The sequence below is a fragment of the Methylosinus sp. Ce-a6 genome, assembly GCF_009811655.1.
Classification (GTDB): Bacteria; Pseudomonadota; Alphaproteobacteria; order Rhizobiales; family Beijerinckiaceae; genus Methylosinus.
The window spans coordinates 108026-165292 of record NZ_BGJX01000001.1; the positions used below are offsets into that span (position 1 = coordinate 108026).

Here is a 57267-nt window from a genome sequence, read left to right on the forward strand (position 1 = left end):
CGGGCGATCTCTCGTCAGAGTCAACGAACCACCACTTTCGTTCCCACATGGACGCGATCGTAGAGGTCGACGACATCCTCGTTCATCATGCGGATGCAGCCGGAAGAGACGTTCTGGCCGATCGTATAGGGCTCGTTGGTGCCGTGGATACGGTAGAGCGAGGAGCCGAGATACATGGCTCTCGCGCCGAGCGGATTGGCCGGCCCGCCGACCATATGGCGCGGCAGATCGGGCCGGCGGGCGAGCATTTCGCCGGGCGGCGTCCAATCCGGCCATTCGGCCTTGCGGGAGATGGTCTTGACGCCGCTCCAGACGAAGCCCGGACGGCCGACGCCTATGCCATAGCGCAAGGCGCGGCCGCTCGTCTGCACGAGGTAGAGGAATTTGTTCTCAGAGTCGATGACGATCGCGCCGGGGCGCTCGGACCCGTGGTAATCGACCTCCGCACGCAGGAAGACGGGATCGATCTGGCGGCGGACATTGGTCTCCGGCGCGCCCAGCGCGGCGAGGCGCGGGCGAGGTCCCGGCTCCGGCGTCCGGCCGGTGACGAGCAGCTCGATGAAGCCGCCGCCATAGGCGCCGGGCGCAGCCGGCGACACATAGCCGGAAGCGAGGGTGGAAGCCGGGGCCGCGACGACCGGCCCTTGAGCCGGCTCTCGGGCGCGGAAGAGGCTACCCCGCCTCGCGCTCACCTATGCCGGCAATGACGCGTGGCGCGGCGGCGGCCGACCCGATCGAGGACGCGAAAAGGACGGCTACGAAAACGCGGACTCTTCTGGACATGGAACGCACTGCCCCCGGCGTCGCGGAAAGAGATTCGGCGCGAACGTCTTGCTAGATCTGGACCGGGACAAGAATAAACCGTGAGTTCTAATCGTAAATCTGAAGCATTCTTCATGGTTGACGAAAATGAAACGGCCCCGCGCCGCCTGCGATCTAGAGCGTTTCCCGCCGAAGTGGACGCCGGTTCGGCGTTGGAAACGCGTCACAATGAAACACGGAAAGACCCTAAAGATCGATCTCGGCCCACATCGCCGCATGGTCGGAGGCCGCCTCCGAGGCTTTGGTGATTTCCGGATAATGCGGAAAGAGCGTCCCGTTCTTGCCGCCCCACACGCCCTTGCGGAAAATGCCGCCGCCTTTCGCCGCGGCGAACAGCGCCGGCGAGAGGAGAATATAATCGATCTTGTTCGACGCCGCGCCGGCGGCGAAAGTGCCGGGCCGTCCGCCATCGTCGAAATCGGCGTGCTCGCTTATGTCCTTCAGATCGGTCTGGCGGAGCAGCGGCACGAGCGGCGCGCTATCCGGCGTGTCGTTGAAATCGCCGATGACGGCGACGTGATCCGCGCTCTTGCGCAATTGATCGTAAATCTCCTTCACCCGCGCCGCCTGCCGCTCGCGCTTGGCGTTGGAAGTCGTCTGCGAGCCGAAGCCCTTGCTCTTGAAGTGATTGACGAGCAGATGCAGCGCATGGCCCTTGGGCGTGCGGATCTCGTAATGCGCGCAATCGCGGCTGAAGATGCGGCCGGTCTTGTCGCGATCGTCGACATGGCTGTGGATCGCGGCAATGTCGTAGCCCTCGCGCGTATAGAGGCCGACGTCTATTCCGCGATCGTCATTGCCGTCGATGAGCATGGCGTGGGCGTAGGGCCGACCGCCCTGCCCCTTGATGACATTGTCGTTGAAGCGCACGAGCGCCGGCCGGCTCTCCGCCTCCACGACCCCGAGCACATCGGCGTCGACATCGATGATGACGCGCGCCGTGTTGCGCGTCGCCTCTTCGTTCACCTCCTCGCGCTTCAGCTCGACCCAGCCGATCCAATCATTGCGGCCGCCGGCGACGACCTCCATGCCGGCCTTCGCGCGCTTGACGAGATGGCCGCGATTCTGGCGCAGAATCGCGAAAGGGCCGCCGTCGTCGGATTTGTCGAGCTTCAATTCGCCGAGCAGCTTTACGATCTTCTTCTTGTCGGCGGAGGTGTAGACGGCCTTGCCGAATATGGCGGAGAGCTCGGCCTGCGCCGTCAGCGCCTTTCTGCCCTCGGACCATGTCTCGCCATTCAGCGCGCGAGCGCGAAGGAAAAGATTTTCGAGATTAAAGGATGCGAGCTTCATGGGAGACGAGGCGCCTCACGCGAGATACGGCGGCGGCACGCCGCCAGCCGCGCGAGTATAGCTCGCGCCGCACCTATTTCAACGGCCATGGAACGTCGAAGCGCGGCCGTCCCTATCCAAGAATCGTCTCGTCTCGAGTCATTCCGTGTTTCAATGAAACATGGAACGACTCGAGGCGCGAGATCCAGAGCGACAGCCGGACGCCGCATCCATGAGCCGGACGCCCATCGGCGAGCGGTCCGCCTCAGCGCTGCTCCTCTTCCGGACGCCGCTGGTTCTTGAGCATGTCCGCGACGAACTCCAAGGCCTCCTGTAGAGAGGCGCGTTTGTATTCGTCCGCTTCGGGCGACGGCGCCGGCTCGGCTGTCTGTTCGGCTCGATTATCGTCACGACTCTCGAACGGCCGATCCTGCCCGACCGCGACGGGCGGCTCCACGGGCTTCTTCTTTCCCGAATTGGCGGAGAAGGCGTGAGCAGCGGCAGGCGCACGCGGCGGCGCGCCTTTCTCGGGCTGCGGCGCGGTGAGGGGACCTCTGCCGCTCCGACTCGGCGCGGGCTCGGGAGCCCGCTTCGCCTCAGCGCGAGCGACCGAGGATTTGGACGGCGGCGGCTCTCTGTCTATCGACCCGACAAAAGGCGGCGCTCGATCGTCGAAGAACCACGCGCCGCCGACCGAAATCAAGCTGCTCGGTTGCGCCGCCCGGTCCGGGGGAATTGCGCTCTGAGGCGATTCGACAGGCTCGGGAGGCGCCGTCGCGGTCGCCACCGCCGAGGACGGAAAGCTCGACTGGCTTTCCGTCAGACCGACCGCCGGCTCCGGCCTCTGCAACTGCTGGGCTCCTTTGTCGGAGTCGGCGAAGACTTCGCCGGCCGTCGAATGTTGCTCCGCGCTCCTCGGCTCCGGTTCGATTTTCGGCGCGGCGATCTCCGCGCCCCTCCGCTTCGACAGCGGCTCGACGCCGTCGCTTCGAGACAGGAATCCGGCGCCGAGGCTCGCCGCCCCCACCAGCACCGCCGCCATGACATAGCTTGCGGCGGGTGGCCAACCGAGGTGATTTGCCCGGCCCGCGACACTTGGATTTCCGGCATCCGGCGTGCGACGCCGATCCGCCGATTTGTTCTCCATCCGGCCCGACTTCGCATCTCCTGTCGCTTTCGCCCGCGCGGATGCGACGTCCCTCCCGCGGTCGCGCGGAGGTCTTTTGTCCGCGCCGACGGCTTCGCCGCCGCGACGTCGCCGAATCTCCGGCTCGCTCTGCGGCGCTTTCGGTCGCGCGCGCTCCGCAGGGTTGCGATACGGCGGTTCGAAGACCAGCTTGCGAAGGCCTTCTTTTTCTCGGGCCATGCGCGCGCTCTCATCGTCGCCGTCGCGGTTTTCCTGCTGCGAACGGCGACCGACCATCGTCTCGAATTCGGCGGTTTCTTTCACCACGCGCTCGGCCCTTCGGTGTCGATACGGTCCCAAATAGAACTACGATTGGTCGACGCGATGCGATCGGCGGAATCCGTCCTTCCGCGCCCACGAGGCGAATCCGGCGAGCGCCGCCGCCCGTACGCCACACGCTCTCTCACCGGCACGCTCTCTCGCCCAAGGCGATCAACTCGCGCCCCGTGAGAGTGTGCTCAGGATCCGATTCGATTTCGTCGAGCATGTGACGACGCACAACCTCCTCGCGCACGCGCGGTGGATAAGCGTCGAGAAGCAACGCATTTCCGGCATGGGAAATGAATTCGCCTTCCAGAGCCGAATGGAACCACAGGACGGCGTCGGGCATCACGCATCGGATTTTTGCGGCGAGCTTGATCGTGCAGGCGGACGCGCATGTGCCTTCGATCACCACGAGAGCCTCCGCTCTATTGGCGGCGGCGACCGCGTTCACATAGACGGGGATATCTCCGCCATGGTCTACCGGTTGCGGTCCGAAGAATTTCGTCCAGTGGGTCACCTCATTGTGCGACGACGCGATCGTCGGCGAGACAAAACACAGTAGGCAAGCGAGACCGATGACGACCCTGCCCGAGGCGGAGATCATGAACCGCGATGCGCGAAAAGCGGGGGACGGATTCGCGTTTCCCGAATGGCGGAGCCGAACCGCCACGCGATTTTTCATGCTCCTCATCGCCAAATCTGCCGGGGAACTTCGTAAGTGATCGGGTCCGAACAATATTCTTCGCCTCGAACATAGGCGCACGCCACATAATAATGGACGCGGCCGGGAACGACATCCGCGTCGAACAATTGCCCGGACGAGCCATCGGCCTCGACATATTTCGATTTTCCGACGGGAATGCGGTAGATTCGAAGCTCGCTGTACGTCGGTTCCCATGTCAACACGACGCCGAAGGCTCCCGCGCGCCAATCCAAATGCGCTTGCAGATCGACGGGAGCAAATGTGGCCGCCGACGGATCCTCGGAGAGATGAAGCTTATCGTCGCGCGTAGATCGCGGCGCATCGGCGTCCTCCGAATGGGAGCGCGCCTCGAACAGCGAATGTCCCGCAAGATAGATCGCCCCTGCGGCGAGTAGCGCGAGCGTCGCCGCGCCTCTGCCCGAGCGCATTCGCGCGGAGAACATTTCGCGCCACGACTCGGCTCTCGCCGCCGTGCGCAATCCTTCGATCCACCGCAAAGGCGGAGGTAGGCTCGTGTCCGTACCCATGGCGAATTCCTGTGTGAAACAAGCTCGACTCGACGAAGCGCCTCTCAGCCGGCCGCTTTCTCGTCCGTCGACGCGACAAGAGGCTCGCGACTCGCCGGCCGTCGCATCGGCCGACTGATCACACGATCGTCGAGCGCGGCGACGAGGTCCCTCACCGCCTCGACTTTGCGCCAACCAACGAGATTGCCGCACGCGAGCGCGAACACGCAGGCGAGGCCAGTCGTTCGCAGCGGATAGTCGACCAGAGAATGGATCGCGAGCAGAACGACCACGATGCTGGACGCTCGCGCCAATCTCTGATCGAATTCGCAAACGCCATTTTCGGCGCCGCGCCAGACACGCCCGATCGCCGCAAACAGACCGAAGGACAATATGACGACGACCGCGAGGCTCGGCGCGCCGCCCTCCAGCCAAAGCTCCAACCAATCATTGTGCGCGCGGTTTATCAGCTCGGGCGTGATATGCTGCGGATCTTCGAACATCTGATAGACCGACTCGAATGTTCCTATTCCCGCGCCGAAAGGCATATACGAGCTCGCCGCTCTGAAGGTCGTTCGAAAAATCTCGACACGAGGCTCACGCGCGCCGACCTCTTCCACGATGCGAGCGACTTTGTCGCTCCAGATCGTCGCCGCCAGCGCGGCCAAGGCCGTCGTCGCCAATAGCGATACTCCGAGGAGACGCGATCCCTTCGCGATTCGATCGACCGGGACGAGCGTTTTGAAGCCCTCGAACTCACTCAGCGCCATCGCCGCGAGCCCGAGCCCGCCCAAGAGCGCGAGGAACAGGCCGGCGCGCGACCCGGCCGACAAGACGCCGAAAACGAAAGTCGCATAGAGCAGGAAAGCGAGAGCGAGCTTGACAGTCTCGCCCTCTCGCCTGTCTCGAACCCAGCCGATCGACCACGCTCCCAGAAATGCCGCCGCGCAATAAGACAGGGCGCTATAGTGGTTTCGATTCGCGAAAAAACCGACCGGCGAGCTCAGGTTGGTGACCTCGTAAAAGCGCAATGGGGAATTCGGACCGCCATAAGTTTGCGCGACGCCGAGCAACACGCTCAACGCCCCGACCGCGAGCACGGTGACAGTCATCGAACGGCGCAACGCCGGGCCCAGCAGCGCGGACGATAAGAACACAGCGATCGGCGGAATGAGCGACAGGCAGCTGCGCAGCGTCGACTCCGGCTCGAGGCTGAGCGGAAGCCACGGAGGATCGACACCCGCGTGAACGAGCCCTTCGTAGATCGTCGAGCGTCCCGGCAGCCTCGACCAGATCGAGGGCGGCAGGAAACACAGCTGCATCGACGAGATTGCGGCAACCGCTAGCGCGAAACAAAGCGGACCGAGACTCGAAAGCCGAAATTCCCCGCGCATCAGCCGGATCGACAGCAACAGAATGACGACCAAACCGCCCAGCTGCGCGATTGCATCCGACCAGAGGCCTTGTGTCGTGCCGCCGCCCAGCGCGAGAGCCGCTCCGCAAGCCGCGAGGATCGGCCAATCGCTAGCCGATCTGAATGATGCTCCACTCTCCATCGAATGCCTCGAACGCGATCTCGACAGTCATAAAAGCGCGCGCCCCGACCAGAGGCGCGCGCCTTGCCGAAAACAGGCGAATCAGGGGCTGATCACCAGGAGAACGGTGTTGCCCCCACCGCCATTGCTGGGGAGGGCGATGCCGGCGGCGATGCCGCCCGCGGCGAGCAGGGCGGCCGGCGCCGCCCATTGGCCGAGGTTCTGGTCCAGCGATTGCGCTTTCGCTCCTTCGATGCGCTTCGAGCACTCTTTGGCGGAGGTCGAGATCACAGTGATCGAGCGCGCGCCGATTTCACGGTCGCCCTTGCACTTGCCGCGCAGAAAGGAAACGATCGCCGAGCCGTCGCCCACCGCCAAGCGGTCGCCTTCCGACAGCTGTGTTCCCCGTCTCGCGGTGACGATGCCGTCCGAGGTCTGGACAGACACTTGTCCCGACGTCTCGCTCAGCACAGCGACAGGCGCCGCGAGCGCAACGTCCGCGGTCAGCATGACCGCGACTGTAAAAAACATCTTCGGCGCAATTCGCATAGCAGATCTCCATTCGAATGACTTGGTTCCAGAAAGCAAGGTCACGCCATCGCGCACATCGGAGCGTCGACTCTCTACGAACAGAAATTTCGACGCCGGAAAATAGCAGGCGGCATTTTATCCGACAAACGAAATTTCGACCTAGGTAGCGCGGCGCCTCGAGCTTCGGCGCGATCCTCATTGGGCTTTCGCTTCGACGGGCGCATAGATGAACGGGCGCCGGAACATCCCTCCCATATGATGCGGATTATGACACCGCAGCGCGAGCGAATTCGCGCCGGAGCGAACCCAGTTCTTCAGCGACGCATCCCATTCGAAACGAAAGTCGTTGTGCCACCAGAGCGCCTGCTGCTTTCGCCTCGCGGTTTCCCTGCCGTTTACGAACAGCTCACAATCGTTGAAGAGCCCCGGAAAGTGAATATGAGGATTGGCCGCGATCTGTTCCGCCGAAAGAGTCACATCCGTTCGATACCAGATGTCGCCGACGAAGCTCTGTCGATCCGCGGCGCGAATTCCCTGAGCCTGCACGTAGAGATCCGTACGGATCCTCTCCCATTGATCGGCTGGATAATCCTTGCGCGCGTTGAGATCATAATCTTTCGCATGAGCGCGCCAGAAGGTCAGATCGACCGGATCGCCCAGCAGCGCGGACGGGGTCGCCGAGCGCTCGGGATCGCGACGAAAGCTCCATTCGAGCGGCAACAGAACGAGCAGTCTGCCCTTTTCTCCGTTCACCAGCGCATCGAGCTCACGATATTGTCGAACCTCGCCGGACCAGAACCCGTAGCCTTTCTCGAGGCGAGTCGTAGTGAAAGATTTGCTCGCGTCGGACAGAGCGTCGCGCGCTCGCAATCCACTCTCGCCCGCGGCGACCGCCTCGCGATAATCCGCCCGCGTCGCGGCGGCCTCGACCATCGCCATGTAGGATTTCAGCGTTTCGTAGCCGAGCCGCACGAACCGCATTCGCTCCAGATAGAGCGACTCGTTGCGCGACAGGCGCCGTCCGGGCGCGCGCAAATATTCGACCGACCGTTCCGCGGCGAGCAGCGACGCGCCCAGTCGGGCGACGAGCTCGGGAGTGTAGATCGCCGGCGCGACAAAATACTCGTGCTCAGTCACGATCGTTTTCCGCCAAGCCTCGAAAATCGCGTCCCAATAGTCCCGCATCGGCTTTTCCGCCGGTCCGAAGAAGCGCGCATAGAAATCCTCGAGCAGCGAAGCGACGTTCTCGTCGGGATTCCACATCAGCCGGCCACGCAAATAGAGGTTGGTGATCGTCGTCGCGAGCGCCATTCGACTTTCGGTCGTGAATCCGATCACGCCGGCGTCGCGATAGATTTTCACATCGCGTTCGAACGCCTGATGCGACGGATTTGGCAGATCGCGCCACATCAGCATCGATTGATCATAGTCATAGATCGTCACACGGCCGCCCAGCAGCTTCGTCCATCGCTCGAGGATGGCCTTGTACTCCTGCTTCGGAGGCGACTGCGGATCATCCATCGCGTGGATCGGATCGATGTCGATCGGCGCCAAAGTCCCGAAAAGCGCCGGCTCCAGATCCATGTCCCGGGCCGGGGGCAAAAACATATTGGAGTAGCCCAAAAAGAGGATTTTCGATCGACTATCTGGATGTCGCTCTCGCAGGCGCGTCGCGACGCCGTTCAGCAGCTCCAGCATCGCATCGGTGACGGACGGGCCGAGATTGTACTTGTCCCAGCGCAGCGCCATCAATTCATTGTCGCGCTGAAATGGAGAAGAATAGAGACCGTCCTCCATCGCGAGAGAAAAATCCTGGCCCTTCGCATAGAGCGCGTCGACCTGATGAGCCACCATTTCCGCCGTATCGGGATCCGAGAGCGGGACGCTGAAGGGGTTCTTCCCCAGCCCTTTCGTGTAACTTCCGAGCGCATGAGTGGCGATTTTGACGCTGTTCTTGGTGTTCATCATGTTGCGCAGCTGAAAATCCTCGAGACCCGCGCTCTCTCCCAGCCAAGCGACCCAGAAGTTCCGGATTTCGAAGGGCGGCGAATAAGCGAGACCGAGAGTCCCGATGGCGAGCTGCGCCTCCTCCGGAACGCATTCCCCGAAGGCGCCCGGCATGAACCACCGCACGCCCCATTCGCGCAGCAACTCCGCCACGGCGAAGTAATGGCTCTCGTCGTTCGCGCCAGCCAGATAGACTCTGGAGCCGTCGCGCCAGAGCGCGACGCCATCGGCCCGCATGTAGGGATTTTTCTTCACGACAGACGCCAACCGATCGGACAATTCCGGCTTTGCCGCGAGCGCGGCCTGGCCCACGAGAATGAGCGGCCGACCGCTCGCCAGAGCTCCGTCGACCGCCTCCTGCGTTCGCGTCACCGGCAGAGCCGCGCCGGCCATCAGCTCAATGTATTTTTCGAGGTCTTCCGCAGCCTGGCGCTCGTAGCGCCCGGCCTGCGGCGAAACCACGATGATCGCGTCGCTCGCTCCATGATCCGCGACGACGAACGGCGCGCCCTCCCGATCACCCGCGACAGCCGCAAAAGACGGTTCGCACATCGTCATCGAGGCGATGACGAGCGCCGGCGGCAATGCGGAGAGCCAGCGCGTCATTGTCGACGGCGCGCTGTTCCTATGCGCATGCAGAACTTCCAGATTCAGATATCTCACGAGCGCATCATCCCATCCGTTAAGAATCGCCAGCAAACGACAGGGAACCGATGTTCCGCGAAACCATTCGGCGCGATGATGCAGAGGATACCGTCTTTCTTCAGCACTCTCGCCATTTCGATTGTGGTGACAAAAACGACCTCGATGTGTTCGAGCGCTTGGCCGGATATCACCACATCGAAGCTGTCACACACTCGAATCGGCGGTCGCCGAAGACATTCCGAGAAAAATGCGACGTGGTGCGACTGGCGATTCTCGTTTTCAGCGGCTCACGGCGATGTCGCCGAGAACACTCTCCCATGTGTCGAGCGCCTTCGACAATCCGTAGACCTCCCGAATGCGCGCCGCGCCGACCTGCGTAAGTCGTTCGACTTCCTCTGGGGTCGCCATCAGACGCGCGAGGGCGATCGCCAGCGCTTCGGCGCGTCCGTTTCTTCCATCGACGAGAACTCCGTTCACGCCATTTTCGATCAGCGTGTCAGTGCCCGGACAGTCGTCGAAGGCGACCGCCGGCGTGCCGTTGAGCAAAGCTTCCGCCGTCGCGAGCCCGAAACTCTCGTATTTCGACGGCGATACGAAAAGACGGGCCTTGCGATACTCCGCGTCGATTTCTTTGATTGCGCCCGGCAGCTCGATCCGATCGGCGAGACCGCAATCGGCGATCTGCCTTTCCAGTTCGCCGCGCAGCTCTCCCTCGCCGACGATCCTCAACGTCCAATCGGGAAAGCGCTGGGCCAGCATGGCAAAGGCCTCGATGAGGCACCTATGATCTTTTTGCGAGGACAACCGTCCGACGGCGAGCAGCACCTTTGCTTTTGCCGCCGGGTCCGCCGTATCCGAGCCGACCACGTATCCGTCGCCGATCGGATTGGGAACGACGATCATTCGGCGCCTCAGCCAGCGCGGAAATCTCGATCTGATCCGTTCGGAAACCACTGTGATCTTGTTCGTGAGCAATGGCGTCAGCATGAGAAGCGCCCGCTGAAAGCTCCGCCCACTATAATGTTCCGTGCCTATGTGCTCGCTCGCGATCATCGGAATTCCCGAGCCGATGAGCGCCAATCCGATCGGAACGAAGGAACTGTGCATGAAAGCGACCACGACGTCCGGGCGGCGCCGCATAATTTCCCGCCGCATCGCCCAAATGCGTCTCAGAACCTCGCCGAAATTCGAGCTGCGTTCCACCGCGCCGACGCCGAGAAAAACCTGCCGCACCGATCCGGGAATCGGATAGTAGGACGGCTTCTCGGGCGGATCGCTGGTGATTACGGTGACGCGGTGCCCGCGATCGACGAGCCCAGAGGCAATGCGGGCCAACACGCGCTCCGCGCCGCCGCCTGGAATGCTCATCGCCTTTATCACGAACGCCACATGCAGGCGCGGGACGGCCTTGTCCATCGGCGCTAACCTAGGCCCAGCGACGCGAGATGACGCGCGACAACGGCCTCGGTCGTGAACGGACGCACCGCCTCCTCGAGCTTTTCGTCTTTGGAATCGCTGTCGAGCGCCCGCAGAATCGCCTCGGCCATTGCCGGCGGCGAGCCGACCGGGACCAATTCCCCGAACTCTCCATCCTTGAGCACCTCTCGCGGGCCGGTCGGGCAATTCGTCGAAACGACGGGACAACCGCACGCCATCGCTTCGACGAGCACATTGGGCAAACCTTCGACGCGTGACGAAAGAACGAAAAGTCGCGATTTTTGGAAATATTTCATCGGATTGCTTTGAAATCCGAGGAGTTGCGCCCTATCTGTCAGTTCCAGTCGATCGATCAGAGCTTGCAGCTCGCCTCTCAGCGGACCGTCTCCCAATATCACGAGCCTCGCGAACCTCCTGTCATTGACGATTTTCATCGCTTCGATGATATCGGCGAATCTTTTTTCTGGAGCGAGCCGGCCCGCCGAGACAATGAGTGGGACCGCCTTGTCGGCGAACCAGGGATGATCCACGCTCTCTTTCTTCTTCCGATGCAGATCGTCGTCGACGATGACATTGTAAATCGCCGAATGACGGGTCTGGCCGAAGACATTCCGATATTGTCCGACCATGTCCTCGGAGACGCATGTCAGAACATCGGCCCGTCGCCACAGCAGGCGGCTGACATGCTTCAAGACCCATTTCTTAGAAAAAATGACGTTCGAATATGTATCGAACGGCGTAACGCGGGATGAAACACTCAATTTTGCGTGCGATCCAGCAAGAAGAGCGGCGAGCACGACTATCGCGTTCAGGTGATCCTCTGCTGAAAAGATCACATCAGGCCGTTTTTTTCGTATGAAGCGCATGATCGGGAACAGCAGATTTACGGCCCGCGATTGGCCGAAATCGTGTATGCCTATTCCGTCGCCTCCCGGAGCTTCTATGCCTTCCGGAATACATCCGAAAGCGAAGTCGACCCGATCTCCCCTTGCGACGAAAGCCCTGGCGAGACGAAGCTGAGCGAGAGGCACACCCGACCGGCTATACCTCGCAGTAAAGAAACAAATAGCGGTCATATTCACATCCCGAGAAAATTCGGCGCGCGCCGCCCACGTTCTATCGATCGCCTAACGCCTGCAAATGGCGCGCGCGCGCCGCCGGAAAGGAATAACGGCTTTCATACAGCGCTCGCAATTGAGGATCGAACGCGGGCAAAGTGAGCCCACTCAGCGAATTCAAGGTCGCGACGAAGTCCTCGCTGTCCTTGCAGACCCAGCCGACGCGCGCGGCTACGTCCTCGTAGCCACTGAACGCCTGCGGCGTTCCGAGAATCTTCTTTCCGAACATCAACGCCTCCGCGACCTTCGTCTTCATTCCCGAACCGTCGAAAATCGGAGCGATGATGATATTCGCGCCCAAATACCAATGACCGAGGTCCTCCACGCTCCCGATCACTCGCACTTTGCCGCTGCGCTCGAGACGCGGCTTCATGGCGTCCATCCCGCGACCGATGATTACCGTCTCCATGCGGATATGGGGCGCGACATTGTCGACGAACCAAAGGATGCCCGCCTTATTCGCGTAGAAAGCGCTTCCTACGAACAAGAGATAGGGATCTCGTTCGAGGCTTGCTGGGACGACGGAGTCGAGAGTGGATTTCATCTTGTCTCTGACCGCCATGGGCCAGATCAATGACGCGCGCCGCCCGTAAGTGCGATAGAGCACCCGGCTGTCGGCTTCCGAGAGAGTGACGATAACGTCACTATTCTTCACCGCTTTTCGTTCGGCGACATAGTTTGCGACAAGCACGAGAAGCGCGCGCAATGTCCGGGAAGCGTAGAACGCCCCGAGGAAGAATCGCGCTTCGACATTATGAAAGAACGTCGTGATTTTGATCGGAAGATTTTGTCGCTTCAAAGCGGATGCGACGACGCCCATGTTGGAGCCGTCGATGAAAACCTGCGTGATCTCCTTTTCTCGCACCATCCGCACGATTGCGCGCAGAGAGACCTCGTTCACCCCGTCGATGTGGCCGCTCATCGCCGCGACGAGATCGGCCGCCGTACGCACCGGAGCAGACTCGAGCTCGACAACGAACAGATCGTCTTCGAATATCTCTTGCAGACAATCGCGGTTCAACGCCAATAGCAGTTCGCGACCGCCGTGGAGATCACCGGCGATTTTTTTTGTGACCAACAAAAGTCGCGACATGACGGAGCCTTTCATCAATTTCTGGCGGTTCGCACCTTCTGCATGCCCGTTTCGTCGACCTATCGCTTGCCGAATCGCTATGCCGTCAACTCTCCGTACACCGCGATGGTCTGCGCGATCACGATACGCTCGTCGAACAGCGCAAGCGCTTTCTCTCGCGCCGCCTCGCCGAGTCGTCGCGCGAATTCGACATCGTCTTGCAGCCGCGCGATTGCTGTGGCCAGCGCCTTCGCATCGCCGATCGGCACGAGCAATCCATCGACTTCATGCGTGACCACCTCTCGGCATCCTGGCGCGTCCGTGGTGATCAGCGGCTTGGCGCACGCCGCCGCTTCTATCAAGGTTTTAGGAAGCCCTTCGCGATAGCTCGGCAGCACCACCACGTCGACGCTCGCGAGCAAATCGGGCATGTCGGCGACATGACCGAGCCATTGCACGATTCCCTCCGCCTGCCAGTCCAACAACCGTCGCTCTGGCACGGCTGCAGGATTGCCATTGTCGGGCGCGCCGACGAGCAGAAAATGTACGGATCGTTTTTCGTCCTTCAGTAACCGCGCCGCCGCGACGAATTCGGCGACGCCTTTGTCCCAGAGCATGCGCGCGGCAAGAGCGACGCGAAGCGCGCCGCCCCGAACCGGCGCCTCTTGCCGCGGCGTGAACCGCGAGCAATCCACTCCCGACCCACGAATGAGCCGAATTCGATCACCCGGAGCGATTTTCTCCCGTTCGAAGTAGTTCACATCATCGGGGTTCTGCAGGACGAGCCTCGCGCCATCGCCTCCGAGCGCGGCGCGCATCAATGCCCGCAGCGGCAATCGAAGCAACCGGGCCTTGAGCTCGTCGCTCGTGAAAACATACCCCATTCCGGCGATCGCGTTGACGCGCCGGGCGCCGACGAGACGAGCCGCGAGAGCTCCGTAAAGAGCGCATTTTATCGTGAACCCATGCACGAGAGCCGGCTTTTCCCTCCGCATCAGTCTCCATAGCCAAACGAGAAGCGCAAATTCGCGAAGCGGGTTGAGGCTTCCGCGCCGCATCGGCGCAGCGATCCACTCGAATCCGAGAGATATGAGCTTCGCGCCATATGGCCCCGCGGGCGACACCAAGATCACCTCATGGCCGCAGTCGCGTAGGGCAGCGGCGAGCGACTGCCTGAAATTGTACAGGTACCAGTCTGTATTGGCGAAGAGGAGGAGTTTCAAAGAAGAGCTTCCAAGGGGTAGAACCTGTAAGGTAGCCAATAATATGCGTGATTGGCGAAATTCAGCCAGATGAACAGCACCGCGCCATAGTAGGCGAGGATCGCGACCCGGATTCCCGACGAGGCGCCCGCGGACGAAATGTCACCTTCCGTCTCCGGCGTCACGAACGAGTCCGGCAATCGAGAAAAGACGACGAGCTGAAGAGGAAGCACATACAACGCCATGCGATCGACGACCGTGGACGCGCTCGTCACGAGCAGAACGAACGGCAGCGCCGCGGAAATCGATGCGAGCCACCTCCAGAGCGCGGCCTCGGATTCGCGGAAATGAAAGCGCTTGCGCCAGAGCAGAAAAATAATTGCCGGAACAGCGCCCATCAGCGCACGTATGAGCGCGCCTTCCGATTGCATCTCCGCGGCTACATAGTTCTGGTAGAGATTGTCCGCGTCTTTCTCCAACAGCGCCTTGTACATGCCGACGCCGAGAAGCGAGATCCAAGCCGCGGTCCAATATTTATTTTTCGAGGATGCGAGCGCCGCGATCGGCAAGACGAGCACCGCGGTCCTGTGAAAGGTGGCTCCGAGCGCGACCCAGATGGCGAATTTCCACATCGAGCCATCGGCGAGCGCGACCAAGCCGAGCAATATAAATCCGAGAGCGATCGCTTGACGGCTGTATCCCATAGCCACCACGATCACGAGATAGGGAACAGCCACCGCGAGCGCGAGCCAAGGCTGCGGCTGCGCCCGGCAGAAGGTCACCAATCCGAATGCGAAGATCGCGCCGCCTACGAGATTGACTCCGTACACGTCGAAATCGAAGGCGAGGCTGCACCAGTTCAGCAGTGAATAGCCAGGATCATTGGTCGAAAGCACATCGAGAAACCCCAGTCCCGCCGTGTTGTTCAGCATTTTTTCGTAAGAGCCCCAGTCGCCGCCGACTTGCTCGCGAAAGCCGATCAGGACAGTCAGCGAAAGCCAGACGAATCCCCAGGCGAGCGGGTGTCGTGTCTCCCAAATAGCCGCTCTCGTGCCGCGCATGCCCGCCGCAACAAGGGCGGGCGCGAGAAACATCAGCCAATAAGGCAACATGCTAACGGCTCTCCTCGAGCCAACTTTGAAAGATCAGAATGCTCCAGAGCTTCGAAGCCCGATCGCGCCGACCGCACAAATGATCTGTCCAAACCCGCCGAATAGGCGCCGGATCGAAGTAGCCCTCCCGCTCGAGCCGAGCCGCGTCGAGGAGACTTTCCGCCCAATCCCGCAAGGGACCCCTCAGCCAACTGCCCAAAGGAACGCCAAAACCAGACTTCGGCCTCTCGATCAACGTGCGCGGCACATATTTGTCGAGAACGCGGCGGAGCGCCCATTTGCCTCTTCCGTTCCGGATCTTCATATGCAGCGGGAGCCGCCATGCGAGTTCCGCCACGCGATGATCCAAGAACGGAGCCCGCGTCTCGAGGCCGATCGACATTGCGGCGCGGTCGACCTTGCATAAAATGTCGTCCGGCAAATAGGTCAGGCAATCACGATACATCATGCGCAATTGCGCCGCCTCCAATCCCGCGATCGGCCTTTCATGGCAGAGCGGGCCGAGCGCCGTGGAAGAACCTATCGAATCCTTTCGCAACACGTCATGCGGCGCTTGCCATTCGGAGACGAGATTGCGGTAGAGATCATCGAGGTCACGGGCGCCGTCCAAGCGCGACGCGAGCTTTTGCGCCTTCTCGCCCAAACGGGCGACGCCTCGGCTGCCAGGCAACAGCGCGTTGATCGGTCCGCCGAGCGCGTCCCACCCCGTCATAGGCGTCGCTGCGATCGCAGCCGCAAGCGCGCTGCGCGCTGAATAGGGAAGCCATGCGATGGCGCGCCACAGACGCGGCGCCCAAAAATACCGATTATAGCCGCCGAACAACTCGTCGCCGGCGTCGCCCGACAGAGCGACGGTCACCTGCTCACGCGCGGCGCGACAGACCAGATGAGTGGGAATTTGGGAAGAATCGGCGAACGGCTCGTCATAGATCGTCGGCAGCTCGGGAATGACCGCGCGCGCCTCGGACGCCGTCACAAACAATTCGCAGTGTTCCGTTTCGAGGTGCCGCGCGACGGCGCGCGCATGCGGGGCCTCGTCGAAGCCGGCGTCTTCGAAGCCCACCGTGAAACTTCTGACACGACGCGGCGACTGCCGCTGCATCAGCGCCACGATGGTCGAAGAATCGACGCCGCCTGACAGAAAGGCGCCCACAGGGACATCGGCGAGCGACTGAAGGCGTATCGACTCTCTCAGAACTTCGTCCAGCGCGCGCACCGCCTCCCTTTCGTCGTCGAACTGGCGCTGCGCGCCCGCTTCAACCGATTTTTCCAGCGACCACCAACGCCGCAAGCTGATTCCGCGCTGCGCCGTCGGAACGCTCGGCGGTTCCCCGACTATCGGCTCGGCGGAAGCGTCGATGGTGAGAATGCAGCCGGGTTCGAGCTTGTAGACGCCGCAAAAGATGCTTCTCGGCGCGGGGACATAAAGGAATTGTAGATAGAGCGCCAACGCCTCTCGACACACGGAATTTGAGAAGCCCGGGAAGGCGCGTAGCGCTTTGAGCTCCGATCCGAACAGGAAATCACGTCCGACCCATCCGTAATAGAGCGGTTTTTCGCCGAATCGGTCGCGCGCGAGATGCAGCTTGCGCGCAGCCGTGTCCCATAGCGCGATCGCGAACATGCCCACCGCGCGAACGAGCGTCGCCTCTACGCCCCATCGCTCGAAGGCCGCGAGCAACGTCTCCGTGTCGGAGCCGCCCCGCCAACAAGGCGCCGCGCCGATATTGCTTAATTCGGTCCTCATCTCCGAATGATTGTAAATCTCGCCGTTGAAGGCGATGATGTATCTGCCGCTGCTCGAGCGCATCGGCTGTCGCCCATTGGCGGACACATCGATGATCGATAAGCGACGGTGACCGAGAAAGACCAGACCGCCCTCGTCGGCCCATACGCCCGCGTCATCGGGCCCGCGTCTCGTCAGCCGATCTCTCATCGCTACGACGACGGCCTCGCCTCGCTGCGCGGGATCCGAAAAAACACATCCTGCAATGCCACACATGAATTCGCCGCTCTCTCGCGCTCGCCTGAAACACGACCGATGAAGCCAACCGCCGCGTCAGATCATCAGATCCTTGGCTATGCTCTTCCAGCCATAGAAATATTTATATTTGCCGCGCAACGCCATGTCGGCGATCGCCGCGAGCCTCCCCGTATATGACATTTCACGGAGCGCCGCCCTATTTTCGAGCGCCTCGATATTTCTCGACAGCTCGAAGTCGACGTCATCGAAACCGACAGAGACATTCAAGCGGCCAAATTCAATGCGTCTGACTCGAAGATGCGCGCGCATCTTTCGAAATTGCGCCGCCTTGTTCAAATAGTCCGTCCGCGGATCGACCCCTTTGAATTTGGCGCGCCACGTCGCCAAGGACATCGGCTCGGGATTCGCCATCTTCGTCTCCACTGAGCTATTGCCCTCATGAATCCGCCATACCTGAAGAATCTCGTTGCACGTATGCCTGCACCGCAGCGCCTTGCCCCAACGGTGTAGATAGACGTCATGATATTTTGGCATGTCGACAAAATTTTCCGGACGTATGAAGTCGGCAAATTCCCTGGTCACTGCCGTGCATGCACCGGCGATGTGACCATCGGCGCCGGATCCGACATTTATGCACTGTTTGAGCACCGTGAGGCCATAAGGCGCGCCATTCGCATCTGCATATGCAGCGTCATTCAGAAAAACATGGTGACGCGGCATTGCACTGGCTAACCGCGTCATCGCCAAAATTTTGTTCCTGTGCCATACATCGTCCTGATCACTCAAGAATATCAAATCGCCGCTGCAATCCGCCATCGCTCTCAAAAAGCTCTTTATATGGCCGCTGTTAATTTCATTCGAAACGACTCTAATCTCGAAGCTCGCGCGCCTCCTGAATCGCTCGACGATAGAAATCGTCTCGTCCTTCGAGCAGTCGTCGCAAATCACCAGCTCGTCCGGAGGCAATTCTTGTCTTGCAAAGCTATCGAGCTGCTCCTCTATCCATTTCGAGCCATTATAGGTCGCCATTGCAATGGATACCTTCATCTCGATCTCCCGATAGCGCTTTCCGGATTGTCGCCATTCAAAGACCGGCGTCTCTTCTCCCGGGCGAAGGCGGCGGCATCGATCCTCGACGCGCCATGTCCCTCACCAAGCTTCCGAGATTATTGAAATGGCGTTAGTTGCCCTCGACCATCATCTGAAAAACGCCTTCGCCTTTTGCTGGACGGATTGAGCGAGACGACGTCGCGTGGCGCCCCTATTCCCCGCCAGCTTTTTCTGAATTATACGGCGCCGAGACTGTCGATGTTCGAAGTTTCGATGGAGACGATTCCTCCCTGCTTCGAAACCCAATTGACGAATCGGAGCAAGGAATTCGGCTCGTGAACATGTTCGATCACATGACTGCCTGTGATTGTATCATAGACATTTTCCTCGGCAGGCAGGTCTTCATATGCGCCTATTCGCACATCCGACCCTTGTCGCCGAACGACGACGCGCTGGACGCCCGACCTGCAGTCAGGAAAAAGAGGTTGGCGCCATATCGATAACGTCGATGAACGGCATCGTCTTTATCTTTTCCCAGAATTGGTCGGTCGGCGCTTTCGATCCGTCTGGATAGTACTTTTCGAGCCTGACCTTGCTGGCGTCGATCGTCCTCCAATCGCCAGTGAGCAGATCGTTTCGAACGAAGAACGCATTCACGCCGTTTCTGCTTATCTCGACCAGACTGTATCCATTGCTGGCGCAGAGGTGAGCGATCGCGACGATCGAGGCGCCGTAGTATTCTCCGGTCTCGTGTTTGGCCTTTCGATCGAACAATGGGTCGTAGGGCACGGTTATCGGCCGTCGTCCAAGCGTTATATTGAACTCCGCGACGATCAGCGCTGGTCTCGCGGTTATGAGCTTTTGCAGAAACCAAAAATCATTGCCGTCGACGTCGATCGACAGAACGCCGAGGTCTTGCGATTCGGCGTAATCGAGAACCCTTTGCAGGGTCGTCAGATCGATCCACATTTGCTCGGCCCGAATCCCCTCATGGAGGATCAGATTGGCGACCCGGACGTTGTACGCCCCACCATCGACGAGGAGTCCTTTCCAGTCCTTTCTTCGGGCGAGATGGACCGTGTTGAATTCGAAGCCGGAGAAGCCGAGCTCTATGAAGCGCTTCGGCATTTCGACCCGCGAGGCGAGACGCGTTAGAATCTCGGCCTCGTTGCTCTGCGACGTCGCTTCGGTGGTCAGATTTTTCAGCAAAATAAATGGGACCGCCAATGGCGTGCTTTTGACGATGTCCTTCACAGCATCAATGACGAGCATTATTTTTCTCCCAGCCGATCACGCGATCGAGCGCGGCCCGATCTCTCGATGACCCGAGTCTAATTCAGTTCGCCGGCCTTTCGTGTCGTGACCGCTAGAGGCGCGACGGAACGGGCATGCCCCGACATGGATTCGGCCATATTCGGCTCATTCGGAACCGAAATTCGCGCTAAGCGCGAAAAAGGTCAGGCCTCGACACGACAACGACAGCGTGGGGCGTCAACGTTCGAATTCGAGCAGAAACGCGGCGGAGCGCCGAATGAAAATGCGTGCCTCCTCGCGCCAGATGCCATCACGGAGCCGGTCACCGGGTCAACGCAAATGAGAGGCCCTGAACCGGGAACTGCGGCGGCGCCTGGCGTGACCAGGGGCTGGTTCAGAGCTCACCCCGACTGGCGACTACGTCTTGCAATAAGCGCTCCAGCTTATCAGCCGATCGCTCCCAACGGAATTGTTGAACAAATGTGTGTCCGCGTTCGGCGATCTCGCTCCGCAGGAGGGGATCCTGGAATAGTCGATTGACCGCGGCAGCGAGAACGCGCGGTTCTTTGGGCGGCACCACCAGCGCAGTCATGTCGGCAATCGCATAGTCCTGCGAGCCTCCGTTATCGGTCGTTACGAGCGCAGCGCCGCAGGCCATAGCTTCGCAGCCCGGCAGCCCCCAGCCCTCGAAGTGCGACGGAACCATAAAGACGGCGTTATTGTTGTAAAACTCGCGGAGGTTCGGCTGGCTGGGTCGGCGCAATCGGCTGATCCATTGCGGCATTTCGATCTCATCGCTGCCAAATGCGGTAACGTGGAGCCGATCGCCATAGATTTCGCGCAGCAACGTTGCCGCGACGATAGCGTCGGCGGCGCCCTTGAAAGCCTTCTTGCGTGCAGGGAACCCCAATGTGAGTGGTGCTCTGTCCGTGCTGGCGACATCGCGGCCGAAGGCGTCGAAATCGATCCCACAAGGGATCCGAGCACGAGGCAGCGCGCCGCATTGCGTCAGCATAGCTTCTACCGCCCCCGAGGTCGCAATTATTTCGAAATCGATGCTGTACGTGCGCTCCATCCTCACACGCGTGGCCGGTTCGACGGTCCGCCAGAACTCGTAGTCATAGACGATATAGAATTTTCTGCCCCTGTTGTCGGGGGCGTATCGCAGCAGCTCCGCGGTCTGCCATGCAGTGGCGATCAGGGCGTCGGCTTTGGGCAAGCTGGGTCCGCTGAGATCCGACACGAATTTAATCTGCACATCATCGCGTAATTTGAAATGCGGGGTTAACGGCCGGTTCTGAAGGCGCGTCTTGAGCGCCCAAAGCGGGCTTTTGATCCGCTCTTTCCAATCACTGGAGAGTGAGAGAGTGTGCGGAAAAATAATACATACCTGATGGCCGCGCGCCTGCAGCAGATTGGCGTAATTATAGTGTACGTGATAACCCCCGAGAGGGCCATTGAAGTAAGCTGGGAGCACTATGGAGATTTTCATTAGAATGTAGCTCCCTGGGTATTGAAAGAAACTGACGGCATATCCAGTTTTCACGGCAACCCGCCGGGCTCATAACATTGTAAAGATCCCGCGCGCATGGGCGCTGCCGCATGTTCGTCCTCGCTGGCTTTGCGCATACGTAACGTGGCCGCGGTGGGACGCCCTCCGACGGCGCCCGCAAAAGAAAACATTTTCGAACTCCGCGCCGAGCGACCTGCCTTGCATAACGGAAAGAGTGACATAATCGAAAAAACGAGAGGGCTTTCGACCCGGCTTCCTGAAAGGTCGCCCCGCCTCCATTGAAGAAAGTCCCTCTCGTGTGATCGAGGAGAAGGGGCCAATTTACAGCCGCACGTCGGCCTCCTCCGCTTTCAGGATGTATTTCAGGTCGTACAGCACATGGGCGCTCTTTCCGAGCGCGCGGATCTTCTCTGCGCCGATCGTTCGAAACCGATCATGTGCGACCGCGAGAATAATCGCGTCATAGACGCCAGCCTGCAGTTCGTCGACCGGAGTGACGCCATATTCGCGCTGCGCGTCTTCGGCGTTGACCCAAGGGTCATAGACGTCCGCCAGGACGTTGTATTCCCGGAGCTCGCGCAGAATATCGACGACACGCGTATTGCGCAGGTCCGGACAATTTTCCTTGAACGTCAGCCCCATCACCAGAACGCGCGCGCCTTCGACTTGAATGCGACGCTTGACCATCGCTTTGACGAGTTGGGAGACGGCATAGGCTCCCATGCCATCATTCAGACGCCGACCCGCGAGAATGATTTGAGGATGATAGCCGATCGCCTCCGCCTTGTACGTCAGATAATAGGGGTCGACGCCGATGCAATGCCCGCCGACGAGGCCCGGGCGGAAGGGTAGGAAGTTCCATTTCGTGCCTGCGGCCTCCAGCACGGCCTCCGTCTCGATTCCCATCTTGTTGAAGATGATCGCCAGCTCGTTGATCAGGGCGATGTTGAGATCCCGTTGGGTGTTCTCGATGACTTTGGCGGCTTCGGCGACGCGGATGCTCGACGCCTTGTGGGTCCCTGCGACGATGATTTCGCGGTAGAGCCGGTCGACGATCTCGGCGACTTCCGGCGTCGAGCCGGCTGTCACCTTCTTGATCGTCGAAACTCGATGCGCCTTGTCGCCTGGATTGATGCGCTCCGGGCTGTAACCGACGTAGAAGTCTACATTGAGCTTCAACCCGGACACGGCCTCGAGTTCGGGCACGCAATCCTCCTCGGTCGCGCCCGGATAGACCGTGGATTCGAAAACCACGATGTCGCCCTTCTCGAGGACCTTTCCGATAAGGCGAGACGCTCTGAGCAACGGCGAGAGATCAGGGCGCTTGTGTTCGTCGATCGGCGTGGGAACGGTCACAATATAAAAATTGCACTCGACCAAGTCGGACAGATTGCTGGTGTAGCGCAGACCACTCGCTTCGCGGAGCTCTTGTTCCGAAACTTCCAGCGTTACGTCCCGCCCGGCTTCCAGCGCGGCGACACGCCCGGCGTCGATGTCGAAGCCGACGACGGTGCGATGTTTTGCAAACTCCGCCGCCAAGGGCAGACCGACATATCCCAGTCCGATCACGGCGAGCTTGATCTCCGAGGAATGATCGATAATGCTCATTGGTTCTTCCTCGCTCTCTTATACAATTCATGAAAAATGAACGATGCGGCGTAAAGCTCTATTCGCGCCGCACAGGTCGCCGGGCTAGCCATTTCCGCCGCCAGGCGAAAGAAGGACGGGAGAATGTGCGCGCAGCGTCGCGCGGGGGGGACTTGGCGGTGGCGAGGTCTCGCCGACGGCTTCGAACGTCGAGCGATCCAACTCCATCGGAACTTTTCCACCCATCATATCGAGCAGCACGCGTACGCGGCCTTTCGAATCGAGTCGCTCCAAACATCCGACCGCGCCCGCAAAAGGACCGACCGTGACGCGCACCGTCTGACCTTCCCGTAGCTTGTCGCCGAAACGGAGCACCCCCTGCTCATCGGCAATGTCCAGCAATTCCTCGACCACTTCCGAGGGAGCCGGTCGTGGAGTCTCGCCCGCCATTATGAGGCCCGCCACGCCGAATGTTCCGTTCACCGATCGCCAACGGTCGCGGCCGATGTCGAGAATCACAAATATGTAACCTGGAAAAACGACGGTGTTTACGGTTCGCAGCTTACGGGCATGCCTGACCGTCTTCGTCATTCGCGGCAAAAATGCTCGCAGCCCTTGGCGACGCAGATGAAACTCCGCCCGCGGCTCTTGTCGCGGAAGTGACTGAGCAACATACCATCTCTCGGTATCCTTCAAGATCAAATCCTGACGACGGCAGATCCATTGCTCGACATGTGGTAAGTCAGATTGTATGGACGCCACTCCGATCTCCTTCATAATCGACTGCTCTGCTCTGATACCCGCGCCGAAGGCCGGACAATTTCTAGGATCGAATGCGATCTTTGCTCACCAGGGGATGACGCGAATGAAAGGCGAAACGCCCGCCCCTCGACATCCGCCACATAAATTTCACAGGGCGCCGCCAAAGATCAAAAGACGTCGAGGCCGATAATGAACGATCCGCGCGTCGCCTTTGATCGATAGAAGGATGTTTCAAATTGCGCATGCTCGAGCGGATGCCGTCCCTCGTTTGTGTCGTGTCCTGGGCGGCGACGCACACGCTTCTCGTCTACGTATTCGCAATCATAATCTGTCGTTTCGATTCGTTCGATGCGTTCGAGCTTCCATCGGCCGTCGAAACCCGACATGTTTCTGCGGCTGTCGTGTTCACCGGATCATTCGAGAGGATCGACGCCGGCCTCCAACTCATGAATTCCGGTGTCGTTCCGCTTCTCTACATCTCTGGTCTGAATGCGAACGCCGGCCTCCATCCGAGCCGTTTCGTCGCTCAATTCTCCGCGCGCAACCCGAACATCCGGGATCTTAGACGATTGGTGGAGTGCTGCGTGCAATGGGGCGAATATGCCGAAAACACGATTCAGAACGCGGTGGAGACGAGATGCTGGGTGCGACGACACGAGACGCCGGGCCCGCTGCTGCTGATTACCTCGCGGTTGCACATGGCGCGCGCGCTGACCGCATTGTCGAGCGAGCTTCCGGATCGTCCGCTTATCCCCTTTCCGGCTCTGGATCCCGCATCGTCAGCATCGCAATCGCGACCGCGGGTAATAGAATATTTGAAATATCTGGCTACGATAGCGCTCGTCCATGCTCCGTCAATCAATTTCCGCCTTCCGATTCATCGATCGCGCGCCGACGGCTGCCCTCCATGAGACCGACGTCGTTCTGTCCGCCTGCTGCAGCCGAGTCGGCAACTCTGGCGGGCCGACGAAGCAGCCGGAGATTCCGAAAATACACCGTGCCGTTCGCTATCAGCTCCGGCGCAGATTTCGCGCTGAGAGCAAGACGCAGTACGGGGAAGTCGCAGACGTCCGCCGGCATCTCGAAGTCGACCGAAAGCTCCCGCCACGGAGTCGATCCGCGCAACGGCTCTGTTTCCGCGAGAACGTTTTCGCGCTTTTGGAGACATGACAATCTCCATACGACGCCGCGCGCCGCGCGCAGGCTGTCGGCGCTCGCTTCGATTTTCAGGCGGTAGCGCCCCGGCGACAACGACAGAACCTGATAGACGGAAAGCTTCGGACCGCCGGCGCCGACGAACTCTATGCGAATGGAGCGTTTGCCTTCCGGGTCCGGGAGTCGGAGAAAACTGACGCTGCCTCTGGGAAATTCGGTTACGCTCCACTCGAATGGAATGTTCGATGGATGCTCGGTAAATCCGCCGTCGAAGACAAGCTTCGCTTTCGGCCTTTTCGCTTCCGACAGGAATTGCGTCCAGGCCAAATATGCTTCCGTGGTTCGACCTTGCTTCATCAGTTGTCGAAGAACCGGCGCAAGGTCCGTTGCACGCAGCGCATGTCCGCCGCCTGCCAATTGCGAAAGCAATCTCACCCCGGAATCGGCGTCATCATATTCGCCGAGTCGCTCGAACACAGATCGACGCCACGAAGGCTCTCTCACGAGAAATTCGCTCAACGCTGGATACGAGCGAGCGTCCATGGCCGCGCTCGTCAGGAGTTGCTCGAGCAGATGGCGAGTTGTTCCGCCAATGTGCAACATTGCGTCGGCGCCCGCTATCGCGCTCGAATAGTCGGATCGGCTGATCTGAAGCTCGATCGATCTCGTGTGCGAAGCGACATTTCGGAAAGAGCGATTACTCGCGACGTTCAACAGGGAATCCGAACGATCTCTCTCTCCGAGCCTCGCCGCGATGTCTGAGAGCAGAACGAATGCGCGCTGTTGTAGTGGATTGGAAACAAGGCTCATCTGCGCGAGTGTCCTCGCCGCGCGGAGCTCGCTCTCGAGCAGATCGAGATTTGGATGCTCTTCGACGTGCCACACAGCCACGGGTGAGCCACGTCGGCCATCGGCGAGGAGCGGCAAAAACCAGTTTTGGTCTTTCTGCAATTCCTCGAGAGCCATTCGCTCGACAGCTCTCGCATAATGGCTCCTGCTGAACTGCAGATCAATCCATATCGCGACCAAATCGACATCGCCGATGATCGGGCGTCCGGCCATTTTCAACAAGACGTTCGCGCCTTGCGTCAGCTCGGTGCCGTCGAGATCGGGCCTGAACTCACCTTCCTTTCGAGGCCGGAGCAGGACGCTTTCACTACGCCCTTGCGACCTCGGTCTGGTCGCTCTCACAAAAATCGTCTCACCAATCGACAGCAAGGCCGATGAATTCGTGGGGCTCCACGCAAGCGCCGATTTGGCGTCGCTTCGCCAAGAATGGTCCGCTGTCGACGTCGCCAAGATCATCCATCCGATCCGGCAGAGGACCAGCGTAATGGCGAGGCCGATGACGAGTTCGACCGCGATCGCCCATTGCTTCGCGAAAAAATTGTCGCGCTTCACCTCGCGGCCTGTCCTTCTTGTTTCATGCATGTGCGGATTCAGCTTTCGATGTGCGTCGCGGAGCGCTCTGTCGAAGACGCGAGCTGCGACGAGTCCTGGTCGTCTGCAGCGCCTGCCGTTCCGTAGCCATATTCGTAGGCGCTGTCATAACCGTAGCTCTGGTTCTCGAAACGGAACCGGTTGAGCACCACGCCAAGCACATGCGCACGAGCCATGTTCAGTCGTTTGAGAGCGATTCCGATCACATCTCGTCGGGTTGCGCCGGTGGAGATCACAAAGACCGTATCGTGCACCGCATTCGCGATCAGTGGAGCATCGGCGATTCCCAGGACCGGCGGCGCGTCCGCTATAATCAGATCGAAAAATTCGCCTCCGAGCGAAATCAACGATGAAAATCTCTGGCCGCTGAAGAGGTCCGCAGGATTTGGCGGTAACGGCCCCGACGCGATAAAAAAGAGAGTTTCGAGATCGGTTCGCTGCACCACGTCTGAAGCCTGCATGCTCCCGGCGAGATAATTGCTCAAACCGACCAAGTTCGGGAGATCGAGCTGCCGATGGAGCGAGGGCCGTCTGAGATCCGCGTCGATCAAGAGAACGCGCACTCCTTGTTCGGAGCAGATTCTCGCCAGCGCGAAAGAGGTCGTGCTCTTACCTTCGCTCGGCTGCGCGCTCGTGACCGCGATACTCTTCGGCAACCCGCTCGGCGTCGAAAATTGCAGCGCCGTCCGCAATGAGCGCAACGCCTCCGACACGTTGGATCGCAAGTCCGTCAACGCGACCTTCATTGCGGTCTTGTCGTCGACTGCCGGAACCAGCCCGAGCAGCGGCAGCCTGAATTTCGTCTCGATGTCGTGAGGGGATTTTACGGTGTTGTCGAGATACTCGATGACGAGCGTCGCGGCGACGCCGCAAATGAGACCTAGAATCGCGCCGATCAGGAGGTTTCGGAAAGGGCGCGGAGAGTAAGGGCCTGTCGGTCGCTCTGCAGGATCGACCACGGATATATTGTTCGAATCCAACGCCCCGAGAACGCTGATTTCTTTTGCGCGCTGAAGCATCTGCTCGTATAAAACACGATTCGTGGAGACCTCCCGCTGCAGCAGGTCATATTGGATGCTGCGAGCTTGCTCGTTGATGAGTTCCTTCTTGAGCTGCTCCAACTGCTTCGCTAATTCAGCTTCCTGATTTTTTGCGCTGATGTATTGCGTATGTATCGTTTCTTTGACGTTGACAATGATATTGTTTGCTTGTCGATCGAGCTCGTCCATCTGCGACTTGATCGCGACCATCTCCGGGTAGTTGGGCTTGAAGAGTGTCAGCTTCTGCTGATATTCTGCGGCGAGGCTCGCCCGCTTGTCCCGGTTAGCCGACATGCCTCTATTTTCGTACACCTGCTGCAGACTGTAGACATCCTCGGTCTGAGCCATGGCCCAAAGCTGCTCGAGCCTCGTTCGCTCGATCTTCGCATTACCGAGATTGGTGTTCGCGGCGGCGAGATTGATCGACGCCAACGTCGATCTGTTCTCACCGGATCCAGCGCTCGTGATCTGCTCTCTCGCGCCATATGCGACGACCTCGGCTTGGCTCTTTTCGAGCTTCATCTTCATCTCTTCGAGCCGCTCCTCCAGATAGCTGCGCGCGTAGGACGAGGCTTCGAAGCGACGCTCGAGATTGCGGCTGGTGAAAATATCGGCGACGCCATTGACGATGAGCTGGGCCGTGGCCGGGTTGGGATCGGAATAATGGAGCATGACGAGGCGCGAGCCTCTCTTCGGCTCGACAACGAGATTGCTCGTGAATTTCGCTACCGCCGCGCGTCGTCTGGTCAGCGCGTCAGGATCGTGAGATCCGCTGGAAAACAGGCTCACGAAGGTCAGCAACAAGCCCTGAGGTCCTTGCGGCAAAAATTTAGGATCGTCGAGCAATCCCATCCTTACCGCCACCTGCTCGGCCAGTGAGCGGCTTTGCAGGAGATCGTATTGCGTCTTATAGAACTCGGAGTCGCTCCTCCCTACTTCCTCTCCGGTTTCGACCCCCTGAGTCTGCGTGAATCGTGTCTCATGTCGATCGATCTGTATGACCGCCGTCGCTCGATAGACCGGCGTTGTCATCAACGTCATCAACAATGCCAGGACGACAAAAGCTCCGACGACGCATGCGATGAGCTTTCGATGTCGGACCAGCAGTTGCCAGTACTCGATGACGTTGAAGTCTCCGCCGGCTCCCGTCGTGGCGAAAAAGGGGACAGGCCGCCGCGTTCCGCTGTTGTCTTCGATCCGGGCCCCATCGAGGTTCACGCTCGGCAAGCTGGAATGCTCGACCGGCTGTCCATTTTCGGATTTCATTTTATCGGCCCGTCAGAGGTTGAGGAACTGCATGACGAATATTGCTTAATCTATCGAAAGCAGCCGTCACGACCGATTGGAGCGTGCGTCTGTCTGTCGCCGGCCATGAAGCGCGCTCTTCGATGAAACGACGAATAAAACAACACAGATCATGACTTCAAAAGAAGAAGCGCGCGAACCCCATTCCCTGTAGTCCGACTCCTAAAATGTCCTTGAACTCTGTCCACGCGGATCTTATGGCCGACTCCCCAACTACGACGACGTCTCCGGCCAACAGGACAGGATCGTCCCGCTCGCCGGAACGAATGGCTGCGAGATCGTACCGATTTGCGATGCGTGCGTTGTCCACCTTCCGAAACACCGCCACCTCGCGGTCGGCCACCCTTGTCAGCCCTTTGGCCTGGGCGATCGCCTGCAGCAGCGTCATTCGTCCGCTTATCGGATAGACTCCCGGCGAGCCCACGGCGCCTTCGACGGTGAACCGCTGACTGGCGTAGTCCCTGACAGAGACATGCACGTCGGGGGAACGGAGATAATTCGAGCCCAGGCGAGCGGCGATGAGGGTTTCGAGCTCTTTGACGCTCTTCCCCTTCGCTGGCAGTTCGCCGATCAGCGGCATGGAGATATAGCCTGTCCGGGAAACTTGCCGCGTCCCATCGAGATCCCTCACTTGAAAGACGGTGATTTCGACAACGTCGAGGGGCTGGATCTTGTAGTCGTCGTCCAAAACGCCAGATCCCGTGTCGGAGGACACGATCGCCGAGGCGCGGTCACGGGCGAATGATCCGGTCGTGTCGTCGAGGGGCCCGACCGCTTCGCTGCAACCGGCGAGAGCCAGCAACATGCAGGCCAGCGTGAGCGCATGTCGGCCTCGCATCCCTGTGGCGACCATGATCGAATCTCCGATGCCGATGTAGATGAGGCTCTCGCCGTTTTCAACGAGCGGTGCGATTCAGAATATCCTGCATCGGCCAGAACGCGCCTCGCTTTGCTTTCGGCGGCTGCGATGTCTCGCATGGCGCCTTCGGCGGCGTAAATTCGTCGGAATTGAGGAGGATCGCTCGAGGGCGGATTGAAACCAGGTTTCGCGTCTCCTGCGGCCCGACCAGACGTTCGGCGCTTCTGATGGCGTCGTGCATCAGCGGCGGCCGTCGCTTCGCGCCATGCGCATCGGTCGCGATGACATGAACGACGCCGTCGATCAACATACGTTCCGCCCACATTTTCGGCCCGCGTCCGAACGATCCCGTCAATGAGCCGGCCGTGATCTGCATCCAGACTCCGGAACGTGAAAGGCGTACGAACAGCTCATAATGCGACGAGATCCACGTCAATCGCTCCGGATGCGTGACGATCGGCACATATCCAGCCGCCAATATGTCGAACAAAAGATCGTCCATTCGTTGCGGCGCGATGTGATGAGGCGGCTCGAAGAGCACGAATTTCGTGTCGTTCAGGGTCGCGATCTCGCCCGCCCGAATCGCCGAGACGAAATCCGGACGTATATGCGCGTCCGAGCCGACGACGAGCGTCACAGCTATTCCGGCTTCGTCGATGGCCTCTTGAAGATCCTGCACCGCCTCGCGGATTCCGGCCGCCTCATTATCGAATACTCCCGGCTGGATGTGCGGCGTGCATGCGATCGTGGTGACGCCTTCGGCCGCCGCAATTCTCGCCATTTCGAGCGAGACGTCCAAATGTCTGGCGCCGTCGTCGATACCGGGCAGAAGATGACAATGAATATCTATCATTCGTTCGAACCATTCCACGGCGAACCGTCGGCCACGCCGCGGCTCGCAAGGGCGCCTCGTATAGAAGCGGAAAAAGCGGCGACACAAACGCCTTCCCACGCTACCGCACTTCGGGTGAAACACGTCACCCGAACGCCATCCTTCGCCGTCGCAGGGCGGATCGACGATTTACGCCGCCGCCATGCTGTGTCGCCTCACGCGAGCTATTCGGCCGCGAGCGCGACCCATTCTCGGTTATTCGACGACGAGGTTCGTCACCCCGTCGAGTCCGGCCGCTCGTGCCATGCGCGTCGGACGGATGCCTGCGCACGCTCGCCGAAAATGATCGCGCCGCCAGAGCGAAGGCGCGTCGCGTTCCGACGATCAGCGGCGCCGCCGTCGCGCAGAAGCATGAGCCGATGGCGTATCGCGCGAGGGCGATCACTCTTTATTGTCGAGATATCGACGCTCTCCCGTAGAATCGGAGCGACGACAGTCGATGTCACGATCAGTGAAAGGTCCATCGACCGCAAATTTGATCGTCGTGTCATCGCAACCTCGCTTCGCATCAATTTTCAAGGCAAAAAAAGGAATTACGACGAAGTTCGAATTGCGGATGCATTGATACGGCACATTTCCTCGAGAGGCTCGTTAGGAAAATTACCTATGCCACGAACTTGTGGATTCTCGTCACGCGACGAAATTCGTCTGCTCGTCGTCGCGGCGCACATGAACCGACGACCAGACGGCTTTTCGCCTGCTCGCGCGCGATCGCGCTGCGATTTCGAGGGTGAGGTTTGCGCGATCGCGCCTATCGGGCGATAGATGAGACGACGAGCGCGAGGCGCGCGGCTTCGCCTGTGCGACGTGTCGGAGTCGGGCCTCTCGCGGGGGACGAAAAAGCAGCAGAGCCGCACGGCGCCGGCGTCACATTTTCATGTCGGCCTCGACGGCGTCTCCGCGCATGGGGCCGATCTTCAGCCGCACCAGCCGCCGTCGCAGAATTCCGATCCGGCGATGCTCGCGCCAGCCGGCGCGAAGGAGATCGCCGCCTCCGCATCGAAGAGCGAGAAAACGGCGCCGACGACGATCGCAGCCAAGAGAGCGGCGAAGAGCTGGGCGAATTCGGTCATGGCGGGGCGTCCTTCTCGTTGGAGCGGCCGCTGCCGCGGCGAACGCTTTCGACATTTAGCGCCGCCTCCCGCGCGCGCCTGTGCGAGATCGCACAGGGCATGTGAACGACGAGAAGAAAAAAAACCCGCTGCAGGAAAGCTCAAAGTCAGAAAAGCTCAAAGTCAGAAATGGCTGTCCGGCTCGTCGCCGGCCTCGTCCTTCTGCTCATGGCGCAACATCAGCGGGATTTGCGCGAAGGCGTAGAGCAGCGTCAGCGGCAATATGCCGAAGACCTTGAAATTCACCCAGACGTCGGTCGGAAAGTCGCGCCGCACGAATTCGTTGAGCGCGGCCAGGAAGAAGAAGAACAAGGCCCAGCGCCAGGTCAGCTTGCGCCAGCCGGCGTCGTCGAGCCGGAAGGCGGATTCGAACACCGCCGGCAACAAGAGCTTGTCGAACCAGAGCGCGCCGAGAAGCGCCGAGCCGAAAAGCACGTAGAGGAGCGTCACCTTCAGCTTGATGAAATTTTCGTCCTGCAAGAAGAAAGTCAGCGAGCCGAAGACGAGCACGAAGATCGCCGTGACGACCGGCATGGTCGGCAGATGGCGGGTGATGGAATAAGAGACGGCGAGCGTCGCCGGCACGGCGACCATCAGCGCCGCCGTCGCCTGGAAGATGCCGAACTTCTGATTGACGATGAAGAACAGGACCAGCGGCCCCATCTCCAACGCGAATTTCAATCCGGGGTGAAGGCGCCTCTTGGCGGGCGCTGCTGTCGTCTCTTCGGTCATGAGTTTTGTTCGCCCGCCTCTGCGTCGGATTCGAGCCCGGCGATGGCGCGGGCGAAGTCGCGCGCGGTGAAGGGCTCGAGATCGTCCGCGCCTTCGCCGACGCCGATGAAGTGGATCGGCAGGCCGTATTTTTCGGCGATCGCCACGAGAATGCCGCCGCGCGCCGTGCCGTCGAGCTTGGTCATGACGAGACCGGTGACGCCCGCCGTCCTCTCGAAAGCGTCGACCTGGGCGATGGCGTTCTGGCCGACGGTCGCGTCGAGCACCAGAAGCACGGCGTGGGGCGCTTCGGGCTCGGCCTTTTTCATCACCCGCACGATCTTGGCGAGCTCGGCCATCAGTTCGGAGCGATTCTGCAGCCGGCCGGCCGTGTCCATGAGCAGAATGTCGGAATCGCGCTCACGCGCCGATTTGATCGCGTCGAAGGCGAGGCCGGCGGCGTCCGCCCCCTCGGGCGCGTAACATACCGGAGAGTTGAGCCTTTCTCCCCAGATTCGAAGCTGCTCCACGGCCGCGGCGCGGAATGTGTCGCCGGCCGCCAGCATCACCTTCTTGCCCTCGCCGCTCCATTTGGCGGCGAGCTTGGCGATCGTCGTCGTCTTGCCGGAGCCGTTGACGCCGACGACGAGCACGATGAAGGGCTTCTTCGACTCGTCGATCTCGAAGGGACGCGCCACGGGCTCGAGCGCGCGCTCCACCTCCTCGGCGAGAATGGCGCGCACCTCATCCGGGCCGATCGTCTTCTCATAGCGCGCCGCGCCCACCTTGGCGGCGATGCGCTGCGCCGCGGCGACGCCCAAGTCGGCGCGGATCAGCACATCCTCGAGCTCCTCGAGGGTGAGCGCGTCGAGCTTGCGCTTGTTGAAGAGATCGGCGATGCCCTGGACGATGGCCTGCGAGGAGCGCGACAGGCCCCCGGTCAGCCGCTCCCACCAGGAGCGCTTTTTCGGCCGGTCTTCGCCGGCGTCGGCGGCCGGCGCTCCGCCGCGGCCGAACAGCCGCGCGAAGAGTCCCTTTTTTTCCTCGGCTTCGCTCATAATCCCTCGCGGTCGCGCCGATTGCTACACCAGGGCGCGACGAAGGGCCAGCGGCGCGTTTCGCCGCAGCGGGGTTGAATCGGCGAAACGAGGGCTCGATATGACGCCAGGGGGCTGGCCTCGAGCGACTTGGGTCGTCGACAGTGACAGCCGACGCAGCCTGGATCGACGTCACGGAACGGCGATCCGGACGGTTTTTCTTCGGAGACAGCGAAACCGCCGCGGCGATAACCGCCGCCAATTGGGCCAAATCGCCGCTCGGCCTGCCGCAGACTTGGCCGAAGCGGCTGCGCGTGGCGCTGGAAATTTGTCTCAACAGCGCCTTCCCCATCGCCATCCTCTGGGGCGGCGAATTCTGTCTTCTCTACAACGACGCCTGTCATGGGCTTCTCGCCGACAAGCATCCGCGCGCCCTCGGCCTTCCGGCGCGTGAGGTGTGGCCGGAAATCTGGGACGTGATCGGGCCCATGTTGCAGGACGCGCTCGTCGGCGGACGCCCGACGCGCTCGGAAGACCTGCAGCTCTACACGATGCGCAACGGCCGCCGGGACGAGGGTTATTTCACCTTCTCCTACAGCCCGATCCGGGATGATGACGGAACGATCGGCGGGGTTTTCTGCCCGGTTGTCGTGACCACCGACCGCGTCATCGGCGAGCGCAGGCTGCGCACGCTGCGCGATCTCGCCGCGCTGAGCCGCGCCGAGAATGAGGGCGAGGCCTGCCGCGTCGCCGCCAGCGTGCTCGCCGCCAACGGCTATGACGTGCCCTTTTCGGCGATCTACCGTTTCGACGAGGATCGCGGCGAGGCGGAGCTGACGGCGGCGACCGGCGTGCTGCCGGGCGGGCGCGTGGCGCCGCGTCGGATCAAGCTCGGCGATCCCGATCCTGACAATGGCGATCTGTGGGGCCTCGACGAGGTCGCTCGGCTCACGCCCGGGCGCGTGGCCATTCGCACGCTGGACGCGCGCTTCGGCGAACCGCCCTGCGGACCCTGGACGACGCCCCCGGACGAAGCGGTGCTCTTCCCCATCGTGCTGCTCGGGCAGGACCGCGCCGCGGCGGCGCTGATCGCCGCCGTCAGTCCGTTCAAGCGGCTCGACGCCGCCTATGCCTATTTCCTCGACCGCGTCGCCGCCAAGATCGCCTCCGCAATGACCGACGCGCGCGCCTATGCGGCCGAGCGCGAACGCGCCGAGGAGATCCGCGTGCGCGAGCTCGCGCTGCGGCGCGCCGAGGCGGAGCTGTGCGAGGCGCAGCGGCTCGGCCGCATCGGCAGCTGGCGATGGAGCGGACGCCTTGACGACCGCGGCGGCGCCTCGCCCTATCTCGCACGTATCTTCGGCCTCGATCCGGCTGCGCCGCCGCCGAGCTTTGCCGAGCAGAAGGGCCTGCTCTACGCCCCCGCCGATTGGGAAAGGCTCGACGCCGCGACGCGCGAGACGCTGCGCACGGGCGAAAGTTTCGAGCTCGACCTTCCCGCCCATCGCGCCGACGGCGCCGCCATTCATGTCACCATTCGCGGCGAGGCCGTGCGCGACGAGCGCGACGCGATCGTCGGCCTGCGCAGCACCATTCAGGACATCACCGAACGCAAGCAGGCGCAGGAGCGCGTCGAGCTGCTGCTGCGCGAGGTCACACATCGCGCCAAAAATCTGCTGACGGTGGTGCGCGCGGTGGCGCGGCAGACGGCGCGAAAGGATTCGCCCGTCGCCTTCGCGCAGCGATTCGATCAGCGCATAGCGGCGCTCGGCGCGAGCCATGATCTTCTCGTGCAGAACGAGTGGCGCGGCGTCGAGCTGCATGCGCTGACGCGCTCGCAGCTCGCCCATTTCCGCGATCTGTTCGGCTCGCGCATCCACATCGAGGGGCCGACGACGATCGTGAAGCCGGGGGCGAGCCAGGCCATCGGCATGGCGCTGCACGAGCTCGCGACCAACGCCGGAAAATATGGCGCGCTCTCCAATGACGAAGGCGTGGCGCACATCGCCTTCGGCGTGACGAGCGAAAGCGGCGAGTCGCATTTCGAGATGAGCTGGCGCGAGAGCGGCGGGCCGCCGGTCGCCGCGCCCAAGCGCCATGGCTTCGGCCATATGGTGATCCTGCAAATGGCCAAGCACGCGCTCGGCGGACGCGTGACGCTCGATTATGCGTCGAGCGGCGTCGTCTGGAGCGTGAGCGCGCCGCTCGACAATGTGATCGAGCCGGCGCAGGGAGAGGATTAGATGAGCGACAACGAACCCATCCGCATTCTCGTCGTCGAGGACGAGCCGGCGATCGCCGCCGATCTCTGTTTCGTCGTGGAGGAGGTCGGATATGCGATCGGGGGGACGGCGAGCTCGGTCGACGAGGCGTTGAAGCTGATCGAGGACGAACACATAGACGGCGCGATCCTCGACGCCAATCTGCACGGCGTGTGCAGCGCCAGCGTGGCCGACGCGCTGCGCGCGAGGAAACTGCCCTTCTTCGTTCTGTCCGGCTATCTGCAGCGGCAATTGCCGGAGCCGCTATCGGGCGCGCCCTTCCTCGCCAAGCCCTATGACGAGGAGGAGCTCACCTCGCGCATATTGGCGCTCGCGAAGTAGCGCGGCGGCGCCCGAGGACGATCGAGCGCGCCACCGGAGCCCTCGCGCTTCGAGGCGTTCGCTTCGCGAACCACCCCGGTGCGCGAGCCCCCAAGTCATCAGCGGTGGTGGTGATGGTGATGGTGATGGTGGTGGTGGTGGTGGTGATGATGATGGTGATGGCGATGCTTGAATGGCCGCGGATGGGCCGAGGCGGCCAGCGGGGCCGCGGCGACGGCCAAGCCGAGAGCAAGAGTCGCAATCAATTTCTTCATGATCTATCTCCTGTGCAGGGCGTCCGACCGACGCGCCCTCGATGACAATGCCGCTCCGAATATGAACGAATGCCGAATGGCCCCGCCGTGGCGCCCAACATAGCGGCGCCGAGCCCGCAAGCAGAGCTTGTCGCGCCGCCGGCACCCGTCCCAAAATAGGGCGGCCGGTCCCCTATCGCGCGGATTTCGGAGCTTCTATGAGAAGGCGAGCCCAACGTCGCGCCCGAAGGACAAGTCGATGCCGATCTGGAAGCCCGACCTCGATCGCCAGAAAAACGCCGTTCTTACCCGCTTCGCCCAGTCCCTCGACGCCACACGGCCTTTCGCCGAGAGCTTCGACTATGACGGGCTCTATCGCTGGAGCCTGACGAATTCGCCCGAATTCTGGTCGGCCGTCTGGGACTTTTGCGGCGTCATCGGCGAGAAGGGCGAGCGCATCCTCATCGACGCCGACAAAATGCCCGGCGCGCGCTGGTTTCCGGACTCGCGGCTCAATTTCGCCGAAAATCTGCTGCGCCCCCGCCCGGCGGAGCAGGAGGCGATCGTCTTTTGGGGCGAGGACAAGGTCGAGCGCCGGCTCTCCTTCGGCGAGATCGCCGCCCGGGCGGGCGCGCTCGCCGCTTTTTTCCGCGCGCGAGGCGTCGAGCCCGGCGACCGCATCGCCGCCTATATCCACAATGGGCCGGAGGCGATCATCGGCATGCTCGCCGCCGCCTCTCTCGGCGCGGTGTGGTCCTCCTGCGCGCCCGAATTCGGCGTGCAGAGCGTGCTCGACCGCTTCGGCCAGATCGCGCCGCGCATCCTCATCGCCGTCGACGGCTATTTCTACAAGGGCAAGACGCTCGACCGCGCCGATAATATTCGCGAGATCGCGAGCAAATTGCCGAGCGTCCAAAAAATCCTGCTCGTCCCCTATACGAGCGCAGCGCCCTCGCTCGAAGGGCTCGCCGATGCGCAACTCTGGCACGATGCGCTGGCGGCGCATGAGGGCGCGAGCCTGCGCTATGAGCGGCTGCCTTTCGACCATCCGCTCTACATCATGTTCTCCTCCGGCACGACGGGCGCGCCCAAATGCATCGTGCATGGCGCCGGCGGCACGCTCCTGCAGCATTTGAAAGAGCATCGCTTGCAGTGCGACATCGAGCCCGGCGATCGCTTCTTCTATGCGACCTCCACCGGCTGGATGATGTGGAACTGGCTGGCGAGCGGCCTCGCGAGCGAGGCGACGCTGCTGCTCTACGACGGCTTCTTCAACGCCGGCCAGAATGGCGCGATATTGCTCGACTTCGCCGCGAAGGAGAAGGCGAGCTTCTTCGGCACATCGGCCGGCTATCTCAAGCAGATCGAGAAATCCCGGCTGAAGCCGCGCGAGAGCCACGATCTCGCGGCCGTGCGCGCCATCGCCTCGACCGGCTCGCCGCTCCTGCCGGACAGTTTCGATTACGTCTATCGCGATTTCAAAGCGGATGTGCAGCTCGCCTCGATCAGCGGCGGCACCGACATCATCTCCTGCTTCGTCGGCGGCAATCCCTGGAGCCCCGTCTATCGCGGCGAGATTCAATGCGCCGGACTGGGCATGGGCGTGCAGGTGTGGGACGAGGCGGGCGAGCGCGTCATCGGCCGCGAGGGCGAGCTCGTCTGCACGCAGCCCTTCCCCTCCATGCCGATCTATTTCTGGAACGACGCCGACGGCGAGAAATATCGCAAAGCCTATTTTTCGGAGCATCCGGGAATCTGGCGTCACGGCGATTTCGCCACGGAGACCGAGCACAAGGGCTTTCTCATTCACGGCCGCTCGGACGCCACGCTCAATCCGCAGGGCGTGCGCATCGGCACGGCCGATATCTACAATATCGTCGAGCGCCTGCCGGAGGTGCTCGAATCTCTCGCCATCGATCAGGAATGGGAGGGCACGACGCGCATCGTGCTCTTCGTGAAGACGCGCGAAGGCGTGGAGCTGGACGACGCGCTCGCGGCGCGCATCAAGCGCGAATTATTCGAGAAGGCCTCGCCGCGCCATGTCCCTTCCGTCATCGTAAAGGCGCCGGATCTGCCGCATACGCGTTCCGGCAAGCTCGTCGAGCTCGCGGTGAAGGAGATCGTGCACGGACGCCCGGTGAAGAATGTCGGCGCTTTGTCCAATGCGGAGTGCCTGGAATTTTTCGCAAATCTTCCGCAGCTTTCGAGGAAGGGCTGAGACGCCGCCGTCATTGCGAGGAGCGAAGCGACGAAACAATCCAGAGCCATGAGGCGGTCTCTCCATCCGGGCGCCGCCTCGCGGCTCTGGATTGCTTCGCTGCGCTCGCAATGACGGAGAGACGTCACGAAACCGCGCTATTTATTCGCCTCGTTGCCTGAACATGGTGGATAGGAGCCGCGAAGATGAAGATCGACAGAGTGCGAAACACGGCCTTTGCGATGCCGCTCACCAATCCCGCCTATCCGCGCGGTCCCTATCGTTTCTATGATCGCGAATTCATCGTCATCGCCTATCGCACCGACCGCGAGGCGCTCGAGGCCGTGGTGCCGGAGCCGCTCGAGATCGACGAGCCGATCGTCAAATATGAATTCATTCGAATGCCCGATTCGACCGGCTTCGGCGACTATACCGAGAGCGGACAGGTGATTCCCGTGCGCTTCCAGGGCCAGAAGGGCGCTTACGTCCACGCCATGTATCTCGACGATGACGCGCCCATCGCCGGCGGGCGCGAGCTCTGGGGCTTTCCGAAAAAGCTCGCCTCGCCCAAGGTCGAGCACGACGGCGACGTGATCCTCTGCACGCTCCATTACGGCCCGGCGCTCTGCGTCGAGGCTTCGGTCGGCTACAAGCATCGCATATTGGAGACGGCGCCGATCGCCGAGGCGATCCAGCAGCCGAATTTTCTTCTGAAGATCATCCCCCATGTGGATGGCTCGCCGCGCGTGCTGGAGCTCGTGCGCTACCAAATGACGGATGTCGTCGTGAAGGGCGCCTGGGCGTCGCCGGCCGCGCTCGCGCTCTTTCCCCATGTCGCCTGCGACGTCGCTCGCCTGCCGGTGCGCGAAATCGTTTCGGCGACGCATTTCGTCGCCGATCTCACCCTCGCGCTGGGCGAGGTCGCGTTCGACTATCTCGAGAAAAAATAGAGCATGTTCCCGAAAAGTGCGAAGCGGTTTTCGGAAAAGAACATGCGAATTCAAATAGCGCATTCGGACATGATTTGTCCGAATGCGCTCTCGCGGCGCTCAGGCGCGCTTCTCCTTCGGCGCGCGCGCCAGAAGAATTTTGTACGGAATGTCGAAATAATCGGGGACGTCGCAGCGGACGATCGTCTCGCGCATGAGGATCGCCGGAATCCAGGCGGCGCCGAGCCCGGCCTCGACCTGCGCCAGCAGCGCCTCGGCCGAGGCGCTCTCGCAGAGCGGCCGCCCGCGTATGTGGACGCCATGCGCGGCGAGCATGGCGCCGATGCGCGCGCCATAATGCGTGCCCGGCGCATAGACCATGAGGCGGCCGACGAGCGCGTCGCCATCGAGCGCAACGACATTCTCCGCGCCGCGACGCTGAGCGAGGATCAGCCGATCCTCGCCGATCTCTTCGAACTCGAGCCCGGCGAGAGCGTCGGCGTCGCCGAAATTCGGCGCGAGCGCCAGATCGGCGTGGCCGCGCTTGACCGCCTCTATGCAGCCCGAGACGGAGGCGACGACGACGGAATAATTGCGCAATTCACGCTCGATCAACCATGGCGACAGAAATGTCGCGGCGAGCGTGTTGGTCGCATAGATGCGCAGCGCCTTCTCCAAATGGCTCGAAACGGAGAGAACGGCGCGGCGCGCGTCGAAAATCTCGTCGCGCAGACGATGGGCGCGCGACAAAAACTCCTCGCCCGCGGGCGTGAGCGCCACTGGACGGCGCTCGCGATCGAAGAGCGGCGCGCCCAGCCATTCCTCCAGCCGCTGCACTCGGCGGCTATAGGCGGATTGCGTCGTGCAGCGCGCCTGCGCCGCGCGGGTGAAATTGCGCGTCTGGCAGAGCGCCAGGAAATCGTCGATCCACTGCAGCTCCATGATGCGAGAAATGCATCATCGGATCGCGAATGACAATTGGATCGACCCGCAACGCCGCGCCATATGCGTCGCTGTAGCCGATGCTGGGAATGCGAACTCGGGACGCGAAACGGCGATGGAACCGTCGACGACATTCGAGAAGGACGACGGCGCGGGCTTCGCGCTGTTGCCGCGCAGCGTGCGGCTGCTGGCCTGGCCGCGGGAGGCCTGCGCCCGCGCGTTCTGCGAGTTCGAGGTGGTGAGCGGAAACGCGGCCTATCGCGAGGGCGAGAGATTCTATCTGACGCGAGCCAAAGCGCGGCGCGCTTATCCTTCTGCGCCGCTTCCGCCAGATGACGATGGCGTCGTTTGACGATGCGCCTTCCGAGCTTCGAGCATGTTCCCGAAAAGTGCGAAGCGGTTTTCGGAAAAGAACATGCGAAACCAAATAACTTTAGAGCGGCCGCGATAGCGCCCGGCGCAACTGGACAATCGCTCTTCAAATTACAAATATCTCGGACAGTGGGGCAGCCTCGAGCGCGTTCAATGTCGAGCTTTCGCTTTTCGCTGCAGGCGCAGCTGGCGCTATTCAATGGCGCGTTTCTGGCGATTGTTCTCGGGCTCGCGGTTCTTTCTGCGCAGAGCCTGCGCGTCGTCGCCGGAAAAACGGACGCGCTCGCGTCGAAATGGATCGAGGCGACGCAGCTTCTCGGCGCATTGTCGGAAGGCATGTCCAAATTCCGAATCTCCGAGACCTATCGCATTCTGGCCGAGACCGAGGAAGAGCGGATCGCGGCGGAGCAGCGCGCGACGGAAAATCGGGTCGAGATCGAGAAATTGCAGAAGGACTATTTCGCGCTCTTTCGCGCCGAGCCGCGCCCCGACCTCGCCAGATTTCGTGACGCGCTCGCCGCCTATCTCGCCGCGCATGACGATTGGATGGCGCGCACGCCGGACATTCTCGCGATCCGGGCCGCACGGGGCGCGAACGCGCTGCATGATCTCTACCGAGCCGCCGACGAGGCGGCCGACGCCGCCATAGAGGAACTGAGATGGTCGGCGCGCGCTGAAGCAGACACCGCCGCGCGCGTCACCGATGGCGCGCTCAAGTCCATGCTGATCGCCTCGACGATCGCCTCGGCCTTGGCCATTTGGCTGCTGTTTCGCGTGAAGGAGCGGGTCACAAGGCCGCTCGCGGCGATCACCGAGGCGCTCGCGCAGCTCGCCGCCGGCAATCGCCATGTCGAAGTCCCGGAGGTCGAGCGCGACGACGAGATCGGCGCGATGGCGAAAGCCTTCGACGTTTTTCGCGCCAATGCGCAGGCGCTGGAGCGCGCGCATGAGGCGACGCGCGCGGCGCAGGAGCATGCGCAGATTCTCGCGCGTCAGGACTCCCTCACCGGCCTGCCCAATCGCCGCATGCTCGTCGCCGATCTGCATGCGGCGATCGAGCGCGTCGAGGACGGCGCGGCGGCCTGCGCCCTGCTCATCGTCGATCTCGACCGCTTCAAGCCGATCAACGACCTCGAAGGACATCGCCTGGGCGACGCGGTTCTGTGCGAAGTCGCCCGACGCCTGCGCCAGGCCTCGCGCAAGAATGATATCGTCGCGCGGCTCGGCGGCGACGAATTCGCGATTTTGATGGAGATGTCTCCGGGAACCCATGCGGATCAGGCGACGAGAGTCGCCGGCCGCGCGCTCGCCGCCATCGGCGAGACGATCGAGATCGGCGAAAGGCGCATCGACATCAGCGCCAGCGTCGGCGTCTCGCTCTGCCCGGAGGACGGTCTCGACGTCAGCACTCTGCTTCGCGCCGCGGACATCGCCATGTATCACGCAAAGCGCGACGGCCGCGGCCTGTTCCGCTTCTTCGAGCAGGGCATGGACGAGGAGCTGCGCCGGCGAGCGGCGCTCGAATCGGCCTTGAAGAAGGCCATCGCCGCCGGCGACATACATCCCTACTATCAGCCGCTCGTCGATCTACGCGACAATCGCGTCTATGGTTTCGAGGTGCTGTCGCGCTGGACGCATGAGACGCTCGGCCCCATGGCTCCCGACGTGTTCATTCCGCTCGCCGAGCAGATCGGCGTCATCGGCGGACTCACCTGGTCGGTGGTTCGGCGCGCCTGCCGCGAGGCGCTGCAGTGGGACGCGCAGGTGCGCCTCTCCGTCAATATCTCTCCGGTGCAGCTCGAGGATCCGCTGCTGGCCTCGAGATTGCTGGCGACGCTCGAGGAGGAGGCATTCCCGCCCTCGCGCCTCGACGTCGAGATCACCGAGAGCGCGCTCGTCGGCGATGTCGACACGGCCCGCGCGACTCTCGCCGCGCTCCAGGCCGAGGGCGTGACGATTTCGCTCGACGATTTCGGCTCGGGCTATTCGAGCCTCTATCATCTGCGCGCCTTCCATTTCGACAAAGTGAAAATCGACCGCTCCTTCGTGCTCGCCATGCAGCACGACGAGGAGAGCGGCAAGATCGTCGACGCGATACTGAGCCTGTTGAAGCATCTCGGCGTGACGGCGGTCGCCGAGGGCGTCGAGACGGCGCAGGCGCTGCGCCGTCTCGCCGAGCATGGCTGCGAGATGGGCCAGGGTTTCTATTTCGGCAAGGCGATGCCCGCCGCCGACGCCGCGAGGCTCCTGCGCAGTCGGCGCGCCGATCGCCGCGTGGCCTGAGCCGCGCGACCCTGCCGATTTCAAGGGATGACGCCGGTCGCCATGCGGCCGAGATCGCCGACCGCGCCAGTGACCGTGTCCACCGCGCGCTGCATGAAGCCCGGCTGCTCGCTCGGAGCCGGGGCGGGCGGCGGCGGCGCAGCCGGCGCTTCGGCGAGCGGGGCGGGCGCGGCCGGAGCTGGAGCGGGTCTCGGCTTCGCCGGCTTGGCCTGCGCCGTCGGCTTGGCCGGCTGCGCCGCATGGCGGTCGAGCGGCTTGGCAGCTTCGGCTTTGGCGGGCGCGGGCTTTTGCGCGGGCTTGGGCGCAGGCTTGGCCGTGCGCGCGGGTGGCGGGGGCGCGGCGACGGCGGGCGCGGGAACCGCGGCGGCAGGCTCCTGCGAGGCCGGCGCGGCGGCGGGTTCGGCCGGCGGAGGCGCGGCGGGCGTCGGAATGACGCGAATGGGAGCGGCCGAAGGCAGGGCCGCCGCCGAAGGCGCCGCGAGCGGAACAGCGGCGGCCGGCGGGTTCAGCGCCCCGTCGGGCAGGGCCGACGGAGTCGCAGCGGAGGCGGCCGGCGTCGGCTCGACCGCTTCGGCGGCAGGAGCGGATTCGGCGACGGGCTCGGCCGAGATCGCCGCCGGCGCGGCGTCGGCCGCCATGGCATCGCGGCCATCGGCGTCGGCGTTCTCCGCAGCGGCGTTGGAAGCGGGCTCGGCCGGATCGATCGGCTCGCGCTGCGTCGCCGAGGCGACCGGGTCCTCATCTTGCGGGAGGAACATGGTCGCCATGGCGCCGGCGCCGACGACCAGAACGACGACGGCCGCCGCGATCAGCCATCCGCGCCCGCGACCGCGCACTTCGCCGCTCTCGGCTTCGGGCTCGCTCGCTTTGGGCTTTCGCCGCGCGCGCATCCGGTCCGCCTCGCTCGGCGCCCGCACGGGCTCGGCGTCGGCGGAGGCTCGCGGCTCCGCGGCCGCGTCCAGCCGTGCGGGAGCCTCTCCGTCGTCCTGCTGCTGGCCGACGTGACGCAACAGCTCCTTGAACTCCTCGAACTCGGCGATGAGTTTCTTGTCCGCAGATGCGTTCATCTTCCAGTCCTCCGATTGCGCCGGCGCGTCGGCTGACAGTCGACGCCCGACGCCATCATTCGCGATCTAGCCGATGGCGGCCTCCGCGCGTATTCGCGAAACACCCCTGTCGGCGAGAAATTCCATGGCGGTCTACGCCGCGTTCTATCAGGAATAGAGAGAAATGTGGCCGATCTTTGCCGCAGCGGCCGCGGGGAGCCGCGGCCCGCGTGGATCGCACGGAGCGGATTTTCACAAAAAAAGGTCGAGAGCCGCCCTTTCAGATCAGTTGCTCTTTCAATTGCAGCGTTCCCACGACGCCGATCGCGTCGAAATGCTGGTCGAGAAAACTTCTGCCGGCCTTGCGGCCGATCTCGAACAGCGAACGCAGGAAGTCGTAATCGGCGTCGAGCTTGGTGTCGGCGCCGTAACGCTTCATCGCCGCGCCGCCCTCGACGAGATGCAGGAGCACCTTCTTATAATGCGTGCCCGTCAGCCGCCCGGCGTCGATGAGGCGGGCGACGAAATCGATGGCCCGGAACTCGTGCAGGAGCGAGGCGTTGAAAGTGATCTCGTTCAGCCGGTCCATGATCTCCTGCGAGCTGTGCGGCACCTCGTCGCGCTCGACCGGATTGATCTGCACCAGGATGATGTCGCGGCAATCGGTCTCCGTATAGAGCGGGAACAGCGCCGGATTGCCCATATAGCCGCCGTCCCAATAGGCCTCGCCCTCCACCTCCACCGCCTGGAACAGAGTGGGCAGGCAGGCGGAGGCCATCAGCATGTCGATCGTCAGCTCCGGCCGGCGGAAGATGCGCACCTTGCCGGTGCGCACATTGGTCGCCGAGATGAACAGCTTCAGATCGTCGCTCGCGCGCAGCGCCGTAAAATCGATGAGGCTCTCGATGAGGTCGCGCAGCGGGTTGATGTCGAGCGGATTGAAATCATAGGGCGAGAAATAATTGACGGCGCTGTGGCTGAGCGTCTTGCGCAGCTTCAGCGGATCCCAGAAGCCGAACACGAGATCGCAGAGATCGCGCTGCGCCTTGCTCAAATCGCCGTCCACGCTGATCGTGCGCCAGAACTTCTCGAGCTGCGCGCGGGCGCGCGCCGGCCCGCCCTCGCGCAGCCCGTCGGCGTAGACGACGGCGTTCATCGCGCCGGCGCTGGCGCCGCTGACGCCGATGACATCGAGCCGCCCGTCCTCGAGGAAGGCGTCGAGCACGCCCCAGGTGAAGGCGCCATGCGCGCCGCCGCCCTGCAGGGCCAGAGTGACCTTCTTGCGCGTCATCCCGCCGTCCAGCCGCCGTCGATGGAAATATTCGAGCCGGTGATCTGCGCCGCCGCATCCGAGCACAGGAACAGGACCAGCGCGGCGATCTGATCGACGGTGACGAACTCCTTGGTCGGCTGCGCCTGCAGCAGCACGTCGTTGATGACCTGCTCGCGGGTGAGATTGCGCGCCTTCATCGTGTCGGGAATCTGCTTCTCGACGAGAGGCGTCCAGACATAGCCGGGCGAGATGCAATTGGCGGTGACGCCATAGGTCGCGAGCTCCAGCGCCACGACCTTGTTGAGCCCCGCGATCCCGTGCTTGGCCGCGACATAGGCGGCCTTGAAGGGCGAGGCGACGAGCGAATGCGCCGAGGCGGTGTTGATGATGCGCCCCCAGCGGCGCTTCTTCATGCCGGGCGTCGCCGCGCGGATCGTGTGGAAGGCCGAGGAGAGATCGATGGCGATGATCTGATTCCACTTCTCGATCGGGAAGTCCTCGATCGGCGAGACATATTGCACGCCCGCGTTGTTGACGAGAATGTCGACCGAGCCGAGCTTCGCCTCGGCATTGTGGATCATGGCGGCGATCTCTTCGGGCTTGGTCATGTCGGCGCCGTCATAGATGGCAGTGACGCCGAACTCCTTCTCGATCGCGGCGCGCTCCTTTTCGATTTCGGCGGCCTCGCCGAAGCCGTTGATGACGACATTGGCCCCCTCCTTGGCGAGAGCGCGGACAACGGCGAGGCCGATGCCGCTGGTGGAGCCGGTGACGACGGCGTTGCGTTTGGCGAGAGACATTCGCGCTCCTCTGGGTGAAAACGCGCCGACGGAGGCGCTGGAAATTGTTCTGAACGCAATCTAGCGCCGCCACTTCGACGGAACATGACGCGGCGCGGACTTACTGGCCTTACTGGCTCGCCCAGAGGATGCGGGCGATCCAGCTCACCTCCTCGCGGGAGAGGACGCGGTCCGGATAGGCGGGGTTGAAGGATTTCAACTCCACCGTGCGCGCCGTCTGACGTTTCAGCTCCTTGGCGAGAACCTCGCCGGAGGTCGTCTTGACCACCACGCGGTCGCCCCGACGCACCGGGGCGGCGGGGGAGACGATGACGATGTCGCCGTCGCGATAGAGCGGGGCCATGGAGTCGCCGGAAATCTCGAGCGCGTAGGAATGCTCGTCGGCGTCGGCGAAGACGTCGATCTCGTCCCAGCCCGAGCCTGTGGCGAAGCCGGCGTCGTCGAAAAAGCCGCCGACGCCGGCCTGGGCGAGGCCGATGAGCGGACGCGCGCCGCGCGGCGGCCGCTGTCCCTTGGCGACGACCAGCGTCATGAATTCGTCGAGGCTCGCCCCCGTCGCCTGCAGAACCTTGGCGATCGACTCGGTCGAGGGCCAGCGCAGGCGCCCGTCGGCGGTCTGCCGCTTGGAGCGGTTGAATGTGGTCGGGTCCAGGCCGGCCTTGCGGGCGAGGCCGGAGGCGGTGAGGCCGTAGCGCTCGCCGAGCGCGTCCAGCGCCGCCCAGATCTGCGCATGCGTCAGGATTTCAGCCATAGGCGGACCTCATTCCTAGAGATAGGAATAGAACAGTCCGGCCGGCTCCGCAATTCGAGATTTGCCTGCGCCGCTTGGCCAGGGCGACGGCTTTTTCCAGTCGAAATCGCTGCATTTTCAGGAAAGTCCGACAATTGGGCGGCGACGCTCCATTGACCATGACGATCGCCGTGCCTATTTTGAAACGATCGTGACCCAGCAGAGCGACAAATCCTGGCAGTATGGACAGACGGCGGCGACGCTGCTCGTCGCCTATCTGCTCGTGCTGCAGGGACTGACCGCAGGCCTCGTCGTCGGCGCGCGCGCCGGGCAGAGCGCCTTCGGCGGCGCGATCTGCGTCACGGCGAAAACGGCCACGGCCGAGCAACGCTCGCAAGGGCCGCGCGCTCCCGTCCGCGGCATGGACGCCTGCTGCGTCCAACATTGCGCCGGACTCGACGGCGGCGTCGCCGGTGGTTTCGCCGGCCTCGACGCGCCGCGCTCATTCCTGGCGGGCGTTCTGACGCCGCTACGCGAATCGCTCGACATCGAGCGGCTCGCGCAACTTCCCGTTGGAGCGCGCGCTCCTCCGGCCCTCGCCCTCTGACGACAGCCCAAGGCTGCGCACGAGCGCGCCTCACTCTCCCGCTTCCGGCGGGGGAAGGCGCATTTTTCAGAAGACGAAAGCGAACTTCGATCCCGCCGGCGCGCGCAACGCGGCCGAGGTTCGAGCCGAAGTTTCGCTCGAGGCCGAGACGAGACAATGGATTACGACGTTTCTCCCCGACAGGGACGGCGCTCCGCGCGAGCCGCGGCGGCGCCCAGCCAGGATCAGTCCAATGCGCCGGCGCGCCGGCGGGTCGAGGTGCTGGAGACCTATTTCGGCGCCGACGGCCGCCCAGTGAAGCGCAAGAGCACCGGCGCGGCGCGCGTCGCCCGTCGCTATGACGAGCGCGGCAATAAGATCGAGGAAGCCTATTTCAACGCCGACGGCAAGCCGACCCTGCGCAAAGGCCTCGGCGTCGCCCGCATCGCCTGGCGCTATGACGAGCGGGGCCGGCAGATCGACGCCGCCTTCTTCGACGCCGCGGGCGAGCCGATCCAGAAGGGCGCGGCGGCGCGGGACCGCGCTCTCGCCGACGCCTGACGACATCTGACAGACCGGGCCCCGCGAGGGGCTCGGTCGTCAGCCATTGACCAGAGCGATCGCGAAACCGTCCCAGCCCTTGGAGCCGACCGTCTGAATGGCGGTCGCCGTCACGCGGGGCTCCGTCGCTATTGTATCGAACAGCGCACGGGCGCCGGCGGCGTTGGCGTCCGTCCCCGCGAGCACCGAGCCGTCGCGCACGACATTGTCGACGATGATCAGGCTCCCCGGCCGGGAGAGCGTCAGCGCCCAAGCGAAATAATTGGCGTTATTGGACTTGTCGGCGTCGATGAAGGCGAGGTCGAAGGGCCCCGCCGCCTCCGCCGCGAGCTTCGGCAGCGTGTCGAGCGCCGGGCCGACGCGGATCTCGACGCGGTCCGAGAGGCCCGCATCGGCGAGATTGGCGGCGGCGACATCGGCGTGCTTTTGCTCGAGCTCCAGCGTCACCAGCCGCCCGCCGTCAGGCAGCGCGCGCGCCAGCCAGATGGTGCTGTAGCCGCCGAGCACGCCCACTTCGAGAATGCGCTTCGCCCCGATCGAGCGCGCGAGGAGATGCAGCAGCTTGCCCTGCGGCGGCGAGACGTCGATCGCCGGCAGGCCGGCGGCGGCGTTGGCGGAGAGAGCCGAGTCGAGATGCGCATCCGCCCCGATGAGACGATCCGCGATATAGGCGTCGACGGCGCTCCAGGCTTGCGATGACATGAGCCCCCTCCTCCCTCGAGAGACAAAGGACGCCGCTCGGGACGCGGCTCGGCGGTCAGACGCCGAGCTTCTTCTGCAGATTGGTCGACGACGTCGTATATTGGAACAGGAGCTTCTTGTCCGGGAAGATGTAGCGATGCGCCTTCTGCGCGGCCAGAGCCGCCTCGTGGAAGCCGCACAGGATGAGCTTCAGCTTGCCCGGATAAGTGTTGATGTCGCCGATGGCGAAAATGCCCGGATGGTTGGTCTCGAACTTCTCCGTGTCCACGGGAACGAGATTCTCGTTGAGGTTGAGGCCCCAATCCGCCACCGGGCCGAGCTTCATCGTCAGGCCGAAGAAGGGCATGAGGCGATGCGCCGAGACCACCGCTTCGGCATTGTCGTTGCCGCGGATCGTCACCGAGGAGAGCTCGCCATTCGCGCCCTCGATCGCCGTGACCTGGCCGAGACGGAAATCCACCTTCTTGGAGGCGATGAGCTCTTGCAGCGCATTGACCGAATGCGGCGCGGCGCGGAACTGGTCGCGACGATGGACGAGCGTCAGGCTCTTGGCGATGGGCTGGAGATTGAGCGTCCAATCGAGCGCGGAATCGCCGCCGCCGACGATGACGACGTCCCTGTCGCGGAAATCCTCCATGCGGCGCACCGCATAGAAGACGGATTTGTTCTCGTAAGCGTCGATGCCGGCGATCGGCGGCTTCTTCGGCTGGAAAGAGCCGCCGCCCGCCGCGACGAAGACGACCTTCGCCTTGAATTTCGTTCCCGCATCGGTCGTCACCTCGAAGGAGGGCGCCTCCGGCGTTCCCGTCGGCGTCAAGGTCTCGACCATCTCGTTGAAATGGAAGGTCGGGCTGAAGGGCTTGATCTGCTCCAGCAGATTGTCGGTCAGGCCCTGACCGGTGACGAGCGGATAGCCGGGAATGTCGTAGATCGGCTTTTCCGGATAGAGCTCGGAGCATTGGCCGCCGGCGCGCGGCAGAATATCGACGACATGGGCCCGAATATCCAGAAGGCCCAATTCGAAAACCGCGAACAGACCGGCCGGGCCTGCCCCGACGATCAGCGCGTCGGTTTCGATTGTCTCACTCATTTTCTTGTCCTTCGCCGCGTTCGAAACGAAATTACGCGATGGGCGAGGCTGCCGTGCGCCGAGCCGAAGATGCGCGAGCGCGCGCCCTCGGGGCTCGCCCCGCGGCGTCGCTCGTCTCGACCATAGCCGCAGCCGTCGAATCAGGTCCGCCGAGGCGCCCACCCCGATCGAACCCCGATCCATTCACGGCCCTGATCTATAGCATCCGCGCCGTCATGCAAATGTCTTCCGACGCGGGGCGCGAGCGAGAGAAGGTCCGTCCCGGACGCAAACAAAAAACGCCGCGTCGTCGCGGCGTTTTTTTTGCGAAAGGCGTGGCGCTCAACCTTGCTGGGAGGGCGTCGTCACCACGAGGCCGTCGAGCTCGGGCCGCACGGTGATCTGGCAGCTCAGCCGCGAATTGGGCTTCACGTCGAAGGCGAAGTCCAGCATGTCCTCCTCCATCTGGGAGGGCTTGCCGGCCTTCTCGACCCAGGCCTCGTCCACATAGACGTGGCAGGTGGCGCAGGCGCAGGCGCCGCCGCATTCGGCCGGAATCTCGGGGATATCGTTGCGGCGCGCCGTCTCCATGACGGTGGAGCCCGTCTCGCCCTCGACCGTGCGGGCCTGACCATGCGAATCGACGAAGGTGATCTTCGCCTTGGTCGGGGCTCCGCCGCCGGGCTCGGCGCCGTAGCGGGTCGCTTGGTCGTAGAGGCTGGTCTTCACCATGATGCTCTGTCTCTTCCGTTGACGTGTCGGCGCGCCTGCCGCCGGCGCAACAATCGGCGGGCCGCCGAAGTCCTGCCCGAAGCTTCGACCCGACGCTCGTCCATCGCGCGATCAACTATCATCGGCGACGCGGACGCGCTAGTCTTTCCTCCAGCCCGCGACGGCTTGATGTCATGCGGGCGTCAGACCTGCGCGGCGGTCCAACGCACGATCTGGCCGATGGTCGCGGTCAGCGCCTCGTCGAGCGCCTGCGTCGCCGCCGCGCCGGTGGAGTGCGGCGCCGGCGCGCGGCTCGAGAAGACGCGGCCGCGGCCGAGGGGAGCGCCGCGCCCGTCGAGCAGCTTGGCGGAGATTTCGACCACCGCCTCCGCGCTCGTCACATCGATCTCGAAACGGCGGATTTCCGTCCACAGCACGCGGTCGGCGACCATGCCCGCGCGCACGACGGCGCCGGTCGCGCGGCCGATGTCGAAGCCGGCGATGAGCCGCGCCTGCACGAGCCGCGGCAGCCGGTCCACCCATTGCGCCTCGGCGAGATTGGCGACCTCATTGGGGCCTGTGCGCACGATGATGCGATCGGAGTCGATCGGCTGCACCGCCTGCGGCTCGGCGACCGCGAGCGCGCCGCGCAGGGGCCGCGCGAGGGCGCGTCCGCCGCCCGGACCGCCGAGATCGAAGCTATCGCGCTGCGGCGCCCCGCCACAGGCCGAAAGCGCCATGGCGGCGAGCAGAATGATTGAGAGCGACGCTCTCGACGGCGCCATCGACCGACCCTTCCCGCTGACCGCGCGCGACGCCGCGCCGCTTTCCGACATGATTCCAGAGATTACTCGAATGTGGCGGGACCTCAAAGGGGACGTTCTTTTAGAGCGCTTTCCGCTCGAACGAAATCGTTCGAGCGACCAGAATTCGCTCCAAATGGAAAGTGAGACGAGTCTCCGATCCAAAAGGATCGGAGACTCGTCTAACGCCCGCGATATTCGGGCAGCGCGGGGCTCCCGCCGAAGATCACCTGCTGCGGATTCTTCTCGAGCGAGCGCACGGCGCGCTCGACCGTCTCGAGAGTCTTGCGCGCGTCGACGGCGAGCTGCTCATATTGCTTCAGGCCGCCGCCGGAGAAATTCTTCAGATTGGCCGAGGCGCCGGCGATGTCGGTCGCTATGCTGTTCAGCTTCTTCGGATCGATCGCCGCGAGCAGCTTGTCGATACGCGCCGGCAGCGGCTTCATCGCGGCGCTGATCTCCGACATGTCGCGGATGAAGGAATCGATCCCGCCGGAATTGTCGGCCAGCGCCTTGGTGAATTTCTCGGCGTTCTTCAGCATGTCCGAGATGGACTGCGAATTCGTGTCGAGCAGTCTGCCCAATTTGTCGAGCACATCGGTCGCGCTCGACGAGAGCTTCTGCACATTCTCCAGAATATTCTGAATGTCGGAGCGCTCGGCCGCGATGATCGGAAAGGTTTCGCCCGGTTTCGCGCGCAGCTCCTCGGCGCCCGGAGTGCCGCCGGTCAGCGACACATGGGCGACGCCGGTGAAACCCGTCTGCTCGAGACGGGCGCGCGTATTGGTCTTCACGGGAGTCTTGCGGTCTATGCTGATGAGCACGTCGACCCTGCTGGGGTCCTGGTCTGAAATCGCGAGCTGCGTCACCTCGCCGACCTTGAGGCCGTTGAAGCGTACGTCGTTTCCGCGCAACAGGCCGCTGACCGAGCCGTTGAAATGCAGCTCATAGGTCCTGTATTGCTCCGTCTGGCTCGCGCCGGAGAACCAGAAGACGAAGCCGAAGGCCGCGAACGCCACCGCGAGGGAGAAAGCGCCGATGAGCGCGAAATTGGCGCGGGTTTCCATGTCAGCCTCGTCCTCGCATGTCTTTCTGTCGCGCGCCCGGCGCGCCGGCGAGGCGCGAGCCGCGCACGCCGTGGAAATAGGCCTGCAGCCAGGGATGGTCGCAGGCGAGCATCTCTTCCATGGTCCCGGCGGCGATCACTTTGCCCTCTGCGAGCGCCGCCACGCGGTCGCAGATGGAATAGAGGCTGTCGAGATCATGGGTGACCATGAAGACGGTCAATCCGAGCGTATGCTGCAAGGTCGCGATCAGCTCGTCGAATTCGGCCGCGCCGATCGGATCGAGGCCGGAGGTCGGCTCGTCGAGGAAGACGAGCTCCGGATCGAGGGCGAGCGCCCGCGCGAGCGCCGCCCGCTTGACCATGCCGCCCGACAATTCGGCCGGAAATTTGTCCGCCGCGCTCGCCGGCAGGCCGACGAGCGCGAGCTTGAGCATCGCCAGCTCGTCCATGAGCTTTGCCGAGACCTGCCCGCTCTCGCGCATCGGCATTTGGATGTTCTGCCTGACGGTGAGGCTCGAGAACAGCGCGCCGTTCTGGAACAGCACGCCCCAGCGCCGCTCGACGAGACGGCGCTCGGCCGTCGAAAGTCGGTCGCGATCCCGCCCGAACAGCTCGATGAGACCGGAGCGCTTCTCGACGAGGCCGAGAATGGTGCGCATCAGCACCGACTTGCCCTGCCCCGAGCCGCCGACGAAGCCCAGCACCTCGCCGCGATAGACGTCGAGATCGAGGCCGCGCATGACGAGCGTCTGCCCGAAGCCGACGACGAGATCGCGCACGCGGATGATCTCCCGCGCCGCGCTCGGCTCGGGCGCTTTTGTCGTCGGGGGGAGTTCGCTCGCGAGGCTCATAGAACGCTCATGGGAGGCTCGTGGGAAGCTAATATTTGATCGAGGCGAAGAAGATGGCGAAGAGGCCGTCGACGACGATGACCATGAAGATCGCCTTCACCACGGAGGCCGTGACATGGCGGCCGAGCGATTCGGCCGACCCCCTGGTCGCCATGCCCTCCATGGCGGCGACGAGGCCGATGATGAGCGCCATGAATGGCGCCTTGATGAGGCCGACGAAGAAAGTATTGCGGCCGATCGCCTCCTGCAGCAGCGAAAGATAGGCGGCCGGGCTGATGCCCTCATAGATCCAGCACACCAGAAGGCCGCCGAACAGCGCCGACATGTCGGCGACGAAGGTGAGCAGCGGCAGGGAGAGCACCAGCGCCAATATGCGCGGCGTGACCAGCGCCTCCATGGGCGAGAGGCCCATCACGCGCAGCGCGTCGACCTCCTCGCGCATTTTCATCGAGCCGAGCTCGGCGGTGATCGCCGAGCCCGAGCGGCCGGCGATCATGATGGAGGTGAGCAGCACGCCGAGCTCGCGCAGCACCAGAATGCCGATGAGATCGACCGCATAGGCGCCCGCCCCGAAGCGGCGAAGCTGGAAAATGCCCTGCTGCGCGACAATCGCGCCGACGAGAAGATTGATGAGCGCGATGATCGGCACGCTACGGAAGCCGAAGCTCTCCATATGATAGACGAGAGAGGTGAGGCGGAAGCGCCCCGCCGCCACGAAGGCGAAGGCCGTCACCGCGACGAACTCGCCGAGAAACACGACGCCGTCATAGGCGTCCTGCCCGGCCGACACGACCGAACGGCCGAGATCGGCGAGAATATCGACGATGAGCAGGCCTCTTGCGCGCGCCGGCGCTTCGAAGCGGCGAAATTTCGTCTCCTGCAGCAGAAGGGCGTGCTCCGGCCGCGCCCCCTCCACCGAGACGGCGACGCCCGCGGCGGCGAGCTCGTCCAGCGCGCGGCCGATGATCCAGGCGCCGGCGGTGTCGAGCCGGGCGATCTGCGCGAGATCGACGATGGCGCGGGCGGCTCCGCGCGCGGCGGCGACCATGTCGGCGGCCTCCGGCTCGAGCGCGCCGGAATCGGCGAGCACCCATTCGCCGCCGAGCGAGAAGCGGACGGTCTCTCCCTCTCGCCGCGACGAGAGGCGGGCCATATGGTCGAGGTCCGTGGCCATGCCTATTTTCGGCCCTTAGGGCCGGCGGTCCCTTTCTCCGCCCCCGGCAGCGTCTTAACTTCCGGCGCGGCCGAAGTCGAGCGCGAGCTCGACCTTCGTGATGGCGCGGCTCCCTGTTTCAACTGGAAAAAATCTCCCATGGGCGTCCAACTGACCGTCTTTGTCGAGCGCTTCCCCATAGCGGGGCGATTCGTCATCTCGCGCGGCGCGAAGACGGAGGCCGTCGTCGTCGTGGCGCGCCTCGCCGACGGCGACGCCGTCGGCCGCGGCGAATGCGTGCCCTACGCCCGCTATGGCGAGAGCGTCGAAAGCGTCGTCGATCGGCTGGAGAGCGCGCGCTCCCTGCTCGAGGCGGGTGCGGATCGCACGGCGCTCGCGGCCCTGCTGCCGCCGGGCGCCGCCCGCAACGCCGCCGATTGCGCGCTCTGGGATTTAGAGGCGAAGCGCACGGGCGTCCCCGCCTATCGGCTCGCAGGTCTCGAGAGGATGGAGCCGCTCGTCACGGCCTATACGATTTCGGTCGGGACGCCGCAGGAAATGCGCGCGGCGGCGGCCAAGGCCGCGCAGCGCCCGCTGCTGAAGGTGAAGCTCGCCGGCGAAGGCGACGCCGAGCGCGTCGAAGCCGTGCGCGCCGGCGCGCCCGACGCCGCGCTGATCGTCGACGCCAACGAGGCTTGGGCGGAGGAGAATTTCGCCGCCAATATGGCGGCATGCGCCCGCGCCGGGGTGAGGCTGATCGAGCAGCCGCTGCCGGCGGGCGCCGATAAAGCGCTCGCGCGCCTTCCCCGCCCCGTGCCGATCTGCGCCGATGAGAGCGTGCATGATCGCGTCGGACTCGCCGCGCTGGTCGGGCGCTATGACGCGGTGAACATCAAGCTGGACAAGACCGGCGGCCTCACCGAGGCGCTGGCGCTCGCCGCCGAGGCTCGGCGGCTCGGTTTCTCGATCATGGCGGGCTGCATGGTCGGCACCTCGCTCGCCATGGCGCCGGCGCTGATCGTCGCGCAAGGGGCGGAATTCGTCGATCTCGACGGGCCGCTGCTGCTGGCGAAGGATCGCGAGCCGGGGCTGCGATACGAGGGATCGCTGGTGTATCCGCCGGAGGCGGGGGTATGGGGGTGAGCGGCGGACGCCGAAGCAGAGCTTCGAGCTCGGAGAATCCCTTCTCGATCGGATTGAAGTCGGGACTATAGGGCGGAAGCTGGAGCAGCGTCGCGCCGACCGCTTCGATGGCCTTGCGCACGCCGGCGCCCTTGTGGCCGCGCTCGCCGTTCTGAGGCGCGCGGCGAACCCAGACGATCGCGGTCGCATCCGACGCCGAAACGCGCCGCCGCCTGACGCGCCGAAACGCCCTTCAGCGCGGCGTCGATCACCCGGCCACGCCAATCCTGGCTGTAGGCGCGAGCCATCTTTCTCCTCCGGATTGCGCTATAGTGTCTCGCATAGCCAGGATAAAGAGGCCATCGTAATGGATCCAGCAATGCAATTAAGATAAGACGTGACTTTCCAAATCAAAAAACACCTCCTCGCGCCTTCGATTGCAAGGGGCGTCTAAATTAGACAAATAGGTTTTTTCCCGAACACGCCTATCTTGTGCAAACCTCTTAGCTAGAAATGTAATTTCTAGGCTCTCAGGCAGCCCATCTTCACCAACTCCTGTGTAATTATTGCCATGAATGTGCACGATATCGAAATGAGCCCGCACTTTTGAAATAACGGATTCAAAGGTAAGGCGCAGCGCCTCTGTATCATGAAATTCGACAACTATACAATCCAAGACGTCAGCGTATTTGAGCACTTGAAGTAATGCACCATATTCACATCCTTCGATATCCATTTTCAAAAAAATATGTCTCCGATCGCCCGCTTGGCTAAACATTTCATCAACAGAAACATCTAAAGCCGTATTTTTGCGAGTTACAACACGACGTTGAAAACAGTTTGCGATCCTGTCTAGCTTCTTCCATTCGCGCATCATGTTGACGGAACCGATAAAATCTGCAAATGACGCACGGGTCGCAATCAGTCGTAAAAATGTTACGATCGAATTACATAGAATAGTTCTCTCGCTGACAGTGTGATCGTAACAGTAAATTACAGCATTTTTATTCAAGATGCGGAATTGCAGCTCAAATTCCCAGTTGCTTCCTAATCCGCAAGAGATAAGCGCATCACTGCGCAGCACGCAGCTCTTTGGAACGATATAGCCTCCGTCATGTTTACCTCCAATTCTGACTAGATCATCAATATCTATGATATATAGATATTCTGCGAAGCTATGTCTACTAACATGCTGCATTTAAATATCCTTTTGTTGCGTCAACGCCACAAGCCATTCTATCGGGCCGTTGACAATATAAAGTATACTTCTTGAAATATAGATATTATTCAGTATTTCGTGGCGACTATGAACCAATCATGCGGACCGGGAACGCGCGATCATGGGACTTATCAAGTATCTACTCCCCACTTACAAACCAACGAATCGGTTAGGCTTTTGCGGTCTGTAAACCTGTGCAGGCTCTTTTTGCGGCAGGGATAAACGACCCATTGCCTCTGGTCCGGCTAGAAATCTCTATTGATCGGAAGACCTCCAATCGTGTCCTTTATCCTTAAAATTCGCCTAAAAATCAACGAGCGTCAACCGGCGACGGCTACGCAATATACCCGAGCCGCAATCACGCGACCTTCGGCGCGAGACGGGGAATGGAGACGCCCGTTCGCGCCAGATCATAGGCCATCCAGGCGTCGGCCCGAGCCACCGGCGTGTCACGCCGCCCCTTTTGCCGAGCGCGCGCTCAATGAAAATCGAGCAGCGCGCCCTTTTCGATCTTGAACAGATTGGGGTCCGGCGCGCTGCCGCGGTCGATGTTGAAGAGCGACACCAGCGTCTCATAGCCCTGCGGGTCGGAGACCTGCCATTGCTTGAGCGCGAAGGTCTTGGAATCGAAGATCAGCTTGATTTTCGACGTGCCGCCGAAGGTCGCCTTGTCCTCGATCGAGATCGACGCGCCCGCATCGTCGATGACGACGTCCAACAGCTTCACATCCTTCTCGAGATCGATCTTCTCGTTCAGCAAAAATTTGAGCGGCGTCTGATTGATGAAATAGAGGTCCTGCGTGTTGAGCTTGCGGTCGCGCACGGCGACCTGCGTTCCGTCGGAGACGACCTCCATCGTCGCCGGCTGGGCGTATTCGAAGCGCATGCGGCCGACCTTGTGCA

At 62.5% G+C, this 57267-nt stretch carries 53 protein-coding genes and 3 pseudogenes (1 of these 56 running past the window's edge); 11 read left to right on the forward strand and 45 right to left on the reverse strand.

Annotated elements, in window-relative coordinates:
- Positions 1-20: 20 nt before the first annotated feature.
- The 21 genes and pseudogenes from Mspo_RS00625 to Mspo_RS00725 form a co-directional block, all read right to left on the reverse strand.
- Positions 21-599, reverse strand: coding sequence for a L,D-transpeptidase (locus Mspo_RS00625; RefSeq protein ID WP_159726005.1), 579 nt, complete (start codon positions 597-599; stop codon positions 21-23).
- A gap of 409 nt (positions 600-1008) precedes the next feature.
- Positions 1009-2115, reverse strand: a complete 1107-nt coding sequence (locus Mspo_RS00630) for an endonuclease/exonuclease/phosphatase family protein (RefSeq protein WP_159726006.1) — start codon at positions 2113-2115, stop codon at positions 1009-1011.
- Between the two features lie 244 nt (positions 2116-2359).
- Complete coding sequence (locus Mspo_RS00635; RefSeq protein ID WP_159726007.1) at positions 2360-2551, reverse strand: hypothetical protein; 192 nt, start codon at positions 2549-2551, stop codon at positions 2360-2362.
- A gap of 1132 nt (positions 2552-3683) precedes the next feature.
- The gene (locus tag Mspo_RS00640) at positions 3684-4148 is read right to left on the reverse strand and encodes a hypothetical protein (RefSeq protein WP_159726008.1); all 465 of its coding nucleotides are present in this window, start codon (positions 4146-4148) and stop codon (positions 3684-3686) included.
- An 83-nt stretch (positions 4149-4231) separates the two neighbouring features.
- Positions 4232-4774, reverse strand: a complete 543-nt coding sequence (locus Mspo_RS00645) for a hypothetical protein (protein ID WP_159726009.1) — start codon at positions 4772-4774, stop codon at positions 4232-4234.
- Between the two features lie 44 nt (positions 4775-4818).
- Entirely contained in the window at positions 4819-6075 is a 1257-nt protein-coding gene (locus tag Mspo_RS00650) for an O-antigen ligase (protein WP_159726010.1), read from the reverse strand.
- Positions 6076-6390: 315 nt separating this feature from the next.
- Positions 6391-6894 carry a hypothetical protein gene (locus Mspo_RS00655; protein ID WP_159726011.1) on the reverse strand — a complete coding sequence of 168 codons (504 nt, stop codon included), beginning with the start codon at positions 6892-6894 and terminating at the stop codon, positions 6391-6393.
- 120 nt (positions 6895-7014) lie between these two features.
- A complete protein-coding gene (locus Mspo_RS00660) occupies positions 7015-9489 on the reverse strand; it encodes a DUF4838 domain-containing protein (protein ID WP_159726012.1) in 2475 nt (824 codons plus the stop codon).
- Positions 9486-9713: pseudogene (locus Mspo_RS20240) on the reverse strand (methyltransferase domain-containing protein); the annotation flags it as partial. The gene Mspo_RS00660 and the pseudogene Mspo_RS20240, both read right to left, overlap by 4 nt.
- A gap of 37 nt (positions 9714-9750) precedes the next feature.
- Positions 9751-10887 carry a glycosyltransferase family 4 protein gene (locus tag Mspo_RS00670; RefSeq protein ID WP_159726013.1) on the reverse strand — a complete coding sequence of 379 codons (1137 nt, stop codon included), beginning with the start codon at positions 10885-10887 and terminating at the stop codon, positions 9751-9753.
- 5 nt (positions 10888-10892) lie between these two features.
- Positions 10893-11984, reverse strand: coding sequence for a glycosyltransferase (locus tag Mspo_RS00675; RefSeq protein WP_159726014.1), 1092 nt, complete (start codon positions 11982-11984; stop codon positions 10893-10895).
- 40 nt (positions 11985-12024) lie between these two features.
- The gene (locus Mspo_RS00680; RefSeq protein WP_159726015.1) at positions 12025-13119 is read right to left on the reverse strand and encodes a glycosyltransferase; all 1095 of its coding nucleotides are present in this window, start codon (positions 13117-13119) and stop codon (positions 12025-12027) included.
- 77 nt (positions 13120-13196) lie between these two features.
- Complete coding sequence (locus Mspo_RS00685; protein ID WP_201281592.1) at positions 13197-14360, reverse strand: glycosyltransferase family 4 protein; 1164 nt, start codon at positions 14358-14360, stop codon at positions 13197-13199.
- A complete protein-coding gene (locus Mspo_RS00690; protein WP_159726016.1) occupies positions 14318-15412 on the reverse strand; it encodes an EpsG family protein in 1095 nt (364 codons plus the stop codon). Before Mspo_RS00690 ends, Mspo_RS00685 begins: the two co-directional genes overlap by 43 nt.
- A 1-nt stretch (position 15413) precedes the next feature.
- Positions 15414-17414 carry an asparagine synthase (glutamine-hydrolyzing) gene (gene asnB, locus Mspo_RS00695; protein WP_159726017.1) on the reverse strand — a complete coding sequence of 667 codons (2001 nt, stop codon included), beginning with the start codon at positions 17412-17414 and terminating at the stop codon, positions 15414-15416.
- Between the two features lie 57 nt (positions 17415-17471).
- Positions 17472-18443, reverse strand: a complete 972-nt coding sequence (locus Mspo_RS00700; protein WP_159726018.1) for a glycosyltransferase — start codon at positions 18441-18443, stop codon at positions 17472-17474.
- 239 nt (positions 18444-18682) lie between these two features.
- Positions 18683-18943 carry a class I SAM-dependent methyltransferase gene (locus Mspo_RS20245; protein WP_368854803.1) on the reverse strand — a complete coding sequence of 87 codons (261 nt, stop codon included), beginning with the start codon at positions 18941-18943 and terminating at the stop codon, positions 18683-18685.
- Entirely contained in the window at positions 18918-19700 is a 783-nt protein-coding gene (locus Mspo_RS00710) for a hypothetical protein (protein WP_159726020.1), read from the reverse strand. Before Mspo_RS00710 ends, Mspo_RS20245 begins: the two co-directional genes overlap by 26 nt.
- Positions 19701-20094: 394 nt before the next feature.
- Positions 20095-21192: a glycosyltransferase family 4 protein gene (locus Mspo_RS00715; protein WP_159726021.1), complete on the reverse strand. Its 1098-nt coding sequence runs from the start codon at positions 21190-21192 to the stop codon at positions 20095-20097.
- 342 nt (positions 21193-21534) lie between these two features.
- On the reverse strand, positions 21535-22821 hold the full coding sequence (tviB, locus tag Mspo_RS00720) for a Vi polysaccharide biosynthesis UDP-N-acetylglucosamine C-6 dehydrogenase TviB (protein ID WP_159726022.1): 1287 nt from the start codon (positions 22819-22821) through the stop codon (positions 21535-21537).
- An 84-nt stretch (positions 22822-22905) separates the two neighbouring features.
- Complete coding sequence (locus Mspo_RS00725; protein ID WP_159726023.1) at positions 22906-23577, reverse strand: transcription termination/antitermination protein NusG; 672 nt, start codon at positions 23575-23577, stop codon at positions 22906-22908.
- Between the two features lie 227 nt (positions 23578-23804).
- On the opposite strand from Mspo_RS00725, the gene Mspo_RS00730 reads away from it, so the two are divergent.
- Positions 23805-24473, forward strand: coding sequence for a YdcF family protein (locus Mspo_RS00730; RefSeq protein WP_244613027.1), 669 nt, complete (start codon positions 23805-23807; stop codon positions 24471-24473).
- Here Mspo_RS00730 and Mspo_RS00735 read toward each other — a convergent pair.
- The 4 genes from Mspo_RS00735 to Mspo_RS19745 form a co-directional block, all read right to left on the reverse strand.
- Positions 24421-26118, reverse strand: a complete 1698-nt coding sequence (locus Mspo_RS00735; protein ID WP_159726025.1) for a hypothetical protein — start codon at positions 26116-26118, stop codon at positions 24421-24423. The genes Mspo_RS00730 and Mspo_RS00735 overlap by 53 nt on opposite strands.
- Positions 26119-26156: 38 nt before the next feature.
- Positions 26157-28463 carry a polysaccharide biosynthesis tyrosine autokinase gene (locus Mspo_RS00740; RefSeq protein WP_159726026.1) on the reverse strand — a complete coding sequence of 769 codons (2307 nt, stop codon included), beginning with the start codon at positions 28461-28463 and terminating at the stop codon, positions 26157-26159.
- A 157-nt stretch (positions 28464-28620) separates the two neighbouring features.
- Positions 28621-29355, reverse strand: coding sequence for a polysaccharide biosynthesis/export family protein (locus Mspo_RS00745; RefSeq protein WP_159726027.1), 735 nt, complete (start codon positions 29353-29355; stop codon positions 28621-28623).
- Positions 29356-29398: 43 nt separating this feature from the next.
- Positions 29399-30214 carry a tyrosine-protein phosphatase gene (locus Mspo_RS19745; protein WP_244613012.1) on the reverse strand — a complete coding sequence of 272 codons (816 nt, stop codon included), beginning with the start codon at positions 30212-30214 and terminating at the stop codon, positions 29399-29401.
- On the opposite strand from Mspo_RS19745, the gene Mspo_RS00755 reads away from it, so the two are divergent.
- Positions 30200-31018 (forward strand): hypothetical protein, encoded by an 819-nt coding sequence (locus tag Mspo_RS00755; protein WP_244613014.1) that lies wholly within the window; start codon positions 30200-30202, stop codon positions 31016-31018. The two genes, Mspo_RS19745 and Mspo_RS00755, sit on opposite strands and share 15 nt — an antisense overlap.
- A 152-nt stretch (positions 31019-31170) precedes the next feature.
- Here Mspo_RS00755 and Mspo_RS00760 read toward each other — a convergent pair whose 3' ends face one another.
- From Mspo_RS00760 to ftsY, 3 genes are all read right to left on the reverse strand, one after another.
- Positions 31171-31326 carry a hypothetical protein gene (locus Mspo_RS00760; RefSeq protein ID WP_159726030.1) on the reverse strand — a complete coding sequence of 52 codons (156 nt, stop codon included), beginning with the start codon at positions 31324-31326 and terminating at the stop codon, positions 31171-31173.
- A gap of 162 nt (positions 31327-31488) precedes the next feature.
- Positions 31489-32097, reverse strand: coding sequence for a septation protein A (locus tag Mspo_RS00765; protein ID WP_159726031.1), 609 nt, complete (start codon positions 32095-32097; stop codon positions 31489-31491).
- Positions 32094-33134 (reverse strand): signal recognition particle-docking protein FtsY, encoded by a 1041-nt coding sequence (gene ftsY, locus Mspo_RS00770; RefSeq protein WP_159726032.1) that lies wholly within the window; start codon positions 33132-33134, stop codon positions 32094-32096. Before ftsY ends, Mspo_RS00765 begins: the two co-directional genes overlap by 4 nt.
- Positions 33135-33277: 143 nt before the next feature.
- On the opposite strand from ftsY, the gene Mspo_RS00775 reads away from it, so the two are divergent.
- On the forward strand, positions 33278-35356 hold the full coding sequence (locus tag Mspo_RS00775; RefSeq protein ID WP_159726033.1) for an HWE histidine kinase domain-containing protein: 2079 nt from the start codon (positions 33278-33280) through the stop codon (positions 35354-35356).
- On the forward strand, positions 35357-35716 hold the full coding sequence (locus Mspo_RS00780; RefSeq protein ID WP_159726034.1) for a response regulator: 360 nt from the start codon (positions 35357-35359) through the stop codon (positions 35714-35716).
- Positions 35717-35814: 98 nt separating this feature from the next.
- On the opposite strand, the gene Mspo_RS00785 is transcribed toward Mspo_RS00780, so the two are convergent.
- Complete coding sequence (locus Mspo_RS00785; RefSeq protein ID WP_159726035.1) at positions 35815-35970, reverse strand: hypothetical protein; 156 nt, start codon at positions 35968-35970, stop codon at positions 35815-35817.
- 238 nt (positions 35971-36208) lie between these two features.
- On the opposite strand from Mspo_RS00785, the gene Mspo_RS00790 reads away from it, so the two are divergent.
- On the forward strand, positions 36209-38167 hold the full coding sequence (locus Mspo_RS00790; RefSeq protein ID WP_159726036.1) for an acetoacetate--CoA ligase: 1959 nt from the start codon (positions 36209-36211) through the stop codon (positions 38165-38167).
- 185 nt (positions 38168-38352) lie between these two features.
- Positions 38353-39096, forward strand: a complete 744-nt coding sequence (locus Mspo_RS00795; RefSeq protein ID WP_159726037.1) for an acetoacetate decarboxylase — start codon at positions 38353-38355, stop codon at positions 39094-39096.
- 99 nt (positions 39097-39195) lie between these two features.
- Here Mspo_RS00795 and Mspo_RS00800 read toward each other — a convergent pair whose 3' ends face one another.
- A complete protein-coding gene (locus tag Mspo_RS00800) occupies positions 39196-40017 on the reverse strand; it encodes a LysR family transcriptional regulator (RefSeq protein ID WP_159726038.1) in 822 nt (273 codons plus the stop codon).
- Between the two features lie 115 nt (positions 40018-40132).
- On the opposite strand from Mspo_RS00800, the gene Mspo_RS00805 reads away from it, so the two are divergent.
- On the forward strand, positions 40133-40369 hold the full coding sequence (locus Mspo_RS00805; RefSeq protein WP_159726039.1) for a hypothetical protein: 237 nt from the start codon (positions 40133-40135) through the stop codon (positions 40367-40369).
- A 173-nt stretch (positions 40370-40542) separates the two neighbouring features.
- The gene (locus Mspo_RS00810) at positions 40543-42672 is read left to right on the forward strand and encodes a bifunctional diguanylate cyclase/phosphodiesterase (protein WP_159726040.1); all 2130 of its coding nucleotides are present in this window, start codon (positions 40543-40545) and stop codon (positions 42670-42672) included.
- A 20-nt stretch (positions 42673-42692) separates the two neighbouring features.
- On the opposite strand, the gene Mspo_RS00815 is transcribed toward Mspo_RS00810, so the two are convergent.
- From Mspo_RS00815 to Mspo_RS00830, 4 genes are all read right to left on the reverse strand, one after another.
- Positions 42693-43739 carry a hypothetical protein gene (locus Mspo_RS00815; protein ID WP_159726041.1) on the reverse strand — a complete coding sequence of 349 codons (1047 nt, stop codon included), beginning with the start codon at positions 43737-43739 and terminating at the stop codon, positions 42693-42695.
- A 259-nt stretch (positions 43740-43998) separates the two neighbouring features.
- The gene (locus tag Mspo_RS00820; protein WP_159726042.1) at positions 43999-45009 is read right to left on the reverse strand and encodes a patatin-like phospholipase family protein; all 1011 of its coding nucleotides are present in this window, start codon (positions 45007-45009) and stop codon (positions 43999-44001) included.
- The gene (locus tag Mspo_RS00825) at positions 45006-45791 is read right to left on the reverse strand and encodes a 3-hydroxybutyrate dehydrogenase (protein ID WP_159726043.1); all 786 of its coding nucleotides are present in this window, start codon (positions 45789-45791) and stop codon (positions 45006-45008) included. Before Mspo_RS00825 ends, Mspo_RS00820 begins: the two co-directional genes overlap by 4 nt.
- Before the next feature lie 109 nt (positions 45792-45900).
- Positions 45901-46542 carry a helix-turn-helix transcriptional regulator gene (locus tag Mspo_RS00830; protein WP_159726044.1) on the reverse strand — a complete coding sequence of 214 codons (642 nt, stop codon included), beginning with the start codon at positions 46540-46542 and terminating at the stop codon, positions 45901-45903.
- A 190-nt stretch (positions 46543-46732) separates the two neighbouring features.
- Here Mspo_RS00830 and Mspo_RS00835 point away from each other — a divergent pair, with 190 nt between their 5' ends.
- Positions 46733-47128 carry a hypothetical protein gene (locus tag Mspo_RS00835; RefSeq protein WP_159726045.1) on the forward strand — a complete coding sequence of 132 codons (396 nt, stop codon included), beginning with the start codon at positions 46733-46735 and terminating at the stop codon, positions 47126-47128.
- A 156-nt stretch (positions 47129-47284) separates the two neighbouring features.
- Entirely contained in the window at positions 47285-47668 is a 384-nt protein-coding gene (locus tag Mspo_RS00840) for a hypothetical protein (RefSeq protein ID WP_159726046.1), read from the forward strand.
- A gap of 39 nt (positions 47669-47707) precedes the next feature.
- Here the strand turns inward: Mspo_RS00840 and Mspo_RS00845 are convergent, their stop codons facing one another.
- From Mspo_RS00845 to Mspo_RS00875, 7 genes are all read right to left on the reverse strand, one after another.
- Complete coding sequence (locus Mspo_RS00845; protein WP_159726047.1) at positions 47708-48370, reverse strand: O-methyltransferase; 663 nt, start codon at positions 48368-48370, stop codon at positions 47708-47710.
- Between the two features lie 55 nt (positions 48371-48425).
- Positions 48426-49460 (reverse strand): NAD(P)/FAD-dependent oxidoreductase, encoded by a 1035-nt coding sequence (locus Mspo_RS00850; RefSeq protein ID WP_159726048.1) that lies wholly within the window; start codon positions 49458-49460, stop codon positions 48426-48428.
- Between the two features lie 321 nt (positions 49461-49781).
- Entirely contained in the window at positions 49782-50171 is a 390-nt protein-coding gene (locus tag Mspo_RS00855) for a 2Fe-2S iron-sulfur cluster-binding protein (protein WP_018264485.1), read from the reverse strand.
- Between the two features lie 182 nt (positions 50172-50353).
- Positions 50354-50935 (reverse strand): ABC-type transport auxiliary lipoprotein family protein, encoded by a 582-nt coding sequence (locus Mspo_RS00860; protein WP_159726049.1) that lies wholly within the window; start codon positions 50933-50935, stop codon positions 50354-50356.
- Between the two features lie 200 nt (positions 50936-51135).
- Positions 51136-52020, reverse strand: coding sequence for an MlaD family protein (locus Mspo_RS00865; RefSeq protein ID WP_159726050.1), 885 nt, complete (start codon positions 52018-52020; stop codon positions 51136-51138).
- A gap of 1 nt (position 52021) precedes the next feature.
- Positions 52022-52870, reverse strand: coding sequence for an ABC transporter ATP-binding protein (locus Mspo_RS00870; protein ID WP_201281593.1), 849 nt, complete (start codon positions 52868-52870; stop codon positions 52022-52024).
- A gap of 28 nt (positions 52871-52898) precedes the next feature.
- Positions 52899-54044 (reverse strand): ABC transporter permease, encoded by a 1146-nt coding sequence (locus Mspo_RS00875; RefSeq protein WP_159726051.1) that lies wholly within the window; start codon positions 54042-54044, stop codon positions 52899-52901.
- Between the two features lie 138 nt (positions 54045-54182).
- Here Mspo_RS00875 and dgcA point away from each other — a divergent pair, with 138 nt between their 5' ends.
- Positions 54183-55166 carry an N-acetyl-D-Glu racemase DgcA gene (gene dgcA / locus Mspo_RS00880; protein ID WP_159726052.1) on the forward strand — a complete coding sequence of 328 codons (984 nt, stop codon included), beginning with the start codon at positions 54183-54185 and terminating at the stop codon, positions 55164-55166.
- 10 nt (positions 55167-55176) lie between these two features.
- Here the strand turns inward: dgcA and Mspo_RS00885 are convergent.
- The 4 genes and pseudogenes from Mspo_RS00885 to Mspo_RS00895 all read right to left on the reverse strand — a co-directional run.
- Positions 55177-55302: pseudogene (locus Mspo_RS00885) on the reverse strand (transposase); the annotation flags it as partial.
- Between the two features lie 52 nt (positions 55303-55354).
- Positions 55355-55453 (reverse strand): annotated as a pseudogene (locus tag Mspo_RS19750) (IS630 family transposase); the annotation flags it as partial.
- A gap of 77 nt (positions 55454-55530) precedes the next feature.
- A complete protein-coding gene (locus Mspo_RS00890) occupies positions 55531-56343 on the reverse strand; it encodes an FkbM family methyltransferase (protein WP_159726053.1) in 813 nt (270 codons plus the stop codon).
- A gap of 499 nt (positions 56344-56842) precedes the next feature.
- On the reverse strand, positions 56843-57267 hold the 3' portion of the coding sequence (locus tag Mspo_RS00895; RefSeq protein ID WP_159726054.1) for an outer-membrane lipoprotein carrier protein LolA. 517 nt of this gene lie beyond the right edge of the window; only the last 425 of its 942 coding nucleotides appear in the window; its start codon lies off the right edge, out of view; it ends in the stop codon at positions 56843-56845.

Bases quoted from the DNA above. Each gene is read 5' to 3' on its own strand.
- Mspo_RS00630 (WP_159726006.1), bottom strand. From the start codon at position 2,115: ATGAAGCTCGCATCCTTTAATCTCGAAAATCTTTTCCTTCGCGCTCGC.
- Mspo_RS00640 (WP_159726008.1), bottom strand. From the start codon at position 4,148: ATGATCTCCGCCTCGGGCAGGGTCGTCATCGGTCTCGCTTGCCTACTG.
- Mspo_RS00645 (WP_159726009.1), bottom strand. From the start codon at position 4,774: ATGGGTACGGACACGAGCCTACCTCCGCCTTTGCGGTGGATCGAAGGA.
- Mspo_RS00650 (WP_159726010.1), bottom strand. From the start codon at position 6,075: ATGCAGCTGTGTTTCCTGCCGCCCTCGATCTGGTCGAGGCTGCCGGGA.
- Mspo_RS00670 (WP_159726013.1), bottom strand. From the start codon at position 10,887: ATGGACAAGGCCGTCCCGCGCCTGCATGTGGCGTTCGTGATAAAGGCG.
- Mspo_RS00675 (WP_159726014.1), bottom strand. From the start codon at position 11,984: ATGACCGCTATTTGTTTCTTTACTGCGAGGTATAGCCGGTCGGGTGTG.
- Mspo_RS00680 (WP_159726015.1), bottom strand. From the start codon at position 13,119: ATGTCGCGACTTTTGTTGGTCACAAAAAAAATCGCCGGTGATCTCCAC.
- Mspo_RS00690 (WP_159726016.1), bottom strand. From the start codon at position 15,412: ATGTTGCCTTATTGGCTGATGTTTCTCGCGCCCGCCCTTGTTGCGGCG.
- asnB (WP_159726017.1), bottom strand. From the start codon at position 17,414: ATGTGTGGCATTGCAGGATGTGTTTTTTCGGATCCCGCGCAGCGAGGC.
- Mspo_RS00700 (WP_159726018.1), bottom strand. From the start codon at position 18,443: ATGAAGGTATCCATTGCAATGGCGACCTATAATGGCTCGAAATGGATA.
- Mspo_RS00715 (WP_159726021.1), bottom strand. From the start codon at position 21,192: ATGAAAATCTCCATAGTGCTCCCAGCTTACTTCAATGGCCCTCTCGGG.
- tviB (WP_159726022.1), bottom strand. From the start codon at position 22,821: ATGAGCATTATCGATCATTCCTCGGAGATCAAGCTCGCCGTGATCGGA.
- Mspo_RS00725 (WP_159726023.1), bottom strand. From the start codon at position 23,577: ATGAAGGAGATCGGAGTGGCGTCCATACAATCTGACTTACCACATGTC.
- Mspo_RS00730 (WP_244613027.1), top strand. From the start codon at position 23,805: ATGCTCGAGCGGATGCCGTCCCTCGTTTGTGTCGTGTCCTGGGCGGCG.
- Mspo_RS00740 (WP_159726026.1), bottom strand. From the start codon at position 28,463: ATGAAATCCGAAAATGGACAGCCGGTCGAGCATTCCAGCTTGCCGAGC.
- Mspo_RS00745 (WP_159726027.1), bottom strand. From the start codon at position 29,355: ATGGTCGCCACAGGGATGCGAGGCCGACATGCGCTCACGCTGGCCTGC.
- Mspo_RS00755 (WP_244613014.1), top strand. From the start codon at position 30,200: ATGAATATCTATCATTCGTTCGAACCATTCCACGGCGAACCGTCGGCC.
- Mspo_RS19745 (WP_244613012.1), bottom strand. From the start codon at position 30,214: ATGATAGATATTCATTGTCATCTTCTGCCCGGTATCGACGACGGCGCC.
- Mspo_RS00760 (WP_159726030.1), bottom strand. From the start codon at position 31,326: ATGACCGAATTCGCCCAGCTCTTCGCCGCTCTCTTGGCTGCGATCGTC.
- Mspo_RS00765 (WP_159726031.1), bottom strand. From the start codon at position 32,097: ATGACCGAAGAGACGACAGCAGCGCCCGCCAAGAGGCGCCTTCACCCC.
- ftsY (WP_159726032.1), bottom strand. From the start codon at position 33,134: ATGAGCGAAGCCGAGGAAAAAAAGGGACTCTTCGCGCGGCTGTTCGGC.
- Mspo_RS00780 (WP_159726034.1), top strand. From the start codon at position 35,357: ATGAGCGACAACGAACCCATCCGCATTCTCGTCGTCGAGGACGAGCCG.
- Mspo_RS00785 (WP_159726035.1), bottom strand. From the start codon at position 35,970: ATGAAGAAATTGATTGCGACTCTTGCTCTCGGCTTGGCCGTCGCCGCG.
- Mspo_RS00790 (WP_159726036.1), top strand. From the start codon at position 36,209: ATGCCGATCTGGAAGCCCGACCTCGATCGCCAGAAAAACGCCGTTCTT.
- Mspo_RS00795 (WP_159726037.1), top strand. From the start codon at position 38,353: ATGAAGATCGACAGAGTGCGAAACACGGCCTTTGCGATGCCGCTCACC.
- Mspo_RS00800 (WP_159726038.1), bottom strand. From the start codon at position 40,017: ATGGAGCTGCAGTGGATCGACGATTTCCTGGCGCTCTGCCAGACGCGC.
- Mspo_RS00805 (WP_159726039.1), top strand. From the start codon at position 40,133: ATGGAACCGTCGACGACATTCGAGAAGGACGACGGCGCGGGCTTCGCG.
- Mspo_RS00810 (WP_159726040.1), top strand. From the start codon at position 40,543: ATGTCGAGCTTTCGCTTTTCGCTGCAGGCGCAGCTGGCGCTATTCAAT.
- Mspo_RS00815 (WP_159726041.1), bottom strand. From the start codon at position 43,739: ATGAACGCATCTGCGGACAAGAAACTCATCGCCGAGTTCGAGGAGTTC.
- Mspo_RS00820 (WP_159726042.1), bottom strand. From the start codon at position 45,009: ATGACGCGCAAGAAGGTCACTCTGGCCCTGCAGGGCGGCGGCGCGCAT.
- Mspo_RS00825 (WP_159726043.1), bottom strand. From the start codon at position 45,791: ATGTCTCTCGCCAAACGCAACGCCGTCGTCACCGGCTCCACCAGCGGC.
- Mspo_RS00830 (WP_159726044.1), bottom strand. From the start codon at position 46,542: ATGGCTGAAATCCTGACGCATGCGCAGATCTGGGCGGCGCTGGACGCG.
- Mspo_RS00840 (WP_159726046.1), top strand. From the start codon at position 47,285: ATGGATTACGACGTTTCTCCCCGACAGGGACGGCGCTCCGCGCGAGCC.
- Mspo_RS00845 (WP_159726047.1), bottom strand. From the start codon at position 48,370: ATGTCATCGCAAGCCTGGAGCGCCGTCGACGCCTATATCGCGGATCGT.
- Mspo_RS00850 (WP_159726048.1), bottom strand. From the start codon at position 49,460: ATGAGTGAGACAATCGAAACCGACGCGCTGATCGTCGGGGCAGGCCCG.
- Mspo_RS00855 (WP_018264485.1), bottom strand. From the start codon at position 50,171: ATGGTGAAGACCAGCCTCTACGACCAAGCGACCCGCTACGGCGCCGAG.
- Mspo_RS00860 (WP_159726049.1), bottom strand. From the start codon at position 50,935: ATGGCGCCGTCGAGAGCGTCGCTCTCAATCATTCTGCTCGCCGCCATG.
- Mspo_RS00865 (WP_159726050.1), bottom strand. From the start codon at position 52,020: ATGGAAACCCGCGCCAATTTCGCGCTCATCGGCGCTTTCTCCCTCGCG.
- Mspo_RS00870 (WP_201281593.1), bottom strand. From the start codon at position 52,870: ATGAGCCTCGCGAGCGAACTCCCCCCGACGACAAAAGCGCCCGAGCCG.
- Mspo_RS00875 (WP_159726051.1), bottom strand. From the start codon at position 54,044: ATGGCCACGGACCTCGACCATATGGCCCGCCTCTCGTCGCGGCGAGAG.
- dgcA (WP_159726052.1), top strand. From the start codon at position 54,183: ATGGGCGTCCAACTGACCGTCTTTGTCGAGCGCTTCCCCATAGCGGGG.
- Mspo_RS00890 (WP_159726053.1), bottom strand. From the start codon at position 56,343: ATGCAGCATGTTAGTAGACATAGCTTCGCAGAATATCTATATATCATA.